This is a genomic window from Streptomyces sp. NPDC034111, assembly GCF_055575375.1.
Window position 1 is genome coordinate 397604 of sequence record NZ_JBVIST010000003.1, and the last position, 55393, is coordinate 452996.

A 55393-nucleotide genomic window follows, 5' to 3' on the forward strand; every position below is an offset into this window, starting at 1 on the left:
TCCCGAAGAGCGCCGGGGTGAGCTTGATGCCGGCCGCGATGCCGGTGGCCAGTCCCTTGCCGCGCGCGCCGTCCGGGCGGCCGAGGTCCCACAGGACCAGGCAGGTCAGCGCGAGGTTGATCTGGCCGAAGATGACGGTCTGGAAGACCGGCTCCAGCCAGAGCCCGAGCGCGGTGGCGGCGAGCAGCATCGGTGCGGTGTGCGCGGCCTTGTGCAGACCGGCGGCCTTGCACGAGAGATGGACCAGCACGGCGAGCAGCGCGGCGTTGACCAGGATGGAGACGACTTTGAGGGTGCTGAGCGAGAGCCAGGTCGTCGGGGTGAAGAGCAGGGCGGCGAAGGGCGGGTAGGTGGCCGGGAGGCCCCACTTGGTGACCGAGAAGCCGTAGAGGTCACCGCCGCTCGCGGCGGCCTCCCCCTCGGCGCGGTAGACCGCTATGTCGGGCATCGGCAGGGGATGGACCTGGTGCAGCACCCACAGCCCGGCGAACGAGAGCGCGAGCAGCGCGGCGGCGAGCACCAGCCGGCGGGGGTGGGCGGTACTCAGGGCCCAGGTGCGTCTCCACGTCCATGTCCCCTCGGCGGCAGACACCCGATGACCCCCTCCTCATCGCCCGAGCGCGCCCTCTGCGGCGACGCTAGCGGATCGAGGCCGATCGTCCGTAACGGTTTTCCGTCATCCGGAGGGCGACGCGGTATCGCCGCGGAGAGTCGGTCTCCTGACCGGGATTGTGCAGGGTCCGGCCGGACGACGTCATGAGGTGTGCGCGTACGGCCGTATGTCGGGGCATACCCGCACACAGCGGCAGACGGAGAGGTGCACGCAGAGCCGGAGGCAGTGCTGGACGACCTTCCGTACGGCACGGCGTACGGCCACGGGTCCGGCCGTGGGCCCGGGCTGTCCGGCTACGCGGGGCGGTGTCCGGCTACGTGTGGCGGTCGGCCCGCTGTCTGCGCTGCCGGTCGCCCCGGTGGTCGACGGGCTCGTCCGCGGCGTACTCACCCAGGACGGCGACGCTGAAGGCGGCTCTGCCGAAGACCTTCACCGCGCGCAGGGCGTTGCCCAGGAGATGCCGGTGCTCGTGGACGGGCACCGCGCCGCCGGGGGCATCGGTCCCGAGGGCCGTGGCGCCCTTGGCGGGCCGGAGGGAGACGGGGTGGGCGGATGACGGTGGAATTGCTGCGCTGCTCATGGCTCCATGATGGAATTCACGCGATTGCCGCACATCGGTCCATGGGCCCATCCCGTGGGGGCCGGAAGTCCATCTCCAGGCCCATGCCGTCCCCTACGGGAGACGGACCGGCGGTCAGGGTCGTCCGCCGGCGATACGGCCGTCGCGGACCGCCGGAAATCCGTTGGCGCCTTCATGGGGCGCTGACTACAATCGCGCGTCTGCCTGCCTCCCGCCGAGGAGTGCCGCCGCCCGGACGGAAACCGGCCGGCTCTTCGCTTCACGCTGCTGACCCGCGCACCGCCCGACCCGCGCTGCGCCCCGACAACGGCCCGCCGCGCCCGGAACCGCACCGGCGCGTGCCCGCCGCAGTACCCGCCCCGGAGGCAACGCCGTGCCCTCGTCCGACCCTTCCCCTGCCCACCCGTCGCCCGGCCACCCGGCCGACGACGGCCCCCTTCAGCGGGAGAAGGCCCATCTCGCCGCGTCCCGTGCCGCCCTGCGCGCCATGCGCGAGGACGCCGAGGCGCTGAACATCGCCGACGTGACCGCGAACTGGGTCAACGCCGAGGTCCTTCAGGGCGAGATCGACGCCCGCATCAAGGCGCTCGCCGACCTCTCGCACACCCCGCTGTTCTTCGGCCGTCTCGACTACCTCTACGCCCCCGGTACGGACCTCGCCGAGCGCGCCGAGGGAGAGAGCTTCTACATCGGGCGCCGGCACGTTCATGACGCCGACGGCGACCCCATGGTCATCGACTGGCGCGCTCCGGTGTCCCAGCCGTTCTACCGGGCCTCCAAGAAGGACCCGATGGACCTCAAGCTGCGCCGCCGATTCGGCTACACGGCGGGCGAGTTGACCGCGTACGAGGACGAACACCTCACCGACCCGGCGGAGGCCGCCCGCACCAGCCGGCTGCTCCAGACCGAGATCGAGCGGCCGCGCGTCGGCCCCATGCGGGACATCGTCGCCACGATCCAGCCCGAACAGGACGAGATCGTGCGCGCCGGCATCGGCGGCTCCGTCTGCGTCCAGGGGGCGCCGGGCACCGGAAAGACCGCGGTCGGTCTGCACCGTGTCGCGTATCTGCTCTATGCGCACCGCGAGCGGCTGGCCCGCGCCGGCACCCTGGTCATCGGCCCGAACCGCTCCTTCCTGCACTACATCGAGCAGGTCCTGCCGGCCCTCGGCGAACTCGAGGTCAAGCAGGCCACCGTCGACGACCTCGTGGCACATGTCGAGGTCCGCGGCACCGACGAGACGGCCGCCGCGACCGTCAAGGGCGACGCCAGGATGGCGGAGGTGCTGCGGCGGGCGGTGCGCTCCCACATCGCGATGCCCGAGGAGCCCTGCGTGGTCGTCCGCGGCTCCCGCCGCTGGCGCGTCCCGGCGTATGAACTCGAAGAGATCGTGCGCGAGTTGAGGGACCGTGACATCCGGTACGGCGCGGCCCGCGACGCGCTGCCGCAGCGGATCGCGCATGCCGTGCTGATCCGTATGGAGCAGGCCGGCGAGTCACCGGACGACCGGGTGCAGGACGCGGTGGCGCGGAACGCCGCGGTGAAGGCCGTCGTCAAGGCGGTGTGGCCGCCGGTCGACCCGGCGAAGCTGGTGCTGCGGCTGCTGAGCGACGCCGACTTCCTCGCCGCGCAGGCCGAGGGGATCCTGACGCCCGAGGAGCAGAAGACGGTCCTGTGGGTCAAACCGGCCCGCAGCGTGAAGAGCGCCAAGTGGTCCGCCGCGGACGCGGTGTTGATCGACGAGGCGAAGGACCTGGTCGAGCGGACGCCCTCGCTCGGCCATGTGGTCGTGGACGAGGCGCAGGACCTCTCCCCCATGCAGTACCGCGCGGTCGGCCGGCGCTGCACGACGGGCTCGGCGACCATCCTCGGCGACCTCGCCCAGGGCACCACGCCGTGGGCCACCGGCACCTGGGAGGAGGCGCTGGCGCATCTGGGCAAGCCCGGCGCGGCCGTCGAGGAGCTGACCCAGGGCTTCCGCGTACCGCGTGAGGTGATCGCCTACGCGTCCCGGCTGCTGCCCGCGATCGCGCCCGATCTGACGGAGGCCACCTCGATCCGTGAAGCGCCCGGCGACTTCGAGATCCGGCGGACCGGGCCCGCGGAGCTGACCGCGGCGACCCTCGCGGCCTGCGACGAGGCGCTGAAGAGGGAGGGCTCCCTCGGCCTGATCGCCGCGGAGGCCCGTATCCCGGTGCTGCGCGCGGCCCTGGAGGCGGCCGGGGTGGCCCCGCTGGCCCCCGGTGAGGAGACCTCGGCGGCGTCCCGGCTGACGCTGGTGCCCGCCACGCTCGCCAAGGGCCTGGAGTACGACTACGTGGTCCTGGACGAGCCGGCCGCGATCGTCGACGGCGAACCGGACGAACGGACCGGCCTGCGCCGGCTCTACGTATGCCTGACCCGGCCGGTGTCCGGCCTGACGGTGGTCCATGCGGCCCCGCTGCCGGAGCAGTTGGCGGACTGACGGTTACCGAGCCGCGGGAATACCCCCCGCCTGTGGCCCGTTGTGGTCCCGCAGGGGGCGCGCGCATCCCCTACGGGATGTGTTCCCCCGCCCCCTAGGCCCCCCATCAGAACCTCACAGCTCCTCCCCCTCAAGGGACGTGAGCAGGGCGTCCAGGAGGCCGGGAAACCGCGCGTCGAGGTCGGCGCGGCGCAGCTGCACATAGCGGTTGCGCCCGACGGCCCGCGTGGAGGTGATCCCGGCCTCCCGCAGGATCCGCATATGGTGCGACACGGTCGACTTGTGCAGATGCCCGACGCCCAGCCGCTCCGACGAGCAGTCGAACTGCCGCCCGGACGCGTAGATGCGCAGCAGATGCAGTCGCGTCGGATCCCCCAGCGCATGGAGCACCTTCACCAGCTCGATGTCCTCGGCTTCGGGCTGCTCCAGCAGCGTGCCCTCGCTCTCCCCTGCCCCGCTCACCACTGCCGACCAGCCTCCTTCCGCGACGCGCTCACCCGGCCACTCTATTTCTCCCGCAAAACTGTTTGACATCCATCCAACAGTCTTTATTGTTTGACGCACATAAAACTTACCCGCCCTTCGCCCAACCCCACCGTGTTCGTACCGGGAAGGACCCCCGTGCGTCTCCGTCTCCTGCTGCTCGCCCTCGGCACCTTCGCCGTGGGCACCGACTCGATGGTGATGGCCGGCATCCTCGGCCTCGTCGCCCGCGACCTGGACGTCTCCGTACCGGCCGCCGGCCAGATGGTCACCGTCTTCGCCCTGTCCTACGCCGTACTCGCCCCGGTGCTCGCCACCGCCGCCGCCCGCTGGCCGCGCCGCCGGCTGCTGCTGACCGCACTCACCGTCTTCACCGTCGCCAACGCGCTGAGCGCCCTGGCGCCCAACTACCCCGCCCTGCTGGCCACTCGGGTCCTGGCCGCGGCCGGCGCCGCGCTCTACACCCCGACCGCCAACGCGGTGGCCACCACCCTCGTACCGCCGGAGCGCCGCGGCCGCGCGCTGGCCACCGTCCTCGGCGGGATGACCGTGGCCACCGCGCTCGGCGTCCCGCTGGGCACCTACCTCGGCCGTACGGACTGGCGGATGACCCTGTGGCTGGTGGTCGCCCTGGGAGCCGCGGCGTTCCTGGGCCTGGCCGTGCTGCTGCGCGGACTCCCGGCGCCGGCCGCCGCACCGGACCTGCGCACCCGTCTGGCCCCGCTGCGCCACCGCAGCGTCCTCGGGGCGGCAGCCACCACCCTGGTCTTCTTCCTCGCCTTCAACGTGGTCTACATCTACCTCGGCACAGCAGTACGCCCCGCCACCGGCGGCGACGCCGGGCGGCTCAGCCTGGTCATGCTGGTCTCCGGCGTCGCCTCGGTCGCCGGTAACTGGCTGGGCGGCCGGGCGGTCGACCGGCTGGGCGTCCGCGTGGTCCTGCTCACCGGTGGCGCCGCGGCCGCGGCCGCCTTCCTCGCCCTCCCCTGGGCCGCCGCGACCATGCCCGGCGCCCTGACCTACGCGGCGGTCGCCCCGCTCGCCGGCTGGGCCGTTGCGGTCGCCCTGCCGCACCGCCTGGCCGCCCTCGACCCTCCCAGCGCACCCCTGCTGATCTCCCTCAACAGCAGCGCCCTCTACCTGGGCGTGGCCGCCGCGGGCGGCGTCGGCAGCCTCGCCCTCACCGTCCTCGGCGCCCACTGGTTCCCGCTCGCCTCGACCGCACTGGCCCTCGTCGCGCTGGCCATGGCCGCGGTCACGACGCGACGGCAGGCGGACGACGGGGACCACGAGGGCGCCTCCGGGTCCAGGACTCCGGTCACTACGCCCTCCGCGAGCGGCACACCTCCCGCAAGCGGCACACCTTCCGCAAGCGGAACACCTTCCGGAGGCGCCACCGCCCCCCTGGCCGGCTCCGCTCCCGCACAGAGCACAGCCCGCCCCTAGAGGCCCTCTTCCCCTACGCCCTCCCCCTCTACGCCCCTTCCTCTACACCCCCCGGTCCAGCGCCTCCCGCCACTCCCGTACCGCCGCCGCGTCCACCGGGGCGGACCATCCGGCCGGGCGGGCGGCGCCCCCGATGTGGAAGGCGTCGAGGCCGGCCGCGCGCAGCGCCGGCAGATGGCCGAGTCCGAGTCCGCCGCCCACCAGGATCCGCGGCGCATACCCGAACTCGGCCGCGGCGGTACGCGCCTGCTCGGCCAGCAGCACCGGCAGCCCGGCCTCGACGCCCCGCGCATCACCGGCCGTCAGACAGGTGTCGAGGCCCGCGAGGCCGGCCGTCGCCAGCTCCTTGCGCAGCGCGTCGCGGTCGGCGGCCCGGTCGATGGCCCGGTGGAAGGTCCACCGGCAGCCGTCGATCACCTCGGCCAGCGCCGTCACCGCTTCGAGGTCCGGCCGCCCGTCCGGGGTGAGGAAGCCCAGGACGAACTCCTCGGCGCCCTCCGCCCGTAGCGCCGCCGCCTCCTCGCACAGCGCCGTCAGGTCACCGGCCGCGAACCCGTCGGCGGCCCGCAGCATCACCCGCAGCGGGAGGTCGACGGCCGCCCGGATCGCCGCGAAGGCGGCCCGGGAGGGCGTGAGCCCGTCGGCCGCCATGTCGGTGACGAGTTCCAGACGGTCGGCACCGCCGGCCTGGGCGGCGACCGCGTCCTGCGGGCCGAGCGCGATCACCTCCAGGAGCGCGCGCTTGCTCATATGACCCCAATCCTTCGACGACGACGTGGTGCGGTGGCCCAGCGCCCCGAACCCACGACGACAGGTCTAGTCCAATATCCAGCGTACGGCCCGGCCGGCCCCAAGGCACAATGATTCGCATGACCCCCGTGTCCCGTCCGGCCGACACCCCCGACCTGGCCCCGGAACTGCACCGGCGCTGGGCCGTCACCATCGCCGAGGCCCGCGGCGGCAGAAAGTCCGCCGCCCCCAAAGGCGCCCCGGCCCCCGACCCCGCCCCGTACGCGGACAACCTCCTCGCCCGGTGGAGCGAGCCGCAGCGCCGCTACCACACCGTCGAGCATCTGACCGCGGTCCTCCAGCGCATCGACGAACTGGCCGACCACACCGATGACTTGACCGTCGTCCAGCTGGCGGCATGGTTCCACGACGCGGTCTACCGGCCGGACCGCTCCGAGAACGAGGAGCGCAGCGCGGCCCTCGCCGAACGCGCACTGCCCGAACTGGGCATCGGCGCGGCCCGTACCGCCGAGGTCGCCCGCCTGGTGCGGCTCACCGTCACCCATGACCCGGCGCCCGACGACCCCGACGGCGAGGTGCTGTGCGACGCCGACCTTGCGGTGCTCGGCGGTTCACCCGAGGACTACGCGACCTACGCCGCCGCGGTCCGCGCCGAGTACGCCTTCGTCCCGGACGCCGACTTCAACGCCGGCCGCTCCGCCGTCCTCCGCCAACTCCTCGCCCTGCCCCGCCTGTTCAGAACCCCGCGAGGCTTCGACAAATGGGAGCACACCGCACGCCGCAACCTCGCCACCGAACTCTCCCTGCTCAGCGGCTGAGGCCCAGCTCCTACGCGGAACGGCTCGGACAGCAGCAGGGCAGCAGGTAAGGCTTGCCGTTCGTCGCGTCCACGACCATCACGCAACCGGCGCACCTGCGCGGCGGGGAGCCTTTCCACCGGCTGCGCGGCCGCCGGGAGTGGCCACCGGCCTCAACGGCAGCCCTGTAGGCAGCCACTACCACCGCGTGACGTGGATTCGTCCAGTCAGCCATGTTGCCCCCTCCGCTCCTCCAACGACGGTACGGGCGTTGAAGGAGCGGGTTCAGACGTCATCTCATTTGGCTGGGTAAGCTGCCCGGTCGTGGCGAGGATCGTTGAGCGGCTGGTGCCGGACGAGTTGTGGGAACTGTTCCAGCGGGTGGTGCCGGAGGCACCGTCGCGACCTCAGGGTGGCGGCCGGCGTCGGCACGGCGACCGTGAAGTGCTGGCCGCAATCGTCTTCGTGGCGACCTCAGGCTGCACGTGGCAGCAGTTGCCGACCCCCTCGTTCGGGCCGTCCGGCGCGACGGCTCACCGACGCTTCACCGAGTGGACGAAAGCACGCGTGTGGGCCAAGCTCCACCGCCTGGTCCTCGACGAACTCGGATCCCGCGGCGAACTGGACTGGTCCCGGTGTGCGATCGACTCGGTCAACATGCGGGCCCTGAAAAGGGGGAACTGACAGGTCCGAATCCTGTAGACCGGGGCAAGTACGGGTCAAAGATCCACTTGATCACGGAGCGGACCGGCCTGCCCCTGTCCTTAGACGCCGTTTCTTATGGTGCTTGTTGGCCGTTGAGCGGTGTGTGACGGATCTGGTTGAGCGTCTGGTGCCAGACGACTTGTGGATGCTGTTTCGGCGGGTGGTGCCAGCGACGGACGTAAAGCGTCCGCAGGGCGGGGGCCGACGGCGGGCGGGAGACCGCGAAGCCTTGGCCGCGATCGTGTTTGTAGCCACGTCTGGTTGCACCTGGCGGCAGCTACCTCCGGTCTTCGGCCCTTGCTGGCAGACGGTGTATAGGCGTTTCGCCCAATGGAGCCAGGACCGGGTCTGGGCCCGGCTCCACCGTGTCATCCTCGACGAACTCGGTGCCCGCGGCGAGCTGGACTGGTCGCGGTGCGCGATCGACTCCGTTAGCCTCCGGGCCGCAAAAGGGGGCCGCTGACCGGACCGAATCCGACAGACCGCGGCACGTTGGGGTCGAAGATTCACCTGATCACGGACCGGAACGGACTTCCGCTGTCTTTGGGCATCTCCGGCGCGAACATGCATGACAGTCAGGGGCTGGAACCCCTCGTGTGTGGTATCCCGCCCGTCCGGTCCCGTCGCGGCCCGCGTCGCCGACGGCCGGCGAAGCTGCACGGGGACAAGGGCTACGACTACGACCACCTGCGGCGATGGCTCCGCAGCCGCGGCATCACCCACCGCATCGCCCGCAAAGGCGTCGAGTCGTCACAACGGCTGGGCCGCCACCGCTGGGTCGTCGAACGGACCGTCTCCTGGCTGGCAGGCTGCCGACGCCTGCACCGCCGCTACGAACGCAAGGCTGAGCACTTTCTCGGCTTCGTCGGCATCGCCGCCGCTCTGATCAACTACCGCCGCCTCACACGCTGAACCGCACCCAGCCCGGCCTCCAACGCTGAGAGAATCGATCGTGTGATCCGATGGATATCTCGGACCCCACGGTGGGTGGTGGCGCTGGTGGCCGTGTATGTCGTCGTGCTGGTCTTCGTAGGAGCCGCTTCGCACCTCGCCGACCTCGTCCGCAGCGGCCTGCATCCGTACAGCTGGGCTCCGGACTGGCTGAACCTGTACTGGTCCTCACTAGCGTTATTCGACTCGCTGGCCGCCCTGCTGCTGGTCAGCGGGAGGCGAGCGGGCGTGGACCTCACGTGCGTGGTCATGGCGACTGACCTGATGGCCAACTGGTATGCGGCCTACGACGTCCAACACAGCGACTTCTTCGCACAGCCGGGCCTGCAAAGGCTCACTGCGTTCACGCTGCTCGTGCTCGCAACGGGGCCCTTTGTCCGGTCCCGTCTCAGCCTCAGCACCATTTGAAACGGCGTCTTAGGCATCTCGGGCGCCAACATCCACGACAGCCAGGCGCTGATCCCACTCGTGAAGGGCATACCGCCGATCCGCTCCCGCCGCGGACGCCGACGGCGCAGGCCCCACAAACTCCACGCCGACAAGGGGTACGACTACAACCACCTGCGACGATGGTTACGCCGGCCGAGGCATCCGGCACCGGATCGCCCGGAAGGGCATCGAGACCTCGCAACGACTCGGCCGCCACCGCTGGACCATCGAACGCACCATGGCCTGGCTGGCCGGATGCCGACGATTGCACCGCCGCTACGAACGCAAAGCCGACCACTTCCTTGCCTTCACCAGCATCGCCTGCACCCTGATCTGCTACCGCAGACTTACCAAATGCGATTACGTCTTAGGCCAGGCGGTCCGGCAGCAGGCTTCAAGAAACTCGTCCGCTTCACCACATAGCAGTGGAACTGAGCTTGCACGGAGGACGTGTTGGTGGGCATGTGGATCTCTCGAAGACGTGCACAGCCACGCCGACGCGGTAGGCCACAGCCACCGCACACTCCCAGCCGACTGCGACGCTGCAAGAGAAACTGTGTGGTCAGCGCAGACCGGCGGCGATACCCCTCGGGCTCAGCGTGGCGAAAGCCCGTGCGTGCGGTCACGCACGCATGTCCACATAGGACACGGTCTTAAGGAGAATGAAATGACGGCATGTCACAAGAAGGCGTGTAGAAGGCTGACATCGAGGCTGAAGCGGGCGCTGTGGATTGTCGCAGGCTTCTTGTTGGTTACCGTGACGAGTGTGTCTGCCTGGGGGTTTCCGCCGCATGTGCACTCGCAGCAGCCCACGCAGCTCAGGAATGCCGGGCATGCGGATATCGCATTCCTGAAATCTGTAGGCTTCAATCCCGCAGCTGCCGAGAATCCCGCTGGAAGGCCCACTGTGGCGTCGGGGACGACCTATTACGTCAGTGCGGGAGCCGGGAATGACGCCAATGCCGGGACGAGTCCGGCGGCGCCGTGGAAGACGCTGACGAAGGCGTCGAGTGTGCAGTTGCGTCGGGGAGATGCGGTGTTGCTGGCCCGGGGCGACACGTGGAGGGGGCAGACGCTGTGGCCCAAGGGCTCGGGCACTGCGGAAAATCCCATCCGCATCAGCGCCTACGGGCAGGGGCCACGGCCCCACATCGCCCCGGGGACCGGCAAGAGGAACTACGCCATCCACCTCGTCAACAACGGCGGGTACAAGATCACAGATCTTGAGTTGAGCCATACCTACGGCGGGATCGTCACGTACTCGCACGGCACGTACGGCCACCGGTACCTGTGGATCCAGAACGTCTTCTTCCACGACATCACGGGCAAGGACACCCGCTTCAACACGCCCGTCCGCACGAACGATCCCGACTGGTGGAAGTGCGGGCGCTGTTACCCCGAGCTTGATCTGAAATTCGGCACCGGTGTCTCGCTTGCGGGCAAGGGGGACGGGCGCCGCACCATCCTGTCCGATGTCACCATCAAGGACAGCGTCTTCCTGCGCACCGACTCAGGTGTCGAGATGACGCCAAGCGGCGAAGTGAACCACGGTATGTGGCGCAACGTGAACATCAGCAACTCGAAGTTCACGAAGAACTACCGCGCCAACGGTATCGGCCTCATGTACGTGACGGGGGGAACCACCAGCCACGTGACGGTGGACCGTGCCGGCTACCAGCGGGGCATGGACTGGGGCGTCGCCGCCGTCTCGATGGTCGGCTCGCGCAACTACACGGTGCGCAACAGCGAGTTCAGCAACACTGTGCGCGCCACGAGCGACATTCCTGACGGCCACGGCTTCGACTTCGAGAGCGACAACCGTCATATCACGCTGCGCGACAGCTACATCCACGGCAACGACGGCCTCGCCATCTTGTTCAACGGCAACAACAAGATCTGGCCCGGCCAGCAGTCGGATCTCGTCGTCGAGAACAATCACATCGAGAACAACAATCGTACCCGCTGGAAAGGCAACAAAGTCTTCAATGCCAACTTTGCTCCTGGCTGGCGCGCCAACAGCGCCGGGGTCGTGCGCAACAACACCATCCGGCTGCTGAACAACGACCAGGCATTCGACACGGCTCCGGTGATCTTTGCTCCCAACAACCGCGTCTACAACGCCGCCGGCGACCTGGTGTTCAGCGGGCCGAAGGACACCACAGCCACCGACGACCCGGCCTTCACCTATGACGGGCCGCCGGGGGCGCAGAGGCCATGGCGGACCGTCAGCGGCAGCACCTGCTTCCGCGACCGCAGCCACGAGAGCGCAAAGAAGGGCGCGGCCTATGTGGCCCGTTTCGTGGGTAGGCAAGCTGTCCTCTACGCGCCGGTCGGACCGCACCACGGAGTCGCGGCAGTGTCGGTCGACGGCGGCAAAGAGGTGTCCATCGACACGTACAGCAGCCATGCCCACTGCTCGCGACCGATCTTCACCACCCGCAAGCTCGCCAACGGCCCCCACACCATCCGCGTCCGCGTCACCGGTCACAAGAACGAAGCCTCCAGCCGGGCGACCGTTGGCGCCGACGCGCTGGCCTTCGCCAGATGAAATAGCACCATCAACGACACCGGCTTCGCCTGCAAAGGAGCCTGACCCTTTAGACGTCATTTCATTTGGTGAGTCTGCGGTAGCAGATGAGGGTGCAGGCGATGCTGGTGAAGGCCAGGAAGTGTTCGGCTTTGCGCTCGTAGCGTCGGTGGAGCCGTCGGCAGCCGGCGAGCCAGGACATAGTGCGCTCGATCGTCCAGCGGTGGCGACCCAGTCGCTGCGAGCTCTCGATCCCCTTGCGGGCGATGCGGTGGGTGATGCCTCGCCGGCGTAACCATCGTCGCAGGTGGTCGTAGTCGTAGCCCTTGTCGGCGTGGAGCTTGCCCGGCTTGCGTCGCCTCCTGCCCCGACGCGAGCGGATCGGGGGTATCCCCTTCACCAGCGGGATCAGAGCCTGGCTGTCATGCAGGTTCGCCCCCGAGATTCCGACGGACAGCGGCAGGCCGGTCCGCTCCGTGATCAAGTGGATCTTTGACCCGTACTTGCCCCGGTCCACAGGATTCGGACCCGTCAGTTCCCCCTTTTCAGAGCCCGCATGTTCACCGAGTCGACCGCGCAGCGCGACCAGTCCAGCTCTCCGCGGGAGCCGAGCTCGTCGAGGACCAGGCGGTGGAGCTTGGCCCACACCCGGGCCTTCGACCACTCGGCAAAGCGCCGGTGAGCTGTCGCTCCCGAGGGCCCGAACGACGCCGACGGCAGCTGCTGCCACGTGCAGCCCGACGTGGCCACGAACACGATCGCAGCCAGCACTTCCCGGTCACCGTGCCGACGCCGGCCACCACCCTCGAAGGTGCCGACCCGGCAACGGTCGCCCTGATGTGCCTCTTCCACGACACTCAAGAAACCCGCGTCGGCGATATCCCGCACATTGGCCGCCGGTACCTGGAAGCGGCCACAAACGAGACGGTCACTGCCGACCAGGTCTCTGCCGCCCACCCCGCAGTTGCCTCGGGAGTTCAGCGCGTCGTCGACGAGTACGAGAACGGCGATTCCCTTGAGGTCGTCGTGGCGCACGATGCAGACAAGCTTGAGTGTCTGGTGCAGGCAGTTGAGTACCGCGAGCAGGGGTGCAGCATCGTTCAGAACTGGATCGATACCAGCCTGGCGAGCCTCAAGACCGCGTCGGCACAGGCTCTCGCCGAAGCCGCGCTGAGCATGTCTTCGATCGAGTGGCAGCAGACCTATCTGCGCTGACCAGTCAGTAGATGGCGAGCCGACAAGCGGGCCCCACCCGGCAGGGTGGGGGCCTCAGTGCGCTTGGCTCTCCCTGCTCAGCGGCTGAGGCCCAGGCGGCCGGGCGGCGGCGCATGGCCGAGGTCACCCACCCGCGCACACCTCCGCGGGAATGTCATGCCTCCTACCGTTGTTAGTAGCTGACATGCCAGCCCCAGCGCCGCCCTCCGCTCCCGCCCGTCTGCCCGTCGCCGTCTTCGTTCTCGGTCTCTCCGTTTTTGCCCTGGGCACCTCCGAGTTCATGCTCTCCGGCATCCTCCAGCCGCTCGCCCGGGACCTGGACGTCTCCATTCCACAGGCCGGTCTGCTGGTCTCCGCCTTCGCGATCGGGATGGTCATCGGTGCCCCGGTGCTCGCCGCGGCGACGCTGCGGCTGCCCCGCCGTACGACCCTGATCGCGCTGCTCGCGGTCTTCGGCCTCGGGCAGGTGGCGGGTGCGCTGGCGCCGTCCTACGGTGTGCTCTTCGCCTCGCGCGTCATCAGCGCGCTGGCCTGCGCGGGGTTCTGGGCGGTCGGCGCGGCCGTCGCCGTCTCGCTGGTGCCGGTGACGGCGCGGGCCCGCGCGATGGCCGTCATGGTCGGCGGTCTGAGCATCGCCAACATCGCGGGCGTCCCGGCCGGTGCCTTCCTCGGGCAGCACGCCGGGTGGCGCGCCGCGTTCTGGGCGGTGGCCGGGCTCGCCGCGATCGGCCTGGTCGGCGTGGTCGCGCTGGTGCCGCGGACGAGCGTGCCCACCGGTGACGAGCGCCCGCAGCTGCGCCGTGAACTGGCCATCTACAAGGACAAGCAGGTCTGGCTGGCGCTGACCGCCACCGCGCTGAACGGCGCCGCGGTCTTCGCGCTCTTCTCCTACCTCTCGCCGCTGCTGACCGACACCGCCGGCCTCGCCGAGAGCTGGGTGCCCACGGTGCTCGCGCTCTTCGGTGTCGGCGCGCTGATCGGTACGTTCATCGGTGGCCGGATCGCCGATGCGCATCTCTTCGGGACGCTCTTCGGCGGTATCGCCGCCTCCACCGCCGTCCTGGCCGTCCTGGCGCTGACCGCGCACAGCCCGGTCGCCGCGGTCGCGCTCTCCCTGCTGCTCGGGGTGACCGCATTCACCACGGCCCCGGCCCTCAACGCCCGGATGTTCAACGTGGCCAACGCCGCGCCGACGCTCGCCGGCGCGACCACCACTGCCGCCTTCAACATCGGCAACACCCTCGGGCCGTGGCTCGGCGGCCTGACCATCGGCGCCGGCTGGGGCTACCCGTCCGTCGCCTGGACCGGCGCGGCGCTGGCGGCGGTGGCGGTGCTCGTCACCGCGCTCGCCTTCCGGCTGCACCGCTCCGGCCGGCCCTCCCGGCTCGTGGCCTCCTCGGCGCCGGTCGCGGCGCCGGCTACGGAGGCCGTCGAGCAGCGGTGATCCGGGGGGCGGGGCGTCTGCGGGTCCGGTCAGGGGGCCACACGGTCGGCGCGCCCCGCCGTTGCTATGCCCCGCCGTCGAACCTCCACCGCGTCTGGCTGTACACCGACTCGCCCCGGCCGAAGCCGAACGCCGTACGGGGCTCGACGCGGAATACGAAGGCCGAGCCGCCCCGCCCCTGGAAGGCACCGTCCCGGACGTCGAAGTGCCAGTCGCTGCCGTACTTCTCGACGAACAGCTCGGCCAGCCGGCGCAGCGTCGGCCCGTCCTCGACCCGTACCGCCTCCCCCTCGACGACCACGTCGAGTCCGGCATGCAGATCGTTGCCGCCGGCCGTCGAGGTGGTCAGGACGCAGTGCGGATTGGCGGCGAGGTTTCGGGCCTTGCGCTCGCCGGGTCCGGTACAGAAGTGGAGGGCGTCATCCGCCCAGACGGCGAGCAGCGGGGTGACATGCGGGCGGCCGTCGGGCCGGACGGTGCTGAGCCAGAAGATCTCCGCCTCGGTCATCCCTCCGACGGCCGCGGGCCATCCGGTCGCCGTGGCGCCCTCGCTGCTGTAGGCGGGGTGGAGTTCGGTGACCGGTTCTCTTCCCGGTGCGCTGACTGACATCGCTGTCCCCTTCCGGTAGGCCGTCAGGGCCCATCGTGCGGGGGCGCGCCATCGGGCCACCGCCACGACGCGCCGCAACGGGCCGTACGGGGGGTGCGCGGCGGCCGTGCGGGGTCGGGGGTGTGGCGCTCTCTCTAGGGCCCGGGCGCCGGCCGGTGTTTGGGGCGGCGCAGGCCCGCGGCCGTCAGCCGGCGCAGCAGCTCCTTGCTGCCGACCTCCACCGCGCCGGCCCGTACCGCATCGGCGTACCGCTCGGCCGGCAGGTCGTAGTGGTCGCGCTCGAAGGCCCGCCGGGGCACGCCGATGCGCGCCGCGAAGTCGTGCAGTTCGTCGAAGGACACATCGCTGACCAGATGCGACCACATCCGGCCGTGCCCCGGCCAGATGGGTGGATCGATATAGACCGCCACGTCAGCGCTCCGGCCGGCTCGTCACGCCGGCCCGCCGCGCGCCGGTCACCCCGGCCTCCGCGCCACTGGTCACCTCAGCCCTCCGGCGGAGCGCCGAGCCGGCCGACCCGGGCCACCGCGACCGACGTCTTGGGGCAGACCCAGTGCGGGTCAGGCCCCAACTCCGGTTCCACGTCGAGGGCGTGGGGATCGCCCGACTCCGTGCACACGGGGCACAGCGGCCACCGGCCGTAACGGTCCAGCAGGGCGTCCTGGACGTCCTGCGCTATCAGTCCCGCGACGAATTCCGCGCCTTCAGGCCATTGCTCCACCCACCACCTGCGGTGAACGACCGCGTCCTCGACGAGCGAGACGATGTCGGCGTCGGCCACCTCGTCCGCCATCAGGTCGGCGAGCACCAGCGCCCGCGCGGCGTGCAACGCCTGTTCCATCTCCATGCCCCCCATTGTCTCCCGACCGCAACCCGGCGCCCGGCGTTGTCCACAGCCTGCGCGCGGCCCGCCGCGTTCTGTCCACAGCCCGGAGCAGGGGTATTGACGCGGCTGCGGGATGAAATTACTTTTCAAGCGTGAGTAGCAGCGTGAAGGAAACTTTCAAGGACGTGGCCGCCGAGACCCGGCCGGCCCCGGCCCCACCCGCCCCCGCGGCGCTGGCCGCCAAGGTCCGTACCCTCGCCCCGACGATGACCCGCTCCATGCAGCGGGTCGCCGAGACCGTGGCGAGCGACCCGGCCGGCTGCGCCGCGCTCACCGTCACCGGCCTCGCGGAGCGTACGGGCACCAGCGAAGCCACCGTCGTACGGACGTCCCGGCTGCTCGGCTACCCGGGCTACCGCGACCTGCGTCTCGCGCTCGCCGCGCTCGCCGCGCAGCAGGAGGCCGGCGGCGCGCCCGCCGTGACCGCGGACATAGCGGTCGACGACTCCCTGATCGACGTCGTCGCCAAGCTGGCGCAGGAGGAGCAGCAGTGTCTGGCCGACACCGCGGCCGCGCTGGACGTCAGCCAGCTCGAAGCGGCCGTCGCCGCGCTCGCCGGGGCCCGGCGGATCGATGTGTACGGCATCGGCGCCTCCAACCTCGTCGGCCAGGACCTGGCCCAGAAGCTGCTGCGGATCGGCCTGATCGCGCACGCCCACGCGGACCCGCACCTCGCCGTGACCAACGCCGTGCAGATGCGGGCCGGCGACGTCGCGATCGCGATCACGCACTCCGGCCGCACCACCGACGTCATAGAGCCCCTGCGGGTGGCCTTCGACCACGGCGCCACCACCATCGCCCTCACCGGCCGCCCCGACGGCGAAATCGCCGCGTACGCCGACTACATCCTGACCACGTCCACGGCCCGCGAGAGTGAACTCCGCCCCGCCGCGATGTCCTCCCGCACCAGCCAGCTGCTGGTCGTCGACTGTCTCTTCATAGGCGTCGCACAGCGCACGTACGAGACCGCGGCACCGGCTCTCTCGGCCTCCTACGAGGCCCTGGCCCACCGCCACCAGCCCTGACGCGGCCCGCGGGCGCCCTTGTGGCGTCGTGACGGGCCCCGCCCCGCGCCCCACCCGGAAAGAGTCGCCGAGCAATGACCTCCACCGCCGACTACGCCCACCTGCGCGCCGAGCTCGACACCCTCACCACCGAGGCGTTCCGCCCCGACCTCGCCGAGATCGACCGCCGCTCCACCCTCGACATCGCCCGTGCGATGAACGACGAGGACGCCACCGTGCCGGCCGCGGTGGCCGCCCGCCTCCCGCAGATCGCCGCCGCCATCGACGCCACCGCCGCCCGGATGGCCCGCGGCGGACGGCTGGTCTACGCCGGTGCCGGCACGGCAGGCCGGCTGGGCGTGCTGGACGCCAGCGAGTGCCCGCCGACCTTCAACACCGACCCCGCCGAGGTCGTCGGCCTGATCGCGGGCGGCCCGTCCGCCCTGGTCACCGCCGTCGAGGGCGCCGAGGACAGCAAAGAGCTCGCGGCCGGGGACCTGACCGGGATCGGCCTCACCGACCTCGACACCCTCGTCGGCATCTCGGCCTCCGGCCGCACCCCGTATGCGATCGGCGCCGTCGAGCACGCCAGGGCCCGCGGCGCGCTGACCATCGGCCTGTCCTGCAACGCCGGTTCGCCGCTGGCCGCGGCCGCCGAGCACGGCATCGAGATCGTGGTCGGTCCCGAGCTGCTGACCGGCTCGACCCGTCTCAAGGCGGGCACCGCCCAGAAGCTGGTGCTCAACATGCTCTCGACGATCACCATGATCCGGCTGGGCAAGACCTACGGGAATCTGATGGTCGACGTCCGCGCCTCCAACGAGAAGCTGCGGGCCCGCTCGCGCCGTATCGTCGCGCTCGCCACCGGCGCCAGCGATCCGGAGATCGAGACGGCGCTCCGCATCACCGGCGGCGAGGTGAAGAACGCCATCCTCACCCTCCTCGGCGAGGTCGACGGCCCGACCGCCGCCCGGCTCCTCGAAGCCTCCGACGGCCATCTCCGCGCGGCCCTGGAAGCCGCCGGAGCGAGGCGCCGCTGATGTCCGAGGACACCCACCGCGCCACCGCCGCCGCGCTCCTCCCGCTCGTCGGCGGCGCCGGGAACATCACCTCCGTCGCCCACTGCATGACCCGGCTCCGCCTCGGCATCCGGGACCGCTCACTGGTCCAGGACGAGGCGCTGAAGGCCCTGCCGGCGGTCATGGGCGTCGTCGAGGACGACACGTACCAGATCGTGCTGGGCCCCGGGACGGTCGCCCGGGTCACCCCCGAGCTCGAACGCCTGGTGGAGCAGGCAGGTACGGGCCCGGAGCCGCCCCCGGAGCCCGCCCCCGCCGCAGCGCCGGCCCCCGGCAGCCCCGCCGCCACCGCCGCCACCGCCGCCACCGCCGCCACCGCCGAGCAGCTGGCCGCCGAAGGTGCCGCCCTCAAGGCCCGCCAGAAGGCCAGGAACGCCACGCCCGGCAAGCTGTTCCTCCGCCGGATCGCCAATGTCTTCGTCCCGCTCATCCCGGCCCTGATCGGCTGCGGCATCATCGCCGGGATCAACGGCCTGCTGACCAACCTCGGCCGGCTGCCGTCCGTCGTCCCCGCGCTCGCCGCCCTCTCCTCCGGCTTCATGTCGCTGATCGCGGTCTTCGTCGGCTACCACGCCGCGAAGGAGTTCGGCGGCACACCGGTCCTCGGCGGGGCGGTCGCCGCGGTGACCGTCTTCCCCGGTGTCGCGCAGATCTCCGCCTTCGGCCAGAAGCTCTCCCCCGGCCAGGGCGGTGTCCTCGGCGCACTGGCCGCGGCGCTGCTCGCCGTCCAGGTGGAGAAGCGGTGCCGCAAGGTGGTCCCCGCGGCGCTCGACGTCCTGGTCACCCCCACCGTGACCGTGCTGTTCACGGGCCTGGTCACGGTCTTCGGCCTGATGTGGGCCGCGGGTGAGGTCTCCACCGCCATCGGCACCGCCGCCACCTGGCTGCTCGCACACGGCGGCGCGCTCGCCGGCTTCGTGCTCGGCGGCCTGTTCCTCCCGCTGGTCATGCTGGGCCTCCACCAGGCCCTGATCCCCCTCCACGCCACCCTCATCCAGCAGCAGGGCTATACGGTCCTGCTGCCGATCCTCGCCATGGCCGGCGCGGGCCAGGTCGGCGCCGCCCTCGCCGTCTACCTCCGCCTCCCCCGCAACCGCTCGCTCCGGGGCACCATCAAGTCCGCGCTCCCCGCGGGCTTCCTGGGCGTCGGCGAGCCGCTCATCTACGGCGTCTCGCTCCCCCTCGGCCGCCCGTTCATCACCGCCTGCATCGGCGGCGCGTTCGGCGGCGGCTTCATCGGCCTGGTCAACCAGCTCGGCGACACGGTCGGCTCCACCGCCATCGGCCCCTCAGGCTGGGCCCTGTTCCCGCTGGTCAAGGGCGCTCAGGGGATTGCCACCACGCTCGTCGTCTACGCGCTGGGGCTGGCCGTCGGCTATCTGGCCGGCTTCCTGGCCACGTACTTCTTCGGCTTCAGCAGGCAGATGCGGGCCGAGCTGAACACGGACACCGCCCCCGCGGCCGAGCGGGCCGCCCCGGCGGGCACCACGGACGCACCGGAGCCGCCCGACGCCCATCGGGCGGCGAAGGACGCGTCCTCGCCGGGTTCCGTGCGGGAGGTGCACGCCGACGGCTCCGGGTGACCGGCCCCGCCCCCGGGCCGGTCATGGATCCGCCCGGATGGCTCAGTACAGATCCAGGCCGAGTTCCTTCTCCAGCACGGCCGCCTGTTCGGGCGTGGCGAAGACGAAGTAGCTGTCGTAGTTGCTGTCTCTGAGGCGCACGAACTGGACGAGGTGGAAGCGGCGGTTGTCGTCGTCGGGGTCGGGATCGACATGGCCGATGAACTCCCCGACCGCCAAGTGGTCGAGGTACTCGTCCGACAGGTGGTCGGTGTGCTGGGTGACCAGGACGCCGTTGCGGGAGAATTCCAGGATCTCGCCGAACTCGCCCCCGTACAGCCTGACGTCGCTGATGGTGACCGCGCCTTCGGTGAGCGCCTCGGCCCTCTCCAGGATGCCGGCGTAGCTCTCCTCCAGATAGTCGACATCGTCTCCGTGGGCCGAGACCGCCACACCGAACTCCTCAAGAGCGCTGGGCACTTCATGAGGTGGCAGCTCATCGTGCGCGAAGTCGGCGTAGTCGGCGAGGACGCTGTCGACCTTCTCCTGCGACACCATGCCCATCCGCACCAACAGCGCCCCCACCTGCGCGTACGAGCACGGCCTGAACCAGAACAAGGTGTCCCGCAGACTCTCCTTCGGCCCGCCATCCCCCTCCTCCACAAACAGCTCACGCAGACAGCCCAGCGGAACCGCCGCGCCCCCCAGCCGCTTGTCCGGCTGGTCCACGAACGGCACCTCCGTCCACACGCTCTCCCGCGACCCCAAAGCCCCGGGCGCCGCATCCGGATCGAACGGCACGTACTGCCACATCGCCCCCTTGGTTCGCCGGATCACCTCCCCCATGTACCAGCACGCACCCTGCACAAACGGCTCGTCCCGCGCGGCATCGAACTCCTCCACCGTGGCGAACCGCCGCCGCACCACAGCCTCCAGCCAGTCCAGCGTGTCAGGGTGAAAATTCCACCGCCACGCCCCCTCGAACGCCTCCTGGGCCCAGGCGGGCAGCGCCTCCCTCCGCTCGGCCAGCCACGCCGTCAGCACCGGATCCTCCGGCAGCGCCACCGTGGGGTCCACATGCGGGGTGTGCTCCTTGGCCGGCTCCCACCCCGCAACCTCACGCTGCTGCTCGGCGACGGCCTGCCGCAGCCGCTCGGCCTCCTCGGCGAACGCCGTTCCGGAGCGGACCCGCAGGGCGTGCTCGATCAGCAACCGCGGTGCGACGGGGGAGAGTTCAAGGTCCGGGTCCGGCCAGACGACCGGCTGTCCGGGCAGGCCGTCGACCGGCCGCGTGTTCCAGCCCCAGCCACCACCCGCTATACCGAGCAGAACCTCACCGAGGTAGGCCACCGCGCTCTCCACCAACTCCCCGCGCTGCTGCGGGCCTTGGACGGATTTATCGCGCTCCAGCAGGCGCGCCTCCAGGGCGTCCAGCGACCTGGGCGTGTAGTCGAAGCAGAATTCCCCGGCAAGGAACACCTTCTCCAACAGCAGGAGTTCGTAGGGCAGAGCGCCGGTCCATTTCTGGAGCAGCTGCTGCGGGGAGTCGTCCGGCTCGTCCGGCTGTGTTTGAGGGACCATGCGGGCACTGTAGGGCCGCCCACTGACAATGCCCGTTGCCGCGGAGGCACCTGGCCGCCCCTCCGCCCGGAGAGAACTCGATTGCCGGGGCGCCGCACCGCTGACAGAGTCCTCGCCATGCCTGCCTTCTCCGCGTACGACGGGACCACCCTCACCTACCACGCATCCGGCGACGGCCCTCCGGTGGTCTGCCTGCCCGGCGGCCCGATGCGCGCCTCCGCGTACCTCGGTGACCTCGGTGGTCTCTCCGCGCACCGACAGTTGATCATGCTGGATCTCCGCGGCACCGGCCGGTCCGCGATACCGGCGGACCCCGCCTCCTACCGCTGCGACCGGCTCGTCGACGATGTGGGGGCCCTGCGCGAGCACCTCGGCCTGGAACGGCTGGACCTGCTCGCGCACTGCGCCGGAGCGAATCTGGCAACGCGGTATGTGAGCCGCCACCCGGAACGCGTCGGCAGGCTCGCGCTGATCACCCCCAGCGTCATGGCCGTCGGCATCACCGTGCCCGGGGACGTCCGGCGCGAGACGGCGCAACTCCGCCGGGACGAGCCCTGGTTCCCCCAGGCGTACGCGGCCCTGGAGGCGATCGTGGCGGGCCGGGCGACGGACGCCCACTGGCAGGCCGTCGCCCCGTTCCTCCACGGCCGTTGGGACGAGACGGCGCGGGCTCTGGACGCCGCCGACGACGAGGAGAAGAACGGCGAGGCGGCGGCCGCCTTCGGCGCCGAGGGCGCCTTCGACCCGGGCACCACCCGTGCGGCGCTCGCACGCTTCGCGTCGCCCGTCCTCCTGCTGGCCGGCGAGGTCGATCTGAACTCCCCGCCTCCCGCCATGGCCGAGTACGCCAGACTGTTCCCGCACGCGGAACTGGTGGTGCAGCCCGGCGCCGGGCACTTCCCGTGGCTCGACGACGCCGAGCGTTTCGTGACGACCACCGCGGCGTACCTGGGATGACCGGCCGCGCCGCAGCGGCACGCCGGTGAGGTGACCTGGACCGCACGCACCGGCCCGCGAGTCCGGTGGCCCGGTCGATACCCCGATCGGTACCCCGGCCGATGCGCCGGCCCAGGAGAGCGGGCGTCAGGGGGCAGGGACCCGCCGCTCCGCAGAGGCGGTCTCCCGGCTCCGCTCCTCCCCGTCACCCCGGCGGGCCGCCGCGCTCGCCAACTCCGCGGCCAGCAGCGCGAACCACACCCCCACCAGCAGCAGATGGAGCCGCTGCGGAACGCCGTGCCAGCCCGGCCGGCCGAGGAGCGGGCCCACCGTGCAGACGGCGGTCGGCAGCGCCGCGGCCAGGACGCGCAGGCCCCAGCGGCGGATCAACGGCAGGCCGCCCCGGTCCGTCGCGGCGGCCCGGCTGAGCAGCGCCATCGAGGCGAAGAGGAAGAAGTGGGCCAGGGCGCTGGTGACGGTGTGCCAGGGATGCACGGGTTCACAGTGCGGCTCCAGAGAGGGTGCGCAGCGCATCGGCAGCAGCACGTCGGCCAGCGACGACAGGCCGAGGCAGAGCAGCGCCAGCCAGCCCGCGCGCGCCCACCGGCCCGGCGCGCGGCCGTACGCCAGCAGCGCCCCCGCGGCGACGAGCACGGCACAGCCGGACTCGATGCCGCCGAAGAGCGGACGGAAGGGCTGGTCGGCGGCGTACAGCTCACTGACGTACGCATGCCGCGGATCGATGCCGGTCGGCAGCAGGAATTCCAGCAGCCAGCCGTTGTAGAGCACCGCGGCCGCGGCGAACAGCAAAGCGCCTGATCGCGCCGTTCCCGGCATCGGGTTCGCGTCCCGTTCACCCCTCAACATGATCAGCGGCTGTCCGCATACGACCCGCTCACACCCATCCGCACCCTGGCGCGCACGAACTTCCCTTCGGTCCTGACCGCGGGGAGCCGGGCACCACGCGATCCACACGTCCGTCACTGTGCACATTCGATCTGGCACACAGAGTAACCCTCGCATGTCATGGCCCGGAGATCCCGCCGGGCCCGCGTGGACGCGCCAAGGGGGGCGCACCGGCCGGGGCCGCACCACAGAGAACCCACAAGATTGCCGTCTACCGTCCTCGCGCGGCTACCTTGCCCGCAACACACCGCGGGGCGAGCGGACGAGCCCGGTGAGACCAGAGCGGAGCCTTGAATGTGCGCGGCGAAGCGCCTCGAACGCGTCCTCGTCGTCGACGACGACGCGGTGATCCTGCGTTCCCTCGGACGCGGCCTGCGCCTCAACGGCTTCGCCGTCGCCCTCGCCGAGGACGGCCCGTCCGCCCTCGCCGAACTGACGGCCCGGCCCCCCGACGTGGTCGTGCTCGATGTCTCCCTGCCGGGCGTCAGCGGCACCGACATCTGCCGCACCCTGCGCGCCGACGGGAACGAGGTACCGGTACTGATGCTGTCGGCGCTGGACGAACTGGACGACCGGGTCGCCGGACTCCAGGCCGGGGCCGACGACTACCTCGTCAAGCCGTTCGCGCTCAAGGAACTGGTGCTCCGGCTGCGAGCCCTGCTGCGCCGCCGCCCGCCCGGCGCCACGGACGCGCTGCGGATCGGCGACCTCGTCCTGGACACGGCCGCGCGGGAGGTGACGTACGGCGGCGCTGAGGTCCGGCTCACCCGGCGGGAGTTCGAACTGCTGGAGGTCCTCGTCCGCAACGCGGGCGTCGTCCTCACCCGCGACCAGCTCCTCGACCGTGTGTGGGGCTACGACTTCGAGGTGCGCACCGACGCCGTCGACACCTTCGTCAGCTACCTCCGCCGCAAGCTGGAGGCCGGGGGCCGGCCGCGCGTGGTGCACACGGTCCGCGGCGTGGGCTTCGTGCTGCGCGCGTCCGGGCCGGAGGCCGCACGATGAGGCTCTCGACCCGGATCGCCCTCGCGATGGGCATCGCCGTCCCGCTGCTGGTCCTGGGCTCGGGGGCGCTGCTGCTGCGCCTGGTCACCCACGACGTGCACGCCGGGCAGGACGCCCATCTGCGGGAGCGGGCCGCGGTGCTGCTGCCGCTGGCCCGCGGTCTGCTGCGGGTCGCGGACGGCGGGCAGCCGCGGAAGGCGGCGAACCACGAACGGCGGCTGCTCGACGCGGGGATGGACGTCGGGGTACGGCTCACCACGAGCCGCGGCGGACCGGCGCCCGCCACCGGCCGCGGGACCACTGCCCCGGGCGGGCAGGCGCCGGCCCGTGTGGTGGCCGAGGCCGGTCCACAACCGGCGGACACCCTGCCGCTGCCGCCCGCGGCGCCCGACCCGGTGACCGTACGGTCCCAGGGACACCGCTGGCGGGCGCTGTCGGTGCCCGTCGGCGGCGCGAGCGCGAAGGCCGGCCCGCAGGGCACGCTGTGGGTGTTCTCCACCGGGTCGGCCGGCAACGCCGAACTCGACACCGTACAGAAGCGCATCCTCCTGGTGGCGCTGATCGCCGCCCCGCTGGCCGGGCTGCTCTCCCTCGCCCTCGCCGAACGCGCCACCCTGCCGCTGCGCCGCCTCCAGCGCCGGGCCGGCGGCCTGGACCCCGGCACCAGCACGGCCCGCCTGGACCACACCCCGTCACGGGTCACCGAGGTGGACGACCTCGCCGGCACCCTCCAGACCGTACTGGCCCGCTACGACGAGCAGGCGGCACGGACCCAGGAGGCACTGGCCACCGCCCGCGCCTTCTCCGCGACCGCCTCGCACGAACTGCGCACGCCACTGATGGGCATGCAGACCAACCTGGACATCCTCACCGACCACCCGGACCTCGACCCGGCCGACCGCGCCGAAGTCCTCGACGACCTGCACGCCGGGCACCAGCGCCTGATGGGGATGCTGATCGCGCTCCGGGCGCTCGCCCAGGGCGACCTGGTGGAGGCCGACGCCTTCGGCGTGGTGGACCTGGGCGACCTCGTCGCGGCGGCGGTGGCCGACCTGCAACGGCACCACCCCGGCGTACGGCTCACCCCCCGCCTCACCCCCGGACTGCGGCTGCACGCCTGGGAACCGGGCCTGCGGATGGCGGTCGACAACCTGCTCCGCAACGCGGTGGTCCACGGCAGCCGGCCGGGCACACCGGCCGGGGTCGAGGTGACACTGCGGCCGAGCGGCCGGCCGGGCGACCCGGTCGCCGTACTCACCGTGGACGACGCCGGTCCGGGCATCGCGCCGGAGGAACGCGAGCAGGTCTTCCAGCGGTTCCACCGGCGCGCGGACAGCCCGGGCTCGGGGCTCGGCCTGACCCTGGTGGCCCAGCAGATCGCACTGCACCGCGGCACGGTACGGATCATGGAACGGCCACAGGGGCCCGGCGCCCGCTTCGAGGTGCGACTGCCCCGGCTCGGCGATGCGGAGACCGACACCCGCACCCTGGAACTGCCGCTGCGCCGCGACTGGTTGAGCGAGTTCCCGGCACGGGGCCTGCCCGGGGAGCCGCCGGAACACTGACCGGATCACCCCTCCCGGGCCCGGGGCTCCCTGACCACGCGCACCGTGCGGCGGGTGGTGCCCGCGGTGCACGTCACCGAGCGGAACCGGTCGCCGGCCTCGGCGACCCAGAACGCATCGGCGAGTACGCACCCCTGGACGCTCAGACCGCGCCGCCACCCCCGGAAGGCCACCTCGACGACATCGGCACCGGGCGGCAGCTGCCCCCACGCCAGCGACCAGCGCCGCGGCGAACGGCCGCTGTGCCGGCCGCCCCTGAGCGGGGAGACGCTGAGCGTGCTCAGAACGGACACATCGACCAGCCCGGCCGGTCCGTGCACCTCCAGGGCCGGCCGCCCCGCGGAGCCCCGGGCCACCCGCAGCAGCCAGCCGCTGAGGGGCAGCCGCAGCTCACCGGGCTCGCCGGTGGTGAGGGTGGCGGGCAGGACCGTACAGGAGCGCTCGTCCGGCATGAGGAAACCACCGCATTCCACTGTGACTCCAGGGGTTGGGCGCCCAGGCACGACGTCTCCGGGGCGCGACAACCCGGAGCGTAGAAGCGCTCCTTGTGGATTCCCTGTGCCGCCGCCCCCGTCCCCTTCCTCCGCGGAAGGCGGGGCGCCCGGTCCGGCGGCCCACAAGCTCTCCACAAAGAACGCTCCTACGTTCTGCGGCAGCCGGCCCGTCCGCGTCCCGTGGGGCGGACGCGGCCGCACCCATCCGCCCCTAGAAGGGAGCACCACCATGCAGCGTCCCAAGACCGCAGTGGCAGGGGTCCTCGCCTCACTCGCGCTCGCCGGTTCCCTGCTGACCACCGCGGCGCCGGCCGACGCCGCGGCCGCCGACAGCCCGGGCGCCTCCCCCGCCACGGCGACCTCGGGCCAGCAGCGGCACACCGGGGGCAAGGGCATCTGCGCCCGCGTGCCCAGGCTGGAGAAGCGCATCGACCGGGCGCTCACCCGGCTCAACGGCGGTGTGCACACCCGCGGTTCGATCGCGCGGCTGGAGCAGCGCGTGAAGAACGCCCGCGACAGGCACCACGACGAGGTCGCCATATTCCTCCAGGACCGGCTCACCCACCGCAAGGAGCTGAAGCCCGACCTCACCCGGCGGCGCGTCGACCTCAAGGCCGTCGCGGCCTGGTGCGCGAAGAAGGACACCAAGGGCAGCAAGGGCACCAAGGACAGCAAGGGCAACGGCGCGGAAGGCAACGGCTCATGAGAGGCTCCCGGCGCGCCGCGCTGCTGCTGACCGCGGCGGTCGCGGTACCGGTCCTGGCGGCCACCGGCTGTTCGGGCCACTCCGGGCAGCCGTCACCCGGCTCTTCGTCGCCCGGGTCTTCGTCCGGCCAGGAGGAGCAGATGAAGAAGAAGGTCGAGGACGCCGAGAAGGCGGCGGACACGGCCGACTCCGACGCTGCCGACGACCCGTGGTGAGGAGCCGCTGAGGGAGGCGGGGCATCCCACCCCCGCCCCGGAGCACCGGTGAACAGCCGTGTGCCCCTCAAGACCTGCGCAGAAACGCCCGCGCAGAAACGCCGCCGGGGCGGCACCCCCTGGGAGGAGGGTGCCGCCCCGACGTACGTGTGGACACGTGATCCGGGAGGATCAGCGCTCTGATCCGGAGGATCAGAAGTCCATGTCACCGCCCGGCATACCGCCCGGAGCGGCCGCGGCGGCCTTCTCCGGCTTGTCGGCGATGACGGCCTCGGTGGTGAGGAAGAGCGCCGCGATGGAGGCGGCGTTCTGGAGCGCGGAGCGGGTGACCTTGGCCGGGTCGATGATGCCCTCGGCGACCATGTCGACGTACTCGCCGGTGGCGGCGTTCAGACCGTGGCCGACGGCCAGGTTGCGCACCTTCTCCACCACGACGCCGCCCTCGAGACCGGCGTTGACCGAGATCTGCTTCAGCGGGGCCTCCAGGGCCAGCTTCACAGCCGCGGCACCGGTGGCCTCGTCGCCCTCCAGCTCGATCTTCTCGAAGACCGAGGTGGCCTGGAGCAGGGCCACGCCACCGCCGGCGACGATGCCCTCCTCGACGGCCGCCTTCGCGTTGCGAACGGCGTCCTCGATGCGGTGCTTGCGCTCCTTGAGCTCGACCTCGGTGGCGGCACCGGCCTTGATGACGGCCACGCCGCCGGCCAGCTTCGCCAGACGCTCCTGGAGCTTCTCGCGGTCGTAGTCCGAGTCGCTGTTCTCGATCTCGGCGCGGATCTGGTTGACGCGGCCCTGGACCTGGTCGCTGTCACCGGCACCGTCGACGATGGTGGTCTCGTCCTTGGTGATGACGACCTTGCGGGCGCGGCCGAGCAGGTCGAGACCGGCGTTCTCCAGCTTGAGGCCGACCTCCTCGGAGATGACGGTGCCACCGGTGAGGATGGCGATGTCACCGAGCATGGCCTTGCGGCGGTCACCGAAGCCCGGGGCCTTGACGGCGACGGACTTGAAGGTGCCACGGATCTTGTTGACGACCAGGGTCGACAGGGCCTCGCCCTCGACGTCCTCGGCGATGATCAGCAGCGGCTTGCCGGACTGCATGACCTTCTCCAGGAGCGGCAGCAGGTCCTTCACGTTGCCGATCTTGGAGTTGACGATCAGGATGTACGGGTCGTCGAGCGACGCCTCCATACGCTCCATGTCGGTGGCGAAGTACGCCGAGATGTAGCCCTTGTCGAAGCGCATACCCTCGGTGAGCTCCAGCTCCAGACCGAAGGTCTGGGACTCCTCGACGGTGATGACGCCTTCCTTGCCGACCTTGTCCATGGCCTCGGCGATCAGCTCGCCGATCTGGGTGTCGGCGGCGGAGATGGAGGCGGTCGAAGCGATCTGCTCCTTGGTCTCCACGTCCTTGGCCTGCTCCAGCAGGGCGGCGGAGACGGCCTCGACGGCCTTCTCGATACCGCGCTTGAGGGCCATCGGGTTGGCACCGGCGGCGACGTTGCGCAGGCCCTCGCGGACCAGGGCCTGGGCCAGGACGGTCGCGGTCGTCGTGCCGTCACCGGCGACGTCGTCCGTCTTCTTCGCGACCTCCTTGACCAGCTCGGCGCCGATCTTCTCGTACGGGTCCTCGAGCTCGATCTCCTTGGCGATGGAGACACCATCGTTGGTGATCGTGGGGGCGCCCCACTTCTTCTCGAGGACGACGTTGCGGCCCTTGGGGCCGAGGGTGACCTTGACGGCGTCGGCGAGCTGGTTCATCCCGCGCTCGAGACCGCGCCGTGCCTCCTCGTCGAACGCGATGATCTTGGCCATGTGAAGTGGTCCTCCCGGACTGGGGTGGATTGCTCCGGACCGCGCTGGCGCCCGCGACGGACGACCTGCAAACCCGTGTGGTTCCTTGCCCCACCCGGCCTGCGGGCCTCACCGACCCGGTCCTTCTTTGTCACTCTCACTCGGAGAGTGCTAACGCCAATGATTAGCACTCGCGGGGTGCGAGTGCAAGCGCCCGTGGCTGCCCCACCCGCGCGGCTGACGCGCGCGCGGACGGCAGAAGGCCCGTACCCCCCTCAGGGGTACGGGCCTCCACAACGCAGCAGTCGGTCGGCGCCTCAGCCGGCCACCCGGACCATGTCCGCCTGCGGCCCCTTCTGGCCCTGCGAGATCTCGAACTCGACCCGCTGGCCCTCCTCAAGGGTGCGGTAGCCGTCCATCTGGATCGCGCTGTAGTGGACGAATACATCCGCACCACCGTCGACCGCGATGAAGCCGTACCCCTTCTCCGCGTTGAACCACTTGACGGTGCCCTGAGCCATGCCTAACTCCCCTATTACTGGCCCTTGCGCAGGACCGCACTCCGCGGACCCGGGTCAGACCTCACCCCGCGAATGGCCCGTGGGGTGTGCGCCGGAACGCGTCGACCGCCGCTGAATGTATCTGCACCGATGCCCAGAGCAACAGGTCAATCGGACGAGAATTCTGGCGCCGGAGAATCGGCAATATGCGGTGAAATCCCGTTTCCCCAGGGCAAGTCGGGCCGGGCATAGCGCACCTAAGCGACAAATCCCGCACACACTTTGGACACAACTCGCCCCGGTGTCCTATGCGTTCGGCATGCATACGGAGATATCCGGAGGGGGATCACCCCAATAGTATCCCCTTTAACAAAACGGAATTGCCCCGTCCGATTTTCGGTGGACGGGGCAATTCCGGTCAAGCGGGGAAAGAGATGGCGCAAATCAGTGCCTACTCGGCGGCCGTTCAGTCGTTCGGCGCCGTTCGGAACCGTTCAGCAGCCTCCGGCGACCGCCGGAATGATCGAGACGCCCGCACCGTCCGGGGTCGGCGTCTCGAGGCCCTGCTCGAAACGGACGTCGTCGTCGTTGACGTAGACGTTCACGAAGCGGCGCAGCTTGCCGGCGTCGTCCAGCACACGGGCCGCGATGCCCTGGTGGTTCTTCTCCAGGTCGGCGATCACCTCGGAGAGGGTCGCACCCTCGGCGGTGACCTCGGCCTCGCCACCGGTGTACGTACGGAGGATGGTGGGGATGCGGACCTTGACGCTCATGGTTCTGCCTTCCGGACAGGGGTTACGGGTCTACGGGTTCGGGCGCTGCGGCTCAGCCGGCCAGGCCGGCCGCGCGGAACGCATCCAGGTTCGGCCGGATCGTGGCCGTGGGCCCGGTGGTCGGCGCAACGGCGTCCAGCGTCTTGAGACCGTCACCCGTATTGAGGACAACGGTGGTCAGGGACGGGTCGAGCAGACCCTCCTCGATCAGCTTCTTGGTCACGCCGACGGTCACCCCGCCCGCGGTCTCCGCGAAGATGCCCTCCGTCCGCGCCAGCAGCTTGATCGCGTCGACCACCTGCTCGTCGTTGACGTCCTCGACCGCACCGCCCGTACGGCGCGCGATGTCCAGCACATACGGGCCGTCGGCCGGGTTGCCGATCGCCAGCGACTTGGCGATGGTGTTCGGCTTCTGGGGGCGCACCACATCGTGCCCGGCCTTGAACGCCGTCGACACCGGCGAGCAGCCCTCCGCCTGGGCACCGAAGATCTTGTACGGCTTGTCCTCGACCAGGCCGAGGGCGATCAGCTCCTTGAGCCCCTTGTCGATCTTCGTCAGCTGCGAGCCGGACGCGATCGGGACGACGATCTGGTCCGGCAGCCGCCAGCCCAGCTGCTCACAGATCTCGTATGCCAGGGTCTTGGAGCCCTCGCCGTAGTAGGGGCGCAGATTGACGTTGACGAAGCCCCAGCCCTCGCCCAGCGGATCGCCGATGAGCTCCGAGCAGAAGCGGTTGACGTCGTCGTAGTTGCCCTCGATGCCGACCAGGTCACCGCCGTAGACCGCGGCCATGACGACCTTGCCGGCCTCCAGGTCGTGCGGGATGAAGACACAGGACTTGAAGCCGGCCCGGCGGGCCGCGGCGCCGACCGCACCGGCGAGGTTGCCGGTGGAGGAGCAGGACAGGGTCGTGAAACCGAAGGCACGGGCGGCCTCGACGGCGATCGCGACGACGCGGTCCTTGAAGGAGTGCGTCGGGTTGCCGGAGTCGTCCTTGACGTAGAGACCGCCGGTGACGCCCAGCTCGGCGGCGAGCCGGTCGGCCTTGACGAGCTTGGTGAAGCCGGGGTTGAGGTTCGGCTTGTCGGCCACGTCGGCGGGGACGGGCAGCAGCGGTGCGTAGCGCCAGATGTTGTCCGGACCGGCCTCGATCTGCTTCTTCAGGCGCTCGGGGTCGCCGCTCGGCAGGTCGTAGGCGACTTCGAGCGGCCCGAAACAGCTCGCGCAGGCGAAGATCGGACCCAGATCGAAGCGCTCACCACACTCCCGGCAGGACAGCGCGACGGCGGGGCCCAGGGCGACGGTGGGAGCGTTCGCGGCGGTTTCGGTGACTTCGGTGCTGTGCACAGCCATGGAGGCGAGGCCCTTTCTCCTCATCTTCCTCGCGGCGCATCTCGTCGCGAGACGGATTTGGCACCTTCCCTAGCCGGGAGCCTCGCGCGCTGTACGCGGAGACCGGCTGGAGGGTTGCCGGGGCTTCAACGGGCCGTATCCCTCTGCCCCTCTGGATGAGCGGTATGGCGCTGGGCCGAAACCCAGGCGTTTATGGCGCGGTGACCCCGACATGCGACGGTCATCCGCGTTGTTCAAGACTGTAACCGAAGGGGCTGACAGTTGAGATAGTCGTCCGCACCGCGAGATGGATCACAACCCGATGGAACACGTACCGTCCGCCGCCCGGGCGGCCACCGAGGAGTCGTAGACGTGCTGGAAGAGGTGGAGCGCTGGCTGAGCAGCCGCTCCTGGTCCGCCGCGGACCGCCCGCTGGAGCAGCTGCTGGAGGCGAAGCGCCAGACGGGCCGTACGGTCAGCGTCGTACTGCCCGCACTCGACGAGGAGGCCACGGTCGGCGCGATCGTCGCCACGATCCGCGCCGAGCTGATGACCGACGCCGCCCCCCTGGTCGACGAGCTGGTGGTGCTGGACTCCGGCTCCACCGACCGCACCGCCGAGGTCGCGGCGGCGGCCGGCGCCCGGGTCGTGCACCGCGACAGCATCCTGCCCCGGCTGCCCGCACTGCCCGGCAAGGGCGAGGTGCTGTGGCGCTCCCTTCTGGTCACCACCGGCGACATCATCTGCTTCGTCGATGCCGACCTGCGCGAATTCTCCGCCACCTTCGTCTCCGGGATCGTCGGCCCGCTGCTGACCGACCCCGGCATCCAGTTCGTCAAGGCGATGTACGACCGCCCGCTGGAGACGGGCGGCGCCCAGGGCGCCGCCGCCGGCCAGGGCGGCCGGGTCACCGAGCTGGTGGCCCGCCCCCTGCTCAACCTCCACTGGCCGCAGCTGGCCGGCTTCGTCCAGCCCCTGGGCGGCGAGTACGCCGCCCGGCGCACCCTCCTGGAGCGACTGCCCTTCCCCGTCGGCTACGGCGTCGAGCTCGGCCTGCTCGTCGACGCCCTGCACACCGTCGGCCTGGACGCCCTCGCCCAGGTGGACGTCGGCGTACGCAAACACCGCCACCAGGACGGCCAGGCCCTCGGCCGAATGGCCGCCGCCATCTACCGCACCGCCCAACTCCGCCTGACCCGCGGCCACTTGGTCCGTCCCCGGCTCACCCAGTTCGACCGCGGCGAAACCGGCTTCGTCCCCCGCACCACGGACGTCGACACCGAGGAACGCCCCCCGATGACCGAAATCCCCGAGTACACGGCCCGCCGCGCGGCCTGAGCCGCGCCGACTTCCCCTCCCAGGCGTCGCAGTCGTCCTCGGGCAGGGCCCAGGGCCCGTCTCCGTACGTTTGCACGGATCTGTTGCGGGTTAATGTCGCGTCATGGTCTCCGAGCGCAATGTGGTCCAGGCAGGTGCCCAGGTTCTTGTCGCGTCCAACCGCGGGCCGGTGTCGTACGCCCTGGGGGAGGGCGGGGCGCTGGTCGCCAAGCGGGGCGGTGGGGGGCTGGTGTCCGGGCTGTCGGCGATCGGGCCGGAGACCGACGCGGTGTGGGTGTGCGCCGCGCTGGGGGACGGCGACCGGGAGGCGGTGCGGCGGACCGGGGGTGCGCTGGACCCGGGTGACACCGGTGGGCAGCGCGTCCGGATGCTGGACATTCCGGCCCAGGTGCATGCCGAGGCCTACAACGGCATCGCGAACTCGGTGCTGTGGTTCGTCCACCACATGCTCTACCAGACACCGCTGGAGCCGGCCTTCGGTGCGGAGTTCCGTGCGCAGTGGGCGTCGTACGAGACGTACAACCAGGCCTTCGCACAGGCACTCGCCGACGAGGCCGCCGAGGGCGCGGCGGTGCTGGTGCAGGACTACCACCTGGCGCTGGTGCCAGGCATGCTGCGGGCACTGCGGCCCGACGTACGGATCGCGCACTTCTCGCACACACCATGGGCACCGCCGGAGTACTTCCGGATACTGCCGGACGACATCGCCGATCAGCTGCTGCGCGGGATGCTCGGCGCCGACCGGCTCGGGTTCCTGACGTACCGCTGGGCGGAGGCGTTCAGCGCGTGCTGCACCGCGGTGACCGGCGGCACCGGCGGCACCCGGGTCGGGGTGTACGGGCTCGGCGCGGACGCCGCGTTCCTGCGGGAGCGCTCACGGCGGGCGGACGTCGCCGAGCGGCTGGCCACGCTGCGCGAGCAGATCGGCACCGGGCCGGGCGGCACGGCGCGCAAGACCATCGTCCGGGTGGACCGCACGGAGCTGTCGAAGAACATCGTGCGGGGGCTGCTCGCCTACCGGCAACTGCTGGCGGACCGTCCGGAGTGGCGCGAGCGGGTGGTGCATGTGGCGTTCGCGTACCCCTCGCGCCAGGACCTGCCGGTCTACCGGGAGTACACCGAGGAGGTCGGCCGCGTCGCCGAGGAGATCAACGCCGAGTACGGGACGACCGACTGGCGTCCGGTCGAACTGCATGTGCGGGACGACTTCGCGCGGTCGCTGGCCGCGTACCGGCTGGCGGACGTGGCACTGGTCAATCCGATCCGGGACGGGATGAACCTCGTCGCGAAGGAGATCCCGGTGGTCTCCGAGCACGGCTGCGCGCTCGTGCTGTCACGGGAGGCCGGCGCGCACGAGGAACTGGGCGACGACGCCCTGACGGTCAATCCGTACGACATCACCGGCACCGCACAGGCGCTGCACGAGGCGCTGTCGATGGACGCCGGGGAGCGCGCCGAGCGCACGGAGCGACTGGCGGCGGCCGCCACCGCGCTGCCGCCCGCGCAGTGGTTCCTGCGGCAGCTGCGGGCACTGGTGGAGGACTGAACCGGCTGCCGAGACCTCCCGGACCCCGGAGGCGTGTGGCTGACCACCAGCGACGAGATCGCGGCGCAGTATGCCGGTACTTCGTAGCGGGGGGCGCCGCCGTACCGCGTAGCGGGGGCGCCCCTGTACCGCGTAGCGGGGAGGGCCGACGCTGCATTGCACAGCGGGGCCCGAGGCCGTACTGCGTAGCGGGGCCGGACGACGTACCGCACAGCGGGGCCAGGCGCCGTACTGCGTAGCGGGGCCCGAAGGCCGTACCGCGTAGCAGGGAAGGCCGACGCCGTATTGCACAGCAAGGGCCAGGCGCCGTACCGCACAGCGGAGCCCGACGGCCGCACCGCACAGCGGAGCCCGACGGCCGCACCGCACAGCGGAGCCCGACGGCCGCTCCGCCGGCCCCGTCGCCGTCAGTCCGCCGTCAGTCCGCCACGAGACGGTCCGCGAGGGCGTCCAGCAGCCCCACCACGCCGGCCGGGCCGTTGACCACCAGGTCGGCACGGTCGGCCAGTTCGGTCACCTCGTCGCTGCCGCTGCACACCAGGACGCCGGCCAGACCGTCCGAACGCAACTTCTCGACGGCGGCAAAGGCGGCCAGGTCGCCCAGGTCGTCGCCGGCGTAGAGGACCGTGGCCGCGCCGGTCTCCCGGACCCATTCGGCGAGGGCGACGCCCTTGTCCATGCCCGGCGGCCGCAGCTCCAGAACGAAGCGGCCCGGTTCGACGATCAGGCCGTGGCGTTCGGCGAGCGCGCCGAGCGGGCCGCGCAGCCGGTCGAAGGCGCCCTGGGGGTCGGCGGCGCGCCGGGTGTGCACGGCGATGGCGCGGCCGCCCTTGCGCTCGATGGCGGTCTCGACCCAGGTGCCGTGCCAGACACCGGACGCGTCCAGTACGCCGGGGAGTTCGGCCTGTATGGCGGCAACGCCGGGGTGCGGGGGCGGCGCCTGCACGGTACCGGTGGCGGCTTCCCAGCGCTCGGCGCCGTAGTGGCCGAGGACGGTGAGGTGGCCGAGGCCGGGCACCGAGTCGAAGCCGCCGAGGCGGACCGCGACGGTGGCCGGGCGGCCGGTGATCACGGCCGCCGCCTGCAAACGGGGCACGAGACGGCCGAGCGCCGCCACCGCGCCTTCGTGCGCTCGGGCCTTCTCCGGGTCGGGCACGATATCGGCGAGCGTGCCGTCGAAGTCGAGGGCGATGACGGCGCGTTCGGGGTGGGCCAGCAGCGCGGCGAGGCCGTCGCGGCCGGCGGGGGTCTGCGGGGTCGGCACGGACCCGGGCGCGCGCTCTGATCCGGGTGTCGGCTCGGGGAGCGGCGCGGCGTTCGAGGGGCTGCCCATGGCGCCGACCCTACCGGCGCAGCGCGGGCGCACGGGGGGTGTACGGGCGCATCGCGGGGTGAAGGCCGGGCGGAAAACGGCAACGGCGGGTCGGACGAGCCGTCAGCGACCGTCGCGGCGTCAGCCGCGGGTGCGGCGTCAGCCGCGGGTGCGGCGTCAGCCGCGGGTGCGGCGTCAGCCGCGGGTGCGGCGTCAGCGGCGGGCGCGGCGGGCGTCCCGCAGGCGGCGCAGGCGGTTGACGGTGACGGGGTCGTGGGCGAGCGCGCGGGGGTCGTCCAACAGGGCGTTGAGGAGCTGGTAGTAGCGGGTCGGGGAGATGCCCAGCTGCTCACGGACGGCCCGCTCCTTGGGGCCGGGGCCCGGCCAGGAGCGGCGCTCCACGGCGAGCACGGCCTCGTCCCGCGCGGACAGCCCCGAGGTGCGGTCATCGCCGGTGGGGTCCTCGCCCGTGGGGCCCGAGGTGTGGTCATCACCGGTGCGGTCCTCGCCCGTGGGCCCCGAGGTGCGGTCCTCGCCCACGCCCATGGGCACAGCGTCCCCCGCGCCCTCCGTACCGGCCGCGTCGTCCCTACCGCTCGTCGTCACGTTTCCACGATAAGCGCACCGTCCGACAGTGCCCGCCGCCCCGCGCCCCGCCTCTCCCCTCGCGCTCCGCTCCTCGCCCTCTCCCCTCTCGCTCCGCCTTCCTCGCCCTCTCACCTCTCGTATCGCCCCTCTCGCCCCTCGCCTCGCTGCCTCCATCTATTCCGGCAACGATTACGGAGCGTAATCAGTTCCCTCGGAGAGTAGTCGGCAGTCGGCCTGAGGGCAGCCGGTGGGTGTACGGCGGGGCGGCCGGCCGTACACCCCCATTACCCGACGGCGCTGCCGTACACCCGCCTTACCGGTTACCGGCGGCGCTGCCGTACACCGCCTTACCCAACGGCGCTGCTGCACACCCGCCTTACCCAACAGCGCCGCCGCACACCCCCGTTACCTGACAGCGCCGCCGTGCACCCCCATAACCCGGCGGCGCTGTCGCACACCCGCCCTACCCGATGGCGCTGTCCGCCTCGTCCGCGGCGTTCTGGATGTCGGTGAGGACGCCGGACGGGTTGCCGTGCGGGCCGACCGCGGCGCCCATCTTGGCCTTGACAGTCTTGGAGACCAGCGGCCAGGAGGTCTTGTTCGCGGGGTAGAACTCGGCGGTGGCGAGCTGCTTGAGGAAGCCGTGCAGCTTGGCGTACTTGTCGTCGGCGAGCATCGCCTGAGAGGCGGAGGTGGTCACCGGCAGCAGACCGTACTCGTCGGAGAACTTCTCGACGTTCTTGACGCTGTAGACGAAGTCGAGGAACTTGCCGATCTCGGCGCGGTGGCCGTTCTGCTTGAACGCCATCATCCAGTCGGCGACGCCCATGGTGGCCTTGGCCTTGCCGTCGGTGCCGGGCAGTTCGACGGTGCCGTAGTCGATACCCTTGGCCGCGGCCTGCTTCATCAGGGTGGGGTGGCCGTTGAGCATGCCGACCTTGCCGTCCAGGAAGCCCTGGAAGGCTTCCTGGCGGTTGAGGTCGGCGGGGTCGCTGCCGGTGAGGCCCTTGCCGACCAGGTTCTCCTTCAGCCAGGTGAAGGTCTTGATGTTCTCCTGCGAATCGATGCGGTACTTGCCGATGCTGTCGGTGTAGCCGCCGCCCCCGCTGAGCATCCACATCAGCGTCTCGGCCTGGGTCTCCTCCGGGCCGAGCGGCAGCGCGTAGGGCATCTTGACGCCACGTGCCTTCAGCAGCTGGGCGTCGTGGGCTATGTCGCTCCAGGTCTCCGGGGGATTACTGATGCCGGCCTGGGCGAAGAGCTTCTTGTTGTAGAAGAGCCGCCGGGTGCTGGCGGCGAAGGGCAGGCCGTACTGGACCCGCTGGTACTCGCCGGCCTCCGCGAGGGAGGGGGTGAAGTCCGCCTGGGTGGAGACGGCCAGCAGCTTGTCAGCGCTGTAGAGCTTGCCCTTGGCGGCGTAGTCGGCGTACGCGCCGATCTGTGCGAGGTCCGGGGCGTGGCCGTCCTCGACCAGCTCCTCGACCTTCTTGTCGACGTCCGTCCAGCTGTGGACCTCGACATCGACCTTGATGCGGGGGTTCTTCTTCTCGAAGGCCCGGGCGAGGTCGTCCCAGTAGCGCTGGGACCCGTTGGCCTCACTGTCACCGTAGTCCGCCGCGATCAGCTTGAGGGTGACGTCTTCGTCGCCCGCCCCGCTGCCGCAGCCGGTAAGAGTCAGTGTCATGGAGGCGGCCATCGCCACCGCCGCCAGGCTCAAGTACCGCCGCTGCACTGCTGTTACCGCCCTTTTCCCAATCCCGAGAACCATGTGTGTGCCGGGTCTTCCGACGCCGTCGGGGGGATCGCCCACGACCGGCATGAACAGCGGGTTCTCCCCGCGTCCCGCACAAGGTCTACACCACCGCCCCGCGCGCTCCGGCAGCGGGTTCCCCACTTCGGTGACGAGGATCGGCTACGCGGATGGGCTTCATCACGAGGATCGGCCGGTGAGTGGACTAGACCTTTCGGTGCGGAGCGCGCGAAACTGTTCCCGTGAGACACGTCATCGCCCTTGATGTGGGCGGCACCGGGATGAAAGCCGCCCTCGTAGGGGTGGATGCCACGCCGTCCGGCCGGACGCCGCCCCCGCTGCTGTACGAGGCGCGGCGCCCCACAGGACGCGAGCACGGCCCCGAGGCGGTCGTCGAGACCATCCTCGGTTTCGCCGCCGAGCTGCGGGACATCGGCACGGCGCGCTTCGGCACCACGGCCGAGGCGGCCGGCGTCGCGGTCCCCGGCATCGTCGACGAAGAGTCCGGCACCGCGGTCTACGCCGCGAACCTCGGCTGGCGGGACGTCCCCATGCGGGCGTTGCTGTCCGAACGGCTCGGCGGGGTGCCGGTCGCCCTGGGCCATGACGTGCGCACCGGGGGCCTGGCCGAGGGCCGGATCGGGGCGGGCCGGGGCGCCGACCGCTTTCTGTTCGTCCCGCTGGGCACCGGGATCGCGGGCGCGATCGGCATCGGCGGCCGGATCGAGGCGGGCGCGCACGGCAGCGCGGGCGAGATCGGCCACATCGTCGTACGGCCCGGGGGGCGGGCCTGTGGCTGCGGGCAGCGGGGCTGTCTGGAGACGGTGGCCTCGGCCGCGGCCGTGGGCCGGGACTGGGCGGCGGCGTGCGGCGATCCGCAGGCCGGCGCGGCGGATGCGGCGGAGGCCGTGCAGTCCGGGGACGAGCGGGCCCGGGCGGTGTGGCAGAACGCGGTGGACGCGCTTGCCGACGGTCTGGTCACCGGGCTCACCCTGCTCGATCCGCAGATGATGATCATCGGTGGTGGGCTCGCGGAGGCGGGCGACACGCTGTTCGTTCCTCTGCGGGAAGCGGTCCGCCGGCGCGTTACGTTCCAGCGGCTCCCCACGATCGTTCCGGCGGCCCTGGGGGACGCCGCCGGGTGCCTGGGCGCGGGGCTCCTCGCCCGGGATCTTCTCTCCACGGAGGTAACCGCCTGATGGCACAGCACCAGTCCGCGCAGCCGCCCTCGGGCTCCCGGCGCACCGTCCTGGACGGGGCCCGGATCACCCGGCCGTCCGGTGTCGTCGACCGGGGTCGGATCACCGTCGAGGGCAGCCGGATCGCCGCTGTCCACAGCCGTGACGCGGATGCCCCGGAGGACGGCGGGGGCGCACATGTCGTGGACCTCTCGGGTCACCTCATCGTCCCCGGCTTCGTCGATGTGCATGTCCACGGCGGGGGCGGCGGCTCCTTCTCCTCCGCCGACCCCGACGAGTGCATGAGGGTCATCGACACCCACCGCAGACACGGCACCACGTCGATGGTCGCCTCGACCGTCACCGGTGAACTGGCCGAACTCGCCCGGCAGGCCGGGGTGCTCGCCGAGCTCGTCCAGCAGGGTGAGCTGGCCGGTATCCACTTCGAGGGCCCGTTCATCTCGCCGCAGCGCTGCGGCGCCCACCAGCCGGAGCTGTTGCGTGACCCGGATCCGGCCGATGTCCGCAAGCTCCTCGACGCCGCGCACGGCACCGCGGTGATGATGACCGTCGCCCCCGAACTGCCCGGCGGCCTTGCGTCCGTACGGCTGCTCGCCGACGCCGGGGTGATCGCCGCCCTCGGCCACACCGACTCCTCCTACGACGCCACCCGTGAGGCGATCGACGCGGGCGCCACTGTGGCCACCCACCTCTTCAACGCGATGCCGGCGCTCGGCCACCGGGCGCCGGGCCCGGTCGCCGCTCTCCTGGAGGACGAGCGGATCACCGTCGAGCTGATCAATGACGGTACCCATCTGCACCCCGCGATCCTGCAACTGGCGGTCCGTGAGGCGGGCGAGGGGCGGGTCGCGTTCATCACGGACGCCATGGGCGCGGCGGGCATGAGCGACGGGATGTACCCGCTCGGTCCGATGCGGGTCGAGGTCAGGGGCGGCGTCGCGCGGATCAGCGAGGGGCCCACGGCCGGCTCCATCGCGGGCTCCACGCTCACTTTGGACCGTGCCTTCCAACGTGCCGTCACCGTGGACGGCCTGACCGTCGACCAGGCCGTACAGGCGCTCTCGGCGACCCCCGCCCGCCTGTTGGGCATCGACGGGGAGACCGGTTCCCTGGAGGCCGGCAAGCTCGCCGACCTGGTGGTCCTCGACGCGGCGTACGAGCCGGCCGGTGTCATGCGCCAGGGCGAGTGGCTGGTGCGCCCTCAGGGGGTGTGAGGGCCCGCGGCCGCACCAGGGTGCCTACGCAGCCTGCCGCCCCTCCGGGTAGCCGCCCACCACCGGCCGGTTACCCCGGGTCTGGGCCAACCACCACCGGCGATGGCATGATCGCTCGCGCACTTGTCCGCATGCCGCCGCCGAACGCGGTTGCCCGACCCCGGCCGCCCGGCCATGACTGCCCGGAGGGGCGACCATGATCCTCACGGTCACGCTGAACGCCGCCCTGGACATCACCTACCGTCTGCCCCGGCTCCGCCCGCAGGGCACGAACCGGATCAGCGAGGTGTCCGAACGCCCCGGCGGCAAGGGCCTGAATGTCGCCCGTGTACTGGCCGCGCTCGGTCACCGTACGGTCGCCACCGGCTTCGCGGGCGGCGGCACCGGTGAGGCGCTGCGTGCGCTGCTCGCGGACACCGATGTCACCGATGCGCTGCTCCCGGTCGGCGGTGCCACCCGCCGTACGGTCGCCGTCGTCGACGAGGAGTCCGGGGACACCACCCAGCTCAACGAGCCGGGCCCGACCGTCTCCCCCGCCGAATGGGCCACCTTCCTCGGCACCTACCGTGAACTGCTCGCCGACGCGCGGGCGGTGGCGCTGTGCGGCAGCCTCCCGCCGGGCGTTCCGGTCGATGTCTACGCCCGGCTCACCCGCACCGCGCGTACCGCGGGCGTCCCCGTTCTCCTCGACACCAGCGGCGAACCCCTGCGCCGGGGCCTGGCCGCGCGCCCGGACCTCGCCAAGCCCAATGCGGATGAGCTCGCCGCCCTCACCGGCAGTACCGAGCCGCTGCGCGCGGCCCGCGAGGCCCGCCGCCGCGGCGCCCATGCGGTGGCCGCCTCGCTCGGCCCGGACGGCATGCTCGCGGTCACCGCCGACGGGACCTGGCAGGCCGCGCCGCCCCTGCGGTTCGCCGGCAATCCGACCGGCGCCGGTGACTCGGCGGTGGCCGGTCTGCTGTCGGGCCTGGTGGAGGAGCTTCCCTGGCCGGCCCGTCTGACCCGCGCGGTGGCGCTGTCCGCCGCCACGGTACGGGCCCCGGCGGCGGGCGAGTTCGATGTGGCGACGTACGAAGAGCTGCTGCCGCGCGTGGTGGTGAGGGATCATCCCAACGCGGCGTGACCTACGGCGGTTGCAGCCTCAAGGTGGTTCGGGGAAAAAGGTCCGGCTGGGTAGCAGCCGCATTCCCGTCAGCTCCTGGCGAGCCAGACCTGGTCCAGGTTCGCATCACACTGGTTGCCGCTCTCGCAGGACAGCTTGACGGTGTTGGTGCCCTGGTTGAGCTGGACGATCGACCAGGTCTTCGTCCAGCCCTTGTCCCAGGCGCCTTCGGGGGCGTGCGCGAAGTTCCCCAGGTTGACCGGCCGGCTGTCCGCCTTGCCGTTCACGTTCAGCGTGAGGTTGGCGTCCTTGCCGGGCACGCCGTATCCGACGTAGAGCTTGTACCGGCCGGCCTTTTCGACATCGACCGTCCAAGTGACGGTCGCGCCGGGGGTGTTCATACCGGCGACGTACGTCCCGCCCGGCGTGCGCGCGCCGGGGATGTCCTTGGCGGTGGTGGCGCCGCCGTCCAGGCGCAGGCTGCCCGCGTCCTCCTTCGGGAGCTTCCCGGCCGAAGGCTTGCTGGTCGGCGGATCGCTGGGCTTGACCGATTCACCCGCGGTGGGGCCGGGCTTGCCGGCCTCGGTGCCCTTGGTGTCGTCGCCGTTGGTGAGCATGGCGACGCCTATGCCTATGCAGACCACCGCGACCACCGCGACCGCACCGATCAGCAGGCCGTTGCGGCGGCGCGGTTCCGGGCCGCCGGTGTGGCCGGGGGCCGGGGTGGGGCGGGTGCGGTCGCCGCCGGGGAGGGTTTCGGGCGCGGCGTAGTGCGCGTTCTGCTGCCCGTAGGTGAGCTGCTGCGGGGCCTGCTGGCCGTACTGGCGCTGGCCGACCGCGCGGACCTGGTTGTAGGACGTGCGTGGAACCCCCGGCTGCCGGGCCGCCGCGCCGTCGCCCGACGGGCCCGGTGCGCCGCCCTGGCCGCCTTCCGAGCGGTAGAGGTAGGCGAACGGGTCGTCGTTCTCCGGCGTGTCCGCGCCGTTGTTGCCGGCCGTCATTCCGTGTCACTCCCAAGCGGTCTGTGCGCGTCGTGTATGCGTCGGTACGCGGTCGCAGACACCCTGCGCGAAAACTGTGTTCCGGCCCCCCGGCGCCGCCGCGCCGCATCGGCGCAGCCTACCCCCTCGCGACCCGCCCACACCGGCCGCGGAGGGCCACAAGATCGCTACAGAACGGTGAACTGCTGGTGCGGTGGGGGGCGGGCCGCGGGTGTGAGATACGCGGCACCGCCGACGGCCCTGGGGGTCTCTCCCCGGCGGGGTGGGCCGCTCAGCCCGCCGCGCGCCGGTTGGCCTTGGAGCGGGAGCGCTTCTCGACGTACATCCGCTGGTCCGCCGACTCCAGCACCTCCTCGGCGGTCATCCCGCAGTTCGCCCAGCCGATGCCGAAGCTCGCGCCCACCCGGACGGCCCGGCCCTCCACCCGGATCGGCGGAATGATCGCGTTGCGCAGCCGGACCGCGAGGTCCTGGGCGTCGGCCGTGCCCAGACCGTCGGCGAGCACCACGAACTCGTCACCGCCGAGCCGGGCGACGGTATCGCCGTCGCGGACGCCGCTGGTCAGCCGCCGGGCGACCTCGATCAGCACCGCGTCGCCGGTGTTGTGCCCGAAGCGGTCGTTGATCGACTTGAAGCCGTCGAGGTCGCAGAAGAGCACCGCGAGCCCTTTGGAGCCGTCGTCGGCCGGCCCGTCCGTAGGGGCGACGAGGTGGACGTGGTGGTCGAACGGGACCGGGCCCTTGCCCTCGAAGCCGTCGACGCCGTCGAAGGGCTCCTTGCCGTTCGTCCGGAAGCCGTGCGGATCGCTGGGGTGGCCGCCGCCCGCCGAGGCGTAGGCATCGGCCATCGAGCCGGGCTTGCGGGAGCACAGCCGCGCGCCGAGCCGGGCCCGCAGCTCGGCGCTGTTGGGCAGGCCGGTCAGCGAGTCGTGGCTGGCGCGGTGCGCGAGCTGGAGCTCGTGCCGCTTGCGCTCCTCGATGTCCTCGACGTGGGTGAGCAGGAAGCGCGGGCCGTCGGCGGTGTCGGCGACGACGGAGTTGCGCAGCGAGACCCACACATAGGTGCCGTCCCGGCGGGCCAGCCGCAGCTCGGCGCGGCCGCCCTCGGCGGAGGTGCGCAGCAGGGTGCCGATGTCCTCGGGGTGGACGAGGTCGGAGAAGGAGTAGCGGCGCAGACCGGATGCCGTACGGCCCAGCAGCCGGCACAGCGCGTCGTTGGTGCGTAGCAGACGGCCGTGCTGGTCACCGCCCATTTCGGCCACGGCCATCCCGCTCGGGGCGTACTCGAAGGCCTGCCGGAAGCTCTCCTCGCTGGCGCGCAGCGCCTGCTGCTCGCGCTCCAGCCGGACCAGTGCGCGCTGCATGTTGGCCCGCAGCCGGGCGTTGCTGATCGCGATGGCGGACTGGAAGGCGTACATCTGGAGGGCTTCCTGGCCCCAGGCGCCGGGCCGCCGGCCGTTGCGCGGCCGGTCGACGGAGATCACGCCCAGCAGCTCGCCGCCGCCGTTGCCGGCGGTGTACATGGGCGCGAAGAGGCGGTCCATCGGATGCCACTCGTCGGGGAACCGGGGGGCGGGGCCGGCCGTGTGCCACTGCGGTACGTCGTCGTCATCGAGCACCCAGCCCTCGGTGTGCGGGATGAAGCGCAGGTCACCCCAGCGCTCCCCCATGGACAGCCGGCGTTCCCAGGAGGACCGGGAGCCGACCCGGCCGGCCATCAGGGCCTCGGCGCCCGCGCTGCCGGCGACCGCCGCGACGACGAGATCGCCGTCGGGGCGGACGAGATTGACCGCGCACAGCTCATAGCCGAGGCCGTTGAGCGCACCGTCGGCGACGGTCTGCAAGGTGTCCGCAAGGCTGCGTGCGGTATTCAGCTCGGCGACCACTTGGTGCAGCTGCCGCAGGGTCGCAAGACGGACGTATGGCTCCGACTCGGTCTCCATCGCTCGCTCTCCCTGAGACCTCGACAGCAAACTCCACGATTCTTTGTCGTCCGATTCCACGCTCACTGAATCACAGTGAGCTGTTCACTCGGTACACAGGGTCAACAATTAGCGCCTGCTGTGACTCAAGTCACAGACCGTGAACGAGCGTTGATGATCTCCCCCGCACTCATTATTGGAGTGCGCCTTCACTCTTTCTACACTTTCTGAACGCAAATTCCGAGGCGTTCCGCGCTGTTCGGTGATCTTCCGGGTTTTACCCGGCTTTGTACGGTGCCTCGGTCGCCGGACCTAGGTCGTGGCTGGTCCCTGGGCCGGATGCGCGCCGCGATGCGGTGAAGTTAGCGTTCGTGGCGTGTTCACGAAAACCCCTGCCGATCCGGCGGCCGCCGGGCCCGCCGTTCCAGCCACACCCGCCGTCGCCCTGGCAACCGTGCCGGGCGGGGCGCCGATCCCGCATTCTGTTGGGGTGAGTGACGACGAGTTCCGTGCCGCCCTGTCCCGCCTCGCTGCCGGCGTGGTGCTGATCACCGCCCACGACCCGGACGACGGGCCGCGCGGCGAGGACGTCGGCATGACCGCCACGGCGTTCCTGTCGGTGTCCCTCGATCCGCCGCTCGTGATGGTGAGCGTTCGCAACGACTCACGGATGGACGACCTGCTGGCGCTCCAGCCGCTGTGGGCCGTGTCGGTGCTGTCGGGACACCAGCGTCAGGTTGCCGGACGATTCGCAATGAAGGGCCGCATCAGCGACCGTCTGCTCTTCGAGGACATTCCGCACGTACGGGGCGAAGCCTCCGGCGCCCCGCTCATCAAGGGCGCACTGGCGACCCTGGAGTGCCGCACCGAGCAGCGTGTGGTGGCCGGCGACCACACCCTGGTCATCGGGCGCGTCCTGGCGACCACGATCCCCAACGAGGACGACGGGCCGCTGACGTACTTCCGGGGGAAGTACCGCCAGTTGGGGTGAGGGGCGCGGACCGCTCCGAGGTCAGGTCCAGTCGCGGCCCGAGCGTCCGCGCTTGGTGTCACCGCGCTGCTTCTTCTCGCGCAGTCGCCGCTCGTTGATGCCCCGTGGGATCCGCGACTTACGGCGCGGCTTGGGCGGCGGCGCACTGGCCTCGGCCAGCAGCGCGGCCAGCCGTACCGCCGCGGTCTCGCGGTTGCGCCACTGGGAGCGGTGGTCGGAGGCCCGCACGGACACCACGCCGTCGACCAGCCGGCCCGCCAGCCGCTCCAGGGCACGCTCCTTCCACACCGGCGGCAGCGCCTCGGTCTTGGCGAGGTCGAAGCGCAGTTCGACCTGACTGTCGCTGGTGTTGACGTGCTGGCCGCCCGGCCCCGAGGAACGCGAGAAACGCCATACGAGCTCGGCCTCGGGAAGGACGACCGAACCGCGGATGACATAGGGCCCGGACATGAGTCCTATGATCCCCCGGGCCCGAGCCCTCGTCACTCTCTTTTCATGGCCCCTTTGGCGCATCGGCATCAGCATTCGCCTCCGGAGCCGGGTCCCGGCATCAGGATTCGGCAAAGAGAGTAAAGCCAGCTGGAACCTCGCAGTGCCCTCACGGCGTTGTGGTGAGTGACGGTAGCTTCGTGCGCAGCACTTCGTGTGCGGCACTTTGTGACGGGCAATTGATGCCCGGCACTTTGTGCGCAGTACGGAGTCCGACGACTCGACGCGTAGACAAGGAAAGGGACATCCCCATGGCTGTAAGCCTGTCCAAGGGCGGCAACGTCTCCCTCACCAAGGAGGCACCGGGCCTGACCGCCGTCACGGTCGGCCTCGGCTGGGACGTCCGCACCACCACCGGCACGGACTTCGACCTCGACGCGAGCGCGATCGCGGTCAACACGAACGGCAAGGTCTACTCGGACCAGCACTTCGTCTTCTTCAACAACAAGGCCACGCCGGACCAGTCGATCGTGCACACCGGCGACAACGTCACCGGCCAGGGCGAGGGCGACGACGAGCAGATCAACGTCAACCTGGCGGCCCTGCCGGCCGACATCGACAAGATCGTCTTCCCGGTCTCGATCTACGACGCCGAGAACCGCAGCCAGAACTTCGGACAGGTGCGGAACGCCTTCATCCGCATCGTCAACCAGGCCGGCGGCGCCGAGATCGCCCGCTACGACCTCAGCGAGGACGCGGCCACCGAGACCGCCATGGTCTTCGGCGAGCTGTACCGCAACGGCGCGGAGTGGAAGTTCCGCGCGGTGGGCCAGGGTTACGCGTCGGGCCTGGTCGGCATCGCGCAGGACTTCGGCGTGAACGTCTGAGGACGAGACGCCGGACATCCGGACATACCGAGATGTCCTAGGCACTGAGGCCAGTTTGCGCAGGGTCGGTCCCCCAAGGGGGGCCGGCCCTCGGCGTTTTCCGGCGGCCGCCGGCCGTCAGGCGACCGCGTCCTCGGGCGCCTCGCCGGGCGGTGTGGCCAGCTCCGCCACCTCGTCCAGCGACAGTCCGAGCACACCGGCCAGCGCCGCGACCGTGAAGAACGCCGGTGTCGGCGCCCGGCCGGTCTCGATCTTCCGCAGGGTCTCGGCGGAAAGCCCCGCCGCGGCCGCGACCTCGACCATGCTCCGCTCGCCGCGCGCCGCACGCAGCAGCGCACCGAGCCGCTCACCGCGTTCGCGTTCCCAAGGGGTCAGTGGAGTCCGCACCATGCCCGTGATACTAATACCGGTAAAGAAATACCGGTAAAGAAATAACGGTAGACACGGTGGACGGTCCACGCCTGGGCCGCCGGCGCTGAGGAGGTCGTACTCATGGTGGAGCTCAAGACGGATGCGGCAGTGGAGGCGATGCGGGTGACCGGCCGGGTCGTCGCCGATGCGCTGGCCGCGGTGCGGGCGGCGGCCGCGCCCGGCGTGCGGCTGCTGGACCTGGACGAAGTGGCCCGTACGGTCCTGCGCGAGGCCGGCGCCGACTCGCCGTTCCTGGGCTACCACCCGTCCTTCGCGCCCACCCCGTTCCCCGCCGTGATCTGCGCGTCCGTCAACGACGCGATCGTGCACGGCATCCCGGGCGCGGCCCAGCTGCGCGACGGCGACCTGGTGAGCATCGACTGCGGCGCCGTCGTGGACGGCTGGGCCGGCGATGCGGCCGTCAGCTTCACGGTCGGCACGGCGCGCCCCGAGGACCAGCGGCTGATGGACACCACCCGGCGGGCGCTGGAGGCGGGCATCGCGGCGGCCGTGGCCGGCGCCCGGACCGGCGATATCGCCCATGCGATCGGCAGCGTCGGACGCGCCGCCGGCTACGGCATCCCCGAGGACTTCGGCGGACACGGCATCGGCCGCCGGATGCACGAGGACCCGCCGGTGCCCAACGACGGCCGCCCGGGCCGCGGCTTCGTCCTGCGCCCCGGCCTGGTCATCGCCATCGAGCCGATGTTCCTGGCCGGCGGCGCGGACGGCTACTTCGCGGACGGCGACGGCTGGACCCTGCGCACGACGGACGGCAGCCGCGCCGCCCACTTCGAGCACACGGTGGCGGTGACGGAGGAGGGCCCGCGGGTGCTGACGATGCCGTAGCGAGGGCAGCGGACGCGGCGGCAGCGGAAGGGGCAGCGGTGGGTGGGCGGTGGCGCGCCCTGCCGTGCGGGCCCGCCCGGATGCGGCGGCCCGGCGGCGCCCGCACCATTGAATCGACGCCGGACGCGGACTCCGTCCTGTCCGCCGTCCCTGGAGCACAGCCCATGACACTCTCCGCCAAGACCCCGTCCGACGGCGAGCCCGGGCAGACGCCCGTACGCGTCCTGCTCTGCGACGACCACGACGTCGTACGCGCCGGTCTGCTCGCCCTGCTCAGCGGCGCCCACGGCATCGAGGTCATCGGTGAGGCCGCCGACGCCGAGGAGGCCACGGCGATGGCCACCAAGCTCCACCCCGACGTCGTGCTGATGGACCTCCGGCTCGGCTCCGGTATCGACCGCATCGAAGCCATCCGCCACCTCGCCCACCCGTCCGAACGCGACACCGCAGCCATGGCCGGACCCTCCGGTGGGCCATCCGCCGGGCCCTCCGGTGGGTCCTCCGGTGGGTCCCCCCTCCCCCCGCCCGCCCCCCACGTCCTCGTGCTGACCACGTACGACAGCGACGTCGGCATCACCCGCGCCATCGAGGCGGGCGCCACCGGCTACCTCCTCAAGACCGAGCGGCCGGACGAGCTGTTCTCCGCGATCCGGGCCGCAGCCGCGGGCCGCAGCACGCACTCCACGCCGGCCGCCCACCGCGTCCTGGCCCAGATGCGCAGCCAGCGCCCCGGCCTCAACGACCGTGAACTCGACATCCTCGGCCGGCTCGCCCGCGGGCTGAGCACCCGCGAGATCTCCCACGCCCTGCTCATCAGCGAGGCCACGGTCAGGACGTACCTGGACCGCATCTACGACACCCTCGGTGTGGACACCCGCGCCGGCGCCGTCTCCGCCGCGAGGGAACAGCGACTGCTGCCCTGACCGCACCCGCACCCGGGGTACGGCACCGCCCGGTGACCTCGTCCGCAGTGGCGGGCCTTGGGCCGGCCGGTCCGGTGCGGTCGATGGCCCGCTCCACCGGCGTGACACCATCAAGACGTGATCGACCTGGGCTACTCCCTCTCCCCCCGTTTCCCGGACCCGCCGCAGACGGACTACCGGACCGCGGACGTACGCACGCTGCGCCATGACCTCTTCTGCGGCGACGTCTACATCGCCGACACGAAGGCGGACCGCGAACTGTCCACGGCCTGGGGCTGGGTGCCGGTCCTCGACTTCGCCTGGGCGCTGTGCGACATCGTCGAGCAGCTCGACACCGACCCCCGTGGCAGCCGCTCCGCCCGCCCGGTCCACGCCGAGCTGGACTTCACCGAATCAGCCGACCGGATGCTCTTCGAGCGCCGCTTCGGATGGGTCGACATCGACGCCGACTGGATGCCGGCCGACGAGGCCCCCCTCACCTTCAACCACGGCGCGCTGCGCCGGGAGGCCCGCGACTTTCTGCACGACGTGATCGCCGACCTCACCGATATGCACGAAGGCCTCGGCGACAACCCCACCATCTGGGACCTCCAGGCACGTTTCCCCCGCATCTGACAGCGACCCCGGGGCCCTTACGGCGCGCCGCGTCCGACGGCCCTCGTCCGACCGGCCTCGTCCGACGGGCCTTGGGCTGCTCGCCTCGTCCGACGGGCCTTGTGCGGCGGGTCCATCGCCGGCCTCACTCCACCCGTACGCCTATCTGTGCCGCGAACGCCGGTGCCAGGTCGAGCAGTTGGGACGCGCTGATCACCGCGCCCGACAGCCGGTCCATCCCCCGCGCAATGTCCACCGTGGCCGCACCGCGCAGATCCACGTCCTTCATCCGCGCCTCGGAGAGATCCACCCGCGCCAGGGTGCAGTCGTCGAAGCTGACCCGCTCCAGCTCCGCCCCCGAGAAGTCCGCCTCGATCAGCACACACCCCTCGAAGGCCACATCCCGCAGCTTCGCGCCCCGCAGATTCGGAAAGTCGATCTTCCCGCCGCGCACCACGACCCGCTCCAGCACCGCACCGTGCAGCTGGACCCCGCCGAGCCTGGCGTCCGACACCTCCACATCACGCAGTGACGCCCCGGACAGATCCGTCCCGACCCCGCGCACGCCGCTCAGCACGCTGTCGATGAACCGCGCCCGGCTGAGCACCGTCTCATCGAGCCCACAGCGCCGCACCGCGCAGTCCATGAACCGCGCACCGCGCGCCGACTGCCCCGCCCAGTCCGCATCGGCGAACTCCAGCCCGTCGTAGTCCCCTTCGACCACCAGCTCCCCGCCGTCGTACGCCGCCAGCTCCGGCAACCGCACCTCCGGCCGCCGCACCGCCCGCAGCGTCTCCTTACCGCGCCCTGCCACGCGATCACCGCCTTCCGTTCCTGACGTCGTCCCGCCCGCATCTCGCCCGCGTCCCGTCCTCGCCCCGTTCCTCGTTCCGCGGCCGCACAACCCATCGTGGACCACCCCACTGACAATCGGCCCTGACCTGCGACAACCCCCTGCACGCAGACCAGATGCCGCAGATGCGACGACGATCCCGCGGTCCCCTCGGCGCCCCAGCACCCGGCACCCGGCACCCAGCCCCAAGCACCAAACACCCGGCCCGCACCACGCACACGCGCACCCACACACAGCAGTTGACCTCAACCAAGCTTGAGGTAGCACAGTGACGGCACGTGACGGCACGTGACGGCATTCGCCCCATCGGCCCGTCCACCCCACCCCCGATTCCAGGAGACCCCCATGCACGCGATACGGCTGCACGCCTTCGGCCCCGCGGCGAACCTCAGCTACGAGACCGTAGAGGACCCCGTGCCCGGGCCGGGTGAGGTCCGTATCGCCGTGGCCGCGGCCGGCGTCCACCTCCTCGATACGGCCCTGCGCGAGGGCAAACAGGGCGGGCCGGTGCCGCTCCCCGTACTGCCGACCGTGCCCGGAAGGGAAGTTGCCGGCACGGTCGACGCGCTCGGCGAGGGCACCGACCCCCACTGGCTCGGCCGACGCGTCGTCGCCCACCTGGGCACGGCCCCCGGCGGCTACGCCGAACTGGCCGTCGTCGCCGCCGACCGGCTGCACGAGGTCCCCGCGAACCTGGACGCCGGCCAGGCCGTCGCCATGATCGGAACCGGCCGCACCACCATGGGCATCCTGCTCTTCGCCGACCTCACCGCCGACGACATCGCCCTGGTCCCCGCGGCCGCCGGCGGTATCGGCTCGCTGCTCGTCCAACATGCCAGGAACACCGGCGCCACGGTCATCGGGCTGGCCGGCGGCGCCACCAAGGTGGCACACGTCCGCGCACTGGGCGCCGACCTCGCCGTCGACTACACCGACGACGACTGGCCTTCCGTGGTCCGCGCCTTCCTTGACGGCCGCGGCGCGCCCGGCGCCACCCTCGTGTTCGACTCGGTCGGCGGCGCCCCCGGACGCGCGGCGGTCGGACTCCTCGCCCGCGGAGGCCGCCATCTGGTCTTCGGCTGGTCGTCCGCGGGCCTGCTCGACGGCGGCCCGCTGGAGTTCGCCGACGGTGAGCTGGCGGCCCGCGGCATCACGTCCCGGTCGGTCCTCGGCCCGCCCATGCTGGCCAGGGCCGGCGGCGACAATCCGCTCCGCACCCTGGAGACCAGGTCGCTCGTGGAGGCCGCGGCCGGCCGGCTCCTACCGGCGGTCCAGGCGTTCCCACTCGCCGAGGCCGCGGCCGCGCACCGAGCCCTGGAGAGCCGCGCCACGATGGGCAAGGTGGTCCTGGTGCCGTAGCGGCACCGGACGCGGAGGGTGCGGGACGGCCACCGGGGCAGAGGAACACGACCAGGACCAGGACCAGGACCAGGACCAGGACCAGGACGGCTCCTACCGCACCACCGCCATCTCCCGCGCCGTCCCGTTCAGCCGCCGCCCGCCCGACTCCGTGCACACCACGATGTCCTCGATCCGCACCCCGAACCGCCCCGGCAGATAGATCCCCGGCTCGATCGAGAAGCTCATCCCGGGTACCAGCGGCAGATGCTCGCCCTCCACCAGGTACGGCGGCTCATGCGTCGTCACCCCGATGCCGTGCCCGGTCCGGTGGATGAAGTACTCGCCGTACCCCGCCGCCTTGATGACCCGCCGGGCCACCCGGTCGACGTCCTGGCACGCGATCCCCGGCCGTACCGCCTCGAACGCCGCCTGCTGCGCCTCCCGCACGATGTCGTGCACCTTGCGCTCCTCGGCGCCCGGCTCCCCCACGTGCACCGTCCGCGTCGTATCCGACCCGTAGCCGTCCTTCAGCCCGCCGAAGTCGAGCACGACCATGTCGCCGTCCTCGATGACCCGCTCTCCCGCCTCGTGGTGCGGATTGGCCCCGTTGGGGCCCGAGCCGACGATGGTGAAGTCCACCTGGCTGTGCCCGTGCTCGATCAGCAGCCGCGCGAGATCCGCCGCCACCTCGCACTCCCGGCGGCCGCCGAAGCGCACCCCCAGGATCTCCTCGTACGTCGCATCCGCGGCGGCCCCGGCCGCGGCCAGCCGTTCCACCTCATGGGCGTCCTTGACGGCGCGCAGCATCGGCAGCACCTCCGTCAGCGCCGCGTATCCGCTCCCCGGCAGTGACCGTTGCAGCCCCAGCAGATGCAGCGCCCAGGTTGCGTCGGACACCCCGTAACGCCCCTGCGGCTCCATCCACTTGGCGAGCTGCGCATACGGATCCGAGCCGTCGCTCCATCCGGACACCTCCACCGCCTCGGCACCCGGGGAGCGCTCGGCATCCGGCTGCTCCAAGAGGGGCACCAGCAGCCGTGACCGCCGCCCCGGCTCGATCACCAGGGCGGTCAGCCGCTCGGTGACCGCCGTCGGCCGGTAGCCGCACAGCCACGTCAGATCCGGCCCCGGCGTCACCACCAGGCCGGCCAGCCCGGCATCGGCGGCGGCCCGGCCGGCCCGCTCCATCCGCCGCTCGTAGTCCTCATGCGTCATCGAAGTCACCATGCCGGCGAACTTACGCCGCCCTGCCCGCTTCGACCCGTCAAAACCCCTTCCTCATGGCCCTCTTCATCCCTCCAGTGCCCCACCGGGCCGGCCCCCGGGACCGGCCGGCGGCGCGCTGCCCACCAGGCGCTAACCCCAGAGGGCCGTGGCAAGCGCCGCACCCGTGAACGCGGCGCCGAGACCGGCCGCCACGCTCCCGACGACGTTGGCGGCGGCGAAGAACCGGGCGCCGTCCTCCGCCAGCCGCAGCGTCTCGTAGGAGAACGTGGAGTACGTGGTGAGGGCGCCGCAGAAGCCCGTTCCGACGAGCAGTTGCACCTGGGGGGAGGCCGCGCCGGCGGCGACCGCCCCGCTGACCAGGCCGAGGACGGCGGAGCCGACGACGTTGACGGTGAAGGTGCCCCAGGGGAAGACGCTGTCGTGCCGGATCTGTACGGCGCGGTCGGTGAGGTAACGCAGGGGTGCGCCGATCATGGCCCCGGCGATGACCAGCAGCCAGTTCACCGCCCCTCCTCGCCCCGGCCCGTGTACCGGATGACTTCGCAGGGGTCGAGGACGACCAGGCCCTCGCTGACGAGCTCGTCGAGCTGCGGGAGGAAGGCGCGGATACGTTCCTCGGTGTCGACGATCACGATGGCCACCGGGAGGTCTTCGCTCAGGGAGAGCAGGCGGGTGGTGTGGATCAGCGAGGAGGCGCCGAACCCCTCGATGCCGCGGAAGACGGAGGCACCGGCGAGCCCGGCCTTACGCGCCCGGTGCACGATTTCGGTGAAGAGGGGCTTGTGGTGCCAGGTGTCGTTCTCCCCGATGAACACGGTGACGCGCAGGGCGGGACCGGTGAGTCTCACTGCTGCCTCCACTCGACGATGCGGCGGGTCAGGGTGGCCGTGCTCCACACAGCGCCCAGGGCGGTGAGCAGGGTGAGGGCCAGGTAGGCGAGCGCGGTGCCGGCGTCGCCCCCTTCCACCAGGCGCTGGATGTCGGCGGCGTAGGCGGAGAAGGTCGTGAAGCCGCCGAGGACTCCGGTGCCGAAGAACGGGCGGACGAGGCGGTGGGCGGCCCACACCTCGCTGATCACGACCATGAAGACGCCGATGACGGCGCAGCCGACGGCGTTGATGCCCAACGTCGTCCACGGGAACGCACCGGCCGCCGTGGGCCACAGCAGCGAGGCTCCGTAACGCGCCGCCGCGCCGATGCCGCCACCGAGCGCTACGACGGCCACGACCGGGCCCTGCCGCAGCCGCAGCGCTCTGCGCTGCGCGGCCATGTGGAGGTCGACATCCGGGTCGACGGGTTCGTTCAGCATGGGGGGCTGGGCCGGCTGGGCCTTGTGCACGTCATTCCTCCCTACTCGCCAGGCATGGCATCGGCATGGATATGCACGCATGCGTGTCGCAAGTAGGGACCGTTGGCGGCACCTTCGCCGCGGTTGGGTACGGCGGGCCCCACCGCCGTGACGGCGAGCGGAACACCGATCACCGTCGCAGGCCAGCTTACCGCCCGCCGCGCCCGCCCTCCTGTCCGGACGCCGTCCCTGGATCCGTAGTTGTGGCACCGCTCGGTGCGCGGGAAACTGGACGGGCCGGCGACGGCGCCCGCGAGCAACCGGCGCCCGAGCGTGCGCCTGTGCACGCCACGTGAGCGCGCTGATGCCCTCCGCGTGATCCGCGTGGTCCGGCCGCCCGCCCGGCGCTACGGGAGGTGAAGGCGGTGCCGCAGATCACCGTCGCGGTCGAATCGACCGTCGGAACCGCGATCGGGAGACACGACGCTCCCTCGTCGGCCGCTCCCCCCTCGGCCGGTCCCCGCCCCGGCACCGACGCTCCGGGCCGCCTCGGCGGCTGGCCGGTGGGCAAAGGCAGCGTCCCGGACACCCTGTGCGCGGACGGCCGCCCGGTGGAGGCGATGGTCGTGATGCCTGAGCCCGCTCTGCCGGGCACCGAGGTGACGGCGTGGCCGGTGGCGCTGCTGCACCTCAGCGATGGCCGCCATGACGTGGACGAAGTGGTGTGCGTCGCGGAGAGCGAGCCGTTCGTCGATCTGGTCGACGCCCCCGATCTGGGCCGCCGGCACGCCGAGCCCGACGCCTGGGCGGCGGCGCTCAGCCGTATGTCACCCGGGACCACGTACCGCGTAACGGGCTGCGATCAGCGCACCCATGCGGATCACCTGGTGCACCAGGCCCACCAGGCGTACCTCCGGCTCACCGGCTGCCTGGACTGACCGCCCGACAGAACCGGCCGGCTTCGGGGCCTCCTCGCCGGCCGGTGTGGACGGGTGTGGACGGGGATCGCCGCGCCGGATCGCGGACCTGCCGCCTCACGCCTTCTCGAAGACCATGCGGACGACGGTGAAGCGGCCCTCGCGCAGGAATCTGAGCGCGGTCTTCTGCTCCCTGATGATGTCGGACACCGCGCTTTCACCGATGAGTTCCGCTCCGCGTACGCGGTGGGCCTCTGCCATGTCCAACCAGCTGCGCACCGTGGCCACGCCGTCGTCGGGATCGCTTCGCGCCTCCACGATGCCGAACAGACCGCGGCTGGCCTCGATCAATTCGTCCC

General features: G+C 71.5%; 54 protein-coding genes, 4 pseudogenes and 1 riboswitch (2 of these 59 cut by a window edge). Of the genes and pseudogenes, 30 read left to right on the forward strand and 28 right to left on the reverse strand.

The features are described 5' to 3' along the window. Positions 1-592, reverse strand: the 5' end (the start) of a protein-coding gene (locus ACZ55A_RS11095) for a glycosyltransferase 87 family protein (protein WP_468837430.1). 692 nt of this gene lie to the left of the window's left edge; 592 of the gene's 1284 nt are visible here — the first part of the coding sequence; it begins with the start codon at positions 590-592; its stop codon lies off the left edge, out of view. A 334-nt stretch (positions 593-926) separates the two neighbouring features. Next, the gene (locus ACZ55A_RS11100) at positions 927-1193 is read right to left on the reverse strand and encodes a hypothetical protein (protein WP_468837433.1); all 267 of its coding nucleotides are present in this window, start codon (positions 1191-1193) and stop codon (positions 927-929) included. 373 nt (positions 1194-1566) lie between these two features. Here ACZ55A_RS11100 and ACZ55A_RS11105 point away from each other — a divergent pair, with 373 nt between their 5' ends. Beyond that, on the forward strand, positions 1567-3657 hold the full coding sequence (locus ACZ55A_RS11105) for a HelD family protein (RefSeq protein WP_468837436.1): 2091 nt from the start codon (positions 1567-1569) through the stop codon (positions 3655-3657). Positions 3658-3771: 114 nt separating this feature from the next. On the opposite strand, the gene ACZ55A_RS11110 is transcribed toward ACZ55A_RS11105, so the two are convergent. After that, positions 3772-4119, reverse strand: a complete 348-nt coding sequence (locus tag ACZ55A_RS11110; RefSeq protein WP_468837439.1) for an ArsR/SmtB family transcription factor — start codon at positions 4117-4119, stop codon at positions 3772-3774. 159 nt (positions 4120-4278) lie between these two features. Between ACZ55A_RS11110 and ACZ55A_RS11115 the strand changes: the two genes are divergently transcribed. Next, on the forward strand, positions 4279-5586 hold the full coding sequence (locus ACZ55A_RS11115; RefSeq protein WP_468837442.1) for an MFS transporter: 1308 nt from the start codon (positions 4279-4281) through the stop codon (positions 5584-5586). 42 nt (positions 5587-5628) lie between these two features. On the opposite strand, the gene ACZ55A_RS11120 is transcribed toward ACZ55A_RS11115, so the two are convergent. Further along, entirely contained in the window at positions 5629-6336 is a 708-nt protein-coding gene (locus ACZ55A_RS11120) for a copper homeostasis protein CutC (protein ID WP_468837445.1), read from the reverse strand. Positions 6337-6455: 119 nt separating this feature from the next. On the opposite strand from ACZ55A_RS11120, the gene ACZ55A_RS11125 reads away from it, so the two are divergent. From ACZ55A_RS11125 to ACZ55A_RS11150, 6 genes and pseudogenes are all read left to right on the forward strand, one after another. Beyond that, the gene (locus tag ACZ55A_RS11125; protein WP_468837448.1) at positions 6456-7154 is read left to right on the forward strand and encodes an HD domain-containing protein; all 699 of its coding nucleotides are present in this window, start codon (positions 6456-6458) and stop codon (positions 7152-7154) included. 273 nt (positions 7155-7427) lie between these two features. Next, a pseudogene (locus tag ACZ55A_RS11130) lies at positions 7428-7900 on the forward strand (IS5 family transposase); the annotation flags it as partial. A gap of 83 nt (positions 7901-7983) precedes the next feature. After that, positions 7984-8750 (forward strand): IS5 family transposase gene (locus ACZ55A_RS11135; RefSeq protein WP_468837961.1). Its coding sequence is split into 2 segments (ribosomal slippage): positions 7984-8299 and positions 8299-8750, totalling 768 coding nucleotides; the frame shifts between segments, so codons are not numbered across the junction. 42 nt (positions 8751-8792) lie between these two features. Continuing rightward, positions 8793-9197, forward strand: a complete 405-nt coding sequence (locus ACZ55A_RS11140) for a hypothetical protein (RefSeq protein WP_468837450.1) — start codon at positions 8793-8795, stop codon at positions 9195-9197. 9 nt (positions 9198-9206) lie between these two features. Beyond that, positions 9207-9561: pseudogene (locus ACZ55A_RS11145) on the forward strand (IS5 family transposase); the annotation flags it as partial. Between the two features lie 324 nt (positions 9562-9885). Next, positions 9886-11766: a right-handed parallel beta-helix repeat-containing protein gene (locus ACZ55A_RS11150; RefSeq protein ID WP_468837452.1), complete on the forward strand. Its 1881-nt coding sequence runs from the start codon at positions 9886-9888 to the stop codon at positions 11764-11766. Between the two features lie 61 nt (positions 11767-11827). On the opposite strand, the pseudogene ACZ55A_RS11155 reads toward ACZ55A_RS11150, so the two are convergent. After that, positions 11828-12552: pseudogene (locus ACZ55A_RS11155) on the reverse strand (IS5 family transposase); the annotation flags it as partial. Here ACZ55A_RS11155 and ACZ55A_RS11160 point away from each other — a divergent pair. Together ACZ55A_RS11160 and ACZ55A_RS11165 are read left to right on the forward strand one after the other, a co-directional pair. Then, positions 12550-12960, forward strand: a pseudogene (locus tag ACZ55A_RS11160) (HD domain-containing protein); the annotation flags it as partial. The pseudogenes ACZ55A_RS11155 and ACZ55A_RS11160 sit on opposite strands and share 3 nt — an antisense overlap. Before the next feature lie 184 nt (positions 12961-13144). After that, a complete protein-coding gene (locus ACZ55A_RS11165; RefSeq protein WP_468837455.1) occupies positions 13145-14404 on the forward strand; it encodes a Cmx/CmrA family chloramphenicol efflux MFS transporter in 1260 nt (419 codons plus the stop codon). Positions 14405-14468: 64 nt separating this feature from the next. Here ACZ55A_RS11165 and ACZ55A_RS11170 read toward each other — a convergent pair whose 3' ends face one another. The 3 genes from ACZ55A_RS11170 to ACZ55A_RS11180 all read right to left on the reverse strand — a co-directional run bounded on the left by ACZ55A_RS11170 (position 14469) and on the right by ACZ55A_RS11180 (position 15861). Next, on the reverse strand, positions 14469-15014 hold the full coding sequence (locus tag ACZ55A_RS11170; protein WP_468837458.1) for a pyridoxamine 5'-phosphate oxidase family protein: 546 nt from the start codon (positions 15012-15014) through the stop codon (positions 14469-14471). 134 nt (positions 15015-15148) lie between these two features. Beyond that, positions 15149-15424, reverse strand: a complete 276-nt coding sequence (locus ACZ55A_RS11175) for a DUF4031 domain-containing protein (RefSeq protein ID WP_468837460.1) — start codon at positions 15422-15424, stop codon at positions 15149-15151. Between the two features lie 74 nt (positions 15425-15498). Next, entirely contained in the window at positions 15499-15861 is a 363-nt protein-coding gene (locus tag ACZ55A_RS11180) for a hypothetical protein (protein WP_468837462.1), read from the reverse strand. A 131-nt stretch (positions 15862-15992) separates the two neighbouring features. Here ACZ55A_RS11180 and ACZ55A_RS11185 point away from each other — a divergent pair, with 131 nt between their 5' ends. The 3 genes from ACZ55A_RS11185 to ACZ55A_RS11195 all read left to right on the forward strand — a co-directional run bounded on the left by ACZ55A_RS11185 (position 15993) and on the right by ACZ55A_RS11195 (position 19566). Beyond that, complete coding sequence (locus tag ACZ55A_RS11185; protein WP_468837465.1) at positions 15993-16925, forward strand: MurR/RpiR family transcriptional regulator; 933 nt, start codon at positions 15993-15995, stop codon at positions 16923-16925. 74 nt (positions 16926-16999) lie between these two features. Next, entirely contained in the window at positions 17000-17944 is a 945-nt protein-coding gene (gene murQ / locus ACZ55A_RS11190; RefSeq protein ID WP_468837467.1) for an N-acetylmuramic acid 6-phosphate etherase, read from the forward strand. Continuing rightward, positions 17944-19566: a PTS transporter subunit EIIC gene (locus ACZ55A_RS11195; protein WP_468837470.1), complete on the forward strand. Its 1623-nt coding sequence runs from the start codon at positions 17944-17946 to the stop codon at positions 19564-19566. The genes murQ and ACZ55A_RS11195 overlap by 1 nt, the downstream gene beginning before the upstream one ends. Before the next feature lie 42 nt (positions 19567-19608). Here ACZ55A_RS11195 and ACZ55A_RS11200 read toward each other — a convergent pair whose 3' ends face one another. Continuing rightward, positions 19609-21126 (reverse strand): hypothetical protein, encoded by a 1518-nt coding sequence (locus ACZ55A_RS11200; RefSeq protein WP_468837473.1) that lies wholly within the window; start codon positions 21124-21126, stop codon positions 19609-19611. A gap of 117 nt (positions 21127-21243) precedes the next feature. Here ACZ55A_RS11200 and ACZ55A_RS11205 point away from each other — a divergent pair, with 117 nt between their 5' ends. Beyond that, on the forward strand, positions 21244-22083 hold the full coding sequence (locus ACZ55A_RS11205) for an alpha/beta fold hydrolase (protein ID WP_468837476.1): 840 nt from the start codon (positions 21244-21246) through the stop codon (positions 22081-22083). A 126-nt stretch (positions 22084-22209) separates the two neighbouring features. On the opposite strand, the gene ACZ55A_RS11210 is transcribed toward ACZ55A_RS11205, so the two are convergent. After that, positions 22210-22929, reverse strand: coding sequence for a DUF998 domain-containing protein (locus tag ACZ55A_RS11210; RefSeq protein ID WP_468837479.1), 720 nt, complete (start codon positions 22927-22929; stop codon positions 22210-22212). 333 nt (positions 22930-23262) lie between these two features. On the opposite strand from ACZ55A_RS11210, the gene ACZ55A_RS11215 reads away from it, so the two are divergent. Both ACZ55A_RS11215 and ACZ55A_RS11220 read left to right on the forward strand, forming a co-directional pair. Then, positions 23263-23973 carry a response regulator transcription factor gene (locus ACZ55A_RS11215; RefSeq protein WP_468837481.1) on the forward strand — a complete coding sequence of 237 codons (711 nt, stop codon included), beginning with the start codon at positions 23263-23265 and terminating at the stop codon, positions 23971-23973. Further along, positions 23970-25538 (forward strand): sensor histidine kinase, encoded by a 1569-nt coding sequence (locus tag ACZ55A_RS11220; RefSeq protein WP_468837483.1) that lies wholly within the window; start codon positions 23970-23972, stop codon positions 25536-25538. Before ACZ55A_RS11215 ends, ACZ55A_RS11220 begins: the two co-directional genes overlap by 4 nt. A 5-nt stretch (positions 25539-25543) precedes the next feature. On the opposite strand, the gene ACZ55A_RS11225 is transcribed toward ACZ55A_RS11220, so the two are convergent. Then, the gene (locus tag ACZ55A_RS11225; RefSeq protein WP_468837485.1) at positions 25544-25990 is read right to left on the reverse strand and encodes a hypothetical protein; all 447 of its coding nucleotides are present in this window, start codon (positions 25988-25990) and stop codon (positions 25544-25546) included. 271 nt (positions 25991-26261) lie between these two features. Between ACZ55A_RS11225 and ACZ55A_RS11230 the strand changes: the two genes are divergently transcribed. Together ACZ55A_RS11230 and ACZ55A_RS11235 are read left to right on the forward strand one after the other, a co-directional pair. Further along, complete coding sequence (locus ACZ55A_RS11230; protein WP_468837487.1) at positions 26262-26738, forward strand: hypothetical protein; 477 nt, start codon at positions 26262-26264, stop codon at positions 26736-26738. Then, on the forward strand, positions 26735-26953 hold the full coding sequence (locus ACZ55A_RS11235) for a hypothetical protein (protein WP_468837489.1): 219 nt from the start codon (positions 26735-26737) through the stop codon (positions 26951-26953). Before ACZ55A_RS11230 ends, ACZ55A_RS11235 begins: the two co-directional genes overlap by 4 nt. Before the next feature lie 192 nt (positions 26954-27145). On the opposite strand, the gene groL is transcribed toward ACZ55A_RS11235, so the two are convergent. The 4 genes from groL to thrC form a co-directional block, all read right to left on the reverse strand. Further along, positions 27146-28768: a chaperonin GroEL gene (groL, locus tag ACZ55A_RS11240; RefSeq protein WP_468837491.1), complete on the reverse strand. Its 1623-nt coding sequence runs from the start codon at positions 28766-28768 to the stop codon at positions 27146-27148. A 296-nt stretch (positions 28769-29064) separates the two neighbouring features. After that, positions 29065-29268 (reverse strand): cold-shock protein, encoded by a 204-nt coding sequence (locus tag ACZ55A_RS11245; protein WP_003986833.1) that lies wholly within the window; start codon positions 29266-29268, stop codon positions 29065-29067. A 473-nt stretch (positions 29269-29741) separates the two neighbouring features. Next, positions 29742-30020, reverse strand: coding sequence for a MoaD/ThiS family protein (locus ACZ55A_RS11250; RefSeq protein ID WP_016578817.1), 279 nt, complete (start codon positions 30018-30020; stop codon positions 29742-29744). Between the two features lie 52 nt (positions 30021-30072). Continuing rightward, a complete protein-coding gene (gene thrC, locus ACZ55A_RS11255; protein WP_468837494.1) occupies positions 30073-31374 on the reverse strand; it encodes a threonine synthase in 1302 nt (433 codons plus the stop codon). A gap of 17 nt (positions 31375-31391) precedes the next feature. Next, a riboswitch (SAM riboswitch) is annotated at positions 31392-31536 on the reverse strand. Between the two features lie 189 nt (positions 31537-31725). On the opposite strand from thrC, the gene ACZ55A_RS11260 reads away from it, so the two are divergent. Further along, positions 31726-32691: a glucosyl-3-phosphoglycerate synthase gene (locus ACZ55A_RS11260; protein WP_468837496.1), complete on the forward strand. Its 966-nt coding sequence runs from the start codon at positions 31726-31728 to the stop codon at positions 32689-32691. A gap of 103 nt (positions 32692-32794) precedes the next feature. Next, the gene (locus ACZ55A_RS11265; RefSeq protein ID WP_468837498.1) at positions 32795-34237 is read left to right on the forward strand and encodes an alpha,alpha-trehalose-phosphate synthase (UDP-forming); all 1443 of its coding nucleotides are present in this window, start codon (positions 32795-32797) and stop codon (positions 34235-34237) included. 418 nt (positions 34238-34655) lie between these two features. On the opposite strand, the gene otsB is transcribed toward ACZ55A_RS11265, so the two are convergent. The 3 genes from otsB to ACZ55A_RS11280 form a co-directional block, all read right to left on the reverse strand. After that, a complete protein-coding gene (otsB, locus tag ACZ55A_RS11270; protein ID WP_468837500.1) occupies positions 34656-35570 on the reverse strand; it encodes a trehalose-phosphatase in 915 nt (304 codons plus the stop codon). A 192-nt stretch (positions 35571-35762) separates the two neighbouring features. Then, the gene (locus tag ACZ55A_RS11275) at positions 35763-35981 is read right to left on the reverse strand and encodes a DUF3263 domain-containing protein (RefSeq protein ID WP_468837964.1); all 219 of its coding nucleotides are present in this window, start codon (positions 35979-35981) and stop codon (positions 35763-35765) included. 619 nt (positions 35982-36600) lie between these two features. Further along, positions 36601-37869 (reverse strand): extracellular solute-binding protein, encoded by a 1269-nt coding sequence (locus ACZ55A_RS11280; protein ID WP_468837503.1) that lies wholly within the window; start codon positions 37867-37869, stop codon positions 36601-36603. 260 nt (positions 37870-38129) lie between these two features. Here ACZ55A_RS11280 and ACZ55A_RS11285 point away from each other — a divergent pair, with 260 nt between their 5' ends. The 3 genes from ACZ55A_RS11285 to ACZ55A_RS11295 all read left to right on the forward strand — a co-directional run bounded on the left by ACZ55A_RS11285 (position 38130) and on the right by ACZ55A_RS11295 (position 41423). After that, on the forward strand, positions 38130-39086 hold the full coding sequence (locus ACZ55A_RS11285) for an ROK family protein (RefSeq protein WP_468837505.1): 957 nt from the start codon (positions 38130-38132) through the stop codon (positions 39084-39086). After that, positions 39086-40300 (forward strand): N-acetylglucosamine-6-phosphate deacetylase, encoded by a 1215-nt coding sequence (gene nagA, locus ACZ55A_RS11290; RefSeq protein WP_468837508.1) that lies wholly within the window; start codon positions 39086-39088, stop codon positions 40298-40300. The genes ACZ55A_RS11285 and nagA overlap by 1 nt, the downstream gene beginning before the upstream one ends. 196 nt (positions 40301-40496) lie before the next feature. Then, positions 40497-41423, forward strand: a complete 927-nt coding sequence (locus ACZ55A_RS11295) for a 1-phosphofructokinase family hexose kinase (RefSeq protein WP_468837511.1) — start codon at positions 40497-40499, stop codon at positions 41421-41423. 68 nt (positions 41424-41491) lie between these two features. Here the strand turns inward: ACZ55A_RS11295 and ACZ55A_RS11300 are convergent, their stop codons facing one another. Continuing rightward, positions 41492-42403, reverse strand: coding sequence for a CBM35 domain-containing protein (locus ACZ55A_RS11300; RefSeq protein ID WP_468837514.1), 912 nt, complete (start codon positions 42401-42403; stop codon positions 41492-41494). A 271-nt stretch (positions 42404-42674) separates the two neighbouring features. Beyond that, a complete protein-coding gene (cdgB, locus tag ACZ55A_RS11305; protein WP_468837517.1) occupies positions 42675-44345 on the reverse strand; it encodes a diguanylate cyclase CdgB in 1671 nt (556 codons plus the stop codon). A 469-nt stretch (positions 44346-44814) separates the two neighbouring features. On the opposite strand from cdgB, the gene ACZ55A_RS11310 reads away from it, so the two are divergent. Beyond that, a complete protein-coding gene (locus tag ACZ55A_RS11310; protein ID WP_468837520.1) occupies positions 44815-45315 on the forward strand; it encodes a flavin reductase family protein in 501 nt (166 codons plus the stop codon). 21 nt (positions 45316-45336) lie between these two features. Here the strand turns inward: ACZ55A_RS11310 and arfB are convergent, their stop codons facing one another. After that, a complete protein-coding gene (gene arfB / locus ACZ55A_RS11315) occupies positions 45337-45765 on the reverse strand; it encodes an alternative ribosome rescue aminoacyl-tRNA hydrolase ArfB (RefSeq protein WP_468837523.1) in 429 nt (142 codons plus the stop codon). A 290-nt stretch (positions 45766-46055) separates the two neighbouring features. Here arfB and ACZ55A_RS11320 point away from each other — a divergent pair, with 290 nt between their 5' ends. Next, positions 46056-46631 (forward strand): TerD family protein, encoded by a 576-nt coding sequence (locus ACZ55A_RS11320; RefSeq protein ID WP_468837526.1) that lies wholly within the window; start codon positions 46056-46058, stop codon positions 46629-46631. A 117-nt stretch (positions 46632-46748) separates the two neighbouring features. On the opposite strand, the gene ACZ55A_RS11325 is transcribed toward ACZ55A_RS11320, so the two are convergent. After that, the gene (locus ACZ55A_RS11325; RefSeq protein WP_468837528.1) at positions 46749-47021 is read right to left on the reverse strand and encodes a helix-turn-helix domain-containing protein; all 273 of its coding nucleotides are present in this window, start codon (positions 47019-47021) and stop codon (positions 46749-46751) included. Positions 47022-47123: 102 nt separating this feature from the next. Between ACZ55A_RS11325 and map the strand changes: the two genes are divergently transcribed. The 3 genes from map to ACZ55A_RS11340 all read left to right on the forward strand — a co-directional run bounded on the left by map (position 47124) and on the right by ACZ55A_RS11340 (position 49429). Continuing rightward, positions 47124-47891: a type I methionyl aminopeptidase gene (gene map / locus ACZ55A_RS11330; protein ID WP_468837531.1), complete on the forward strand. Its 768-nt coding sequence runs from the start codon at positions 47124-47126 to the stop codon at positions 47889-47891. A gap of 164 nt (positions 47892-48055) precedes the next feature. Next, complete coding sequence (locus ACZ55A_RS11335; RefSeq protein ID WP_468837533.1) at positions 48056-48814, forward strand: response regulator; 759 nt, start codon at positions 48056-48058, stop codon at positions 48812-48814. A gap of 117 nt (positions 48815-48931) precedes the next feature. Next, positions 48932-49429: a hypothetical protein gene (locus ACZ55A_RS11340; RefSeq protein WP_468837536.1), complete on the forward strand. Its 498-nt coding sequence runs from the start codon at positions 48932-48934 to the stop codon at positions 49427-49429. Positions 49430-49553: 124 nt separating this feature from the next. On the opposite strand, the gene ACZ55A_RS11345 is transcribed toward ACZ55A_RS11340, so the two are convergent. Next, the gene (locus ACZ55A_RS11345; protein WP_468837967.1) at positions 49554-50198 is read right to left on the reverse strand and encodes a pentapeptide repeat-containing protein; all 645 of its coding nucleotides are present in this window, start codon (positions 50196-50198) and stop codon (positions 49554-49556) included. A 408-nt stretch (positions 50199-50606) separates the two neighbouring features. On the opposite strand from ACZ55A_RS11345, the gene ACZ55A_RS11350 reads away from it, so the two are divergent. Continuing rightward, a complete protein-coding gene (locus tag ACZ55A_RS11350) occupies positions 50607-51620 on the forward strand; it encodes a zinc-binding dehydrogenase (protein WP_468837539.1) in 1014 nt (337 codons plus the stop codon). A gap of 93 nt (positions 51621-51713) precedes the next feature. On the opposite strand, the gene ACZ55A_RS11355 is transcribed toward ACZ55A_RS11350, so the two are convergent. The 4 genes from ACZ55A_RS11355 to ACZ55A_RS11370 all read right to left on the reverse strand — a co-directional run bounded on the left by ACZ55A_RS11355 (position 51714) and on the right by ACZ55A_RS11370 (position 54138). Next, positions 51714-52817, reverse strand: coding sequence for a M24 family metallopeptidase (locus ACZ55A_RS11355; protein WP_468837970.1), 1104 nt, complete (start codon positions 52815-52817; stop codon positions 51714-51716). 141 nt (positions 52818-52958) lie between these two features. Further along, positions 52959-53333, reverse strand: a complete 375-nt coding sequence (gene crcB, locus ACZ55A_RS11360; RefSeq protein WP_468837549.1) for a fluoride efflux transporter CrcB — start codon at positions 53331-53333, stop codon at positions 52959-52961. Then, on the reverse strand, positions 53330-53677 hold the full coding sequence (locus tag ACZ55A_RS11365) for a DUF190 domain-containing protein (RefSeq protein WP_468837568.1): 348 nt from the start codon (positions 53675-53677) through the stop codon (positions 53330-53332). Before ACZ55A_RS11365 ends, crcB begins: the two co-directional genes overlap by 4 nt. Further along, positions 53674-54138: a FluC/FEX family fluoride channel gene (locus ACZ55A_RS11370; protein ID WP_468837973.1), complete on the reverse strand. Its 465-nt coding sequence runs from the start codon at positions 54136-54138 to the stop codon at positions 53674-53676. The genes ACZ55A_RS11365 and ACZ55A_RS11370 overlap by 4 nt, the downstream gene beginning before the upstream one ends. A gap of 404 nt (positions 54139-54542) precedes the next feature. On the opposite strand from ACZ55A_RS11370, the gene ACZ55A_RS11375 reads away from it, so the two are divergent. Then, on the forward strand, positions 54543-55055 hold the full coding sequence (locus ACZ55A_RS11375) for an inorganic diphosphatase (RefSeq protein ID WP_468837569.1): 513 nt from the start codon (positions 54543-54545) through the stop codon (positions 55053-55055). 96 nt (positions 55056-55151) lie between these two features. Here ACZ55A_RS11375 and ACZ55A_RS11380 read toward each other — a convergent pair whose 3' ends face one another. Continuing rightward, positions 55152-55393 carry the 3' portion of an SAM-dependent methyltransferase gene (locus ACZ55A_RS11380; RefSeq protein ID WP_468837570.1) on the reverse strand. 727 nt of this gene lie beyond the right edge of the window, so only the last 242 of its 969 coding nucleotides appear in the window; its start codon lies off the right edge, out of view; the stop codon is at positions 55152-55154.

What these genes read in the sequence shown, in the direction of transcription:
- ACZ55A_RS11100 (WP_468837433.1), bottom strand. Translation starts at nt 1,193, where the DNA reads ATGAGCAGCGCAGCAATTCCACCGTCATCCGCCCACCCCGTCTCCCTC.
- ACZ55A_RS11120 (WP_468837445.1), bottom strand. Translation starts at nt 6,336, where the DNA reads ATGAGCAAGCGCGCGCTCCTGGAGGTGATCGCGCTCGGCCCGCAGGAC.
- ACZ55A_RS11125 (WP_468837448.1), top strand. Translation starts at nt 6,456, where the DNA reads ATGACCCCCGTGTCCCGTCCGGCCGACACCCCCGACCTGGCCCCGGAA.
- ACZ55A_RS11150 (WP_468837452.1), top strand. Translation starts at nt 9,886, where the DNA reads ATGACGGCATGTCACAAGAAGGCGTGTAGAAGGCTGACATCGAGGCTG.
- ACZ55A_RS11165 (WP_468837455.1), top strand. Translation starts at nt 13,145, where the DNA reads ATGCCAGCCCCAGCGCCGCCCTCCGCTCCCGCCCGTCTGCCCGTCGCC.
- ACZ55A_RS11170 (WP_468837458.1), bottom strand. Translation starts at nt 15,014, where the DNA reads ATGTCAGTCAGCGCACCGGGAAGAGAACCGGTCACCGAACTCCACCCC.
- ACZ55A_RS11180 (WP_468837462.1), bottom strand. Translation starts at nt 15,861, where the DNA reads ATGGAGATGGAACAGGCGTTGCACGCCGCGCGGGCGCTGGTGCTCGCC.
- murQ (WP_468837467.1), top strand. Translation starts at nt 17,000, where the DNA reads ATGACCTCCACCGCCGACTACGCCCACCTGCGCGCCGAGCTCGACACC.
- ACZ55A_RS11195 (WP_468837470.1), top strand. Translation starts at nt 17,944, where the DNA reads ATGTCCGAGGACACCCACCGCGCCACCGCCGCCGCGCTCCTCCCGCTC.
- ACZ55A_RS11200 (WP_468837473.1), bottom strand. Translation starts at nt 21,126, where the DNA reads ATGGTCCCTCAAACACAGCCGGACGAGCCGGACGACTCCCCGCAGCAG.
- ACZ55A_RS11205 (WP_468837476.1), top strand. Translation starts at nt 21,244, where the DNA reads ATGCCTGCCTTCTCCGCGTACGACGGGACCACCCTCACCTACCACGCA.
- ACZ55A_RS11210 (WP_468837479.1), bottom strand. Translation starts at nt 22,929, where the DNA reads ATGTTGAGGGGTGAACGGGACGCGAACCCGATGCCGGGAACGGCGCGA.
- ACZ55A_RS11215 (WP_468837481.1), top strand. Translation starts at nt 23,263, where the DNA reads ATGTGCGCGGCGAAGCGCCTCGAACGCGTCCTCGTCGTCGACGACGAC.
- ACZ55A_RS11220 (WP_468837483.1), top strand. Translation starts at nt 23,970, where the DNA reads ATGAGGCTCTCGACCCGGATCGCCCTCGCGATGGGCATCGCCGTCCCG.
- ACZ55A_RS11225 (WP_468837485.1), bottom strand. Translation starts at nt 25,990, where the DNA reads ATGCCGGACGAGCGCTCCTGTACGGTCCTGCCCGCCACCCTCACCACC.
- ACZ55A_RS11230 (WP_468837487.1), top strand. Translation starts at nt 26,262, where the DNA reads ATGCAGCGTCCCAAGACCGCAGTGGCAGGGGTCCTCGCCTCACTCGCG.
- ACZ55A_RS11235 (WP_468837489.1), top strand. Translation starts at nt 26,735, where the DNA reads ATGAGAGGCTCCCGGCGCGCCGCGCTGCTGCTGACCGCGGCGGTCGCG.
- groL (WP_468837491.1), bottom strand. Translation starts at nt 28,768, where the DNA reads ATGGCCAAGATCATCGCGTTCGACGAGGAGGCACGGCGCGGTCTCGAG.
- ACZ55A_RS11245 (WP_003986833.1), bottom strand. Translation starts at nt 29,268, where the DNA reads ATGGCTCAGGGCACCGTCAAGTGGTTCAACGCGGAGAAGGGGTACGGC.
- ACZ55A_RS11250 (WP_016578817.1), bottom strand. Translation starts at nt 30,020, where the DNA reads ATGAGCGTCAAGGTCCGCATCCCCACCATCCTCCGTACGTACACCGGT.
- thrC (WP_468837494.1), bottom strand. Translation starts at nt 31,374, where the DNA reads ATGGCTGTGCACAGCACCGAAGTCACCGAAACCGCCGCGAACGCTCCC.
- ACZ55A_RS11265 (WP_468837498.1), top strand. Translation starts at nt 32,795, where the DNA reads ATGGTCTCCGAGCGCAATGTGGTCCAGGCAGGTGCCCAGGTTCTTGTC.
- otsB (WP_468837500.1), bottom strand. Translation starts at nt 35,570, where the DNA reads ATGGGCAGCCCCTCGAACGCCGCGCCGCTCCCCGAGCCGACACCCGGA.
- nagA (WP_468837508.1), top strand. Translation starts at nt 39,086, where the DNA reads ATGGCACAGCACCAGTCCGCGCAGCCGCCCTCGGGCTCCCGGCGCACC.
- ACZ55A_RS11295 (WP_468837511.1), top strand. Translation starts at nt 40,497, where the DNA reads ATGATCCTCACGGTCACGCTGAACGCCGCCCTGGACATCACCTACCGT.
- ACZ55A_RS11300 (WP_468837514.1), bottom strand. Translation starts at nt 42,403, where the DNA reads ATGACGGCCGGCAACAACGGCGCGGACACGCCGGAGAACGACGACCCG.
- cdgB (WP_468837517.1), bottom strand. Translation starts at nt 44,345, where the DNA reads ATGGAGACCGAGTCGGAGCCATACGTCCGTCTTGCGACCCTGCGGCAG.
- arfB (WP_468837523.1), bottom strand. Translation starts at nt 45,765, where the DNA reads ATGTCCGGGCCCTATGTCATCCGCGGTTCGGTCGTCCTTCCCGAGGCC.
- ACZ55A_RS11320 (WP_468837526.1), top strand. Translation starts at nt 46,056, where the DNA reads ATGGCTGTAAGCCTGTCCAAGGGCGGCAACGTCTCCCTCACCAAGGAG.
- ACZ55A_RS11325 (WP_468837528.1), bottom strand. Translation starts at nt 47,021, where the DNA reads ATGGTGCGGACTCCACTGACCCCTTGGGAACGCGAACGCGGTGAGCGG.
- map (WP_468837531.1), top strand. Translation starts at nt 47,124, where the DNA reads ATGGTGGAGCTCAAGACGGATGCGGCAGTGGAGGCGATGCGGGTGACC.
- ACZ55A_RS11335 (WP_468837533.1), top strand. Translation starts at nt 48,056, where the DNA reads ATGACACTCTCCGCCAAGACCCCGTCCGACGGCGAGCCCGGGCAGACG.
- ACZ55A_RS11350 (WP_468837539.1), top strand. Translation starts at nt 50,607, where the DNA reads ATGCACGCGATACGGCTGCACGCCTTCGGCCCCGCGGCGAACCTCAGC.
- ACZ55A_RS11355 (WP_468837970.1), bottom strand. Translation starts at nt 52,817, where the DNA reads ATGACGCATGAGGACTACGAGCGGCGGATGGAGCGGGCCGGCCGGGCC.
- ACZ55A_RS11370 (WP_468837973.1), bottom strand. Translation starts at nt 54,138, where the DNA reads ATGCTGAACGAACCCGTCGACCCGGATGTCGACCTCCACATGGCCGCG.